Annotated in this window: 56 protein-coding genes, 5 tRNA genes and 1 other RNA gene (2 of these 62 running past the window's edge); 23 read left to right on the plus strand and 39 right to left on the minus strand. The window is 57.1% G+C overall.

The window, feature by feature from the left end:
* From emrA to leuA, 3 genes are all read left to right on the plus strand, one after another.
* On the plus strand, positions 1 to 196 hold the end of the coding sequence (gene emrA, locus QMG44_RS18275) for a multidrug efflux MFS transporter periplasmic adaptor subunit EmrA (RefSeq protein WP_020883861.1). It extends 977 nt beyond the left edge of the window; the window shows 196 of its 1173 coding nt (coding positions 978–1173); the start codon falls outside the window, past its left edge; its stop codon occupies positions 194 to 196.
* 16 nt (positions 197 to 212) lie between these two features.
* Positions 213 to 1760: a multidrug efflux MFS transporter permease subunit EmrB gene (emrB, locus tag QMG44_RS18280; RefSeq protein WP_020883860.1), complete on the plus strand. Its 1548-nt coding sequence runs from the start codon at positions 213 to 215 to the stop codon at positions 1758 to 1760.
* A 96-nt stretch (positions 1761 to 1856) separates the two neighbouring features.
* Complete coding sequence (gene leuA, locus QMG44_RS18285; RefSeq protein WP_281853222.1) at positions 1857 to 3506, plus strand: 2-isopropylmalate synthase; 1650 nt, start codon at positions 1857 to 1859, stop codon at positions 3504 to 3506.
* Here the strand turns inward: leuA and QMG44_RS18290 are convergent.
* From QMG44_RS18290 to mltB, 20 genes are all read right to left on the minus strand, one after another.
* Positions 3503 to 4267, minus strand: a complete 765-nt coding sequence (locus tag QMG44_RS18290; protein WP_086532180.1) for a helix-turn-helix domain-containing protein — start codon at positions 4265 to 4267, stop codon at positions 3503 to 3505. The genes leuA and QMG44_RS18290 overlap by 4 nt on opposite strands.
* 54 nt (positions 4268 to 4321) lie before the next feature.
* Positions 4322 to 4837, minus strand: coding sequence for an S-ribosylhomocysteine lyase (gene luxS / locus QMG44_RS18295; protein ID WP_008499539.1), 516 nt, complete (start codon positions 4835 to 4837; stop codon positions 4322 to 4324).
* A 152-nt stretch (positions 4838 to 4989) separates the two neighbouring features.
* A complete protein-coding gene (gene gshA, locus QMG44_RS18300; RefSeq protein ID WP_014171329.1) occupies positions 4990 to 6534 on the minus strand; it encodes a glutamate--cysteine ligase in 1545 nt (514 codons plus the stop codon).
* An 83-nt stretch (positions 6535 to 6617) separates the two neighbouring features.
* A complete protein-coding gene (locus QMG44_RS18305; protein ID WP_032678833.1) occupies positions 6618 to 7046 on the minus strand; it encodes a YqaA family protein in 429 nt (142 codons plus the stop codon).
* Entirely contained in the window at positions 7043 to 7609 is a 567-nt protein-coding gene (yqaB, locus tag QMG44_RS18310; RefSeq protein WP_014171331.1) for a fructose-1-phosphate/6-phosphogluconate phosphatase, read from the minus strand. The genes QMG44_RS18305 and yqaB overlap by 4 nt, the downstream gene beginning before the upstream one ends.
* Positions 7610 to 7873: 264 nt before the next feature.
* A tRNA-Arg gene (locus QMG44_RS18315) sits at positions 7874 to 7950 on the minus strand.
* A gap of 158 nt (positions 7951 to 8108) precedes the next feature.
* A tRNA-Arg gene (locus tag QMG44_RS18320) sits at positions 8109 to 8185 on the minus strand.
* A 29-nt stretch (positions 8186 to 8214) separates the two neighbouring features.
* Positions 8215 to 8345: non-coding RNA, RtT sRNA (locus QMG44_RS18325), on the minus strand.
* Position 8346: 1 nt separating this feature from the next.
* Positions 8347 to 8423, minus strand: a tRNA-Arg gene (locus QMG44_RS18330).
* Positions 8424 to 8487: 64 nt separating this feature from the next.
* Positions 8488 to 8564, minus strand: a tRNA-Arg gene (locus tag QMG44_RS18335).
* Positions 8565 to 8568: 4 nt separating this feature from the next.
* A tRNA-Ser gene (locus QMG44_RS18340) sits at positions 8569 to 8661 on the minus strand.
* A gap of 343 nt (positions 8662 to 9004) precedes the next feature.
* Positions 9005 to 9190: a carbon storage regulator CsrA gene (gene csrA / locus QMG44_RS18345; RefSeq protein ID WP_000906486.1), complete on the minus strand. Its 186-nt coding sequence runs from the start codon at positions 9188 to 9190 to the stop codon at positions 9005 to 9007.
* Between the two features lie 241 nt (positions 9191 to 9431).
* Complete coding sequence (alaS, locus tag QMG44_RS18350; protein WP_086462966.1) at positions 9432 to 12059, minus strand: alanine--tRNA ligase; 2628 nt, start codon at positions 12057 to 12059, stop codon at positions 9432 to 9434.
* 131 nt (positions 12060 to 12190) lie between these two features.
* On the minus strand, positions 12191 to 12691 hold the full coding sequence (gene recX, locus QMG44_RS18355) for a recombination regulator RecX (RefSeq protein WP_014171334.1): 501 nt from the start codon (positions 12689 to 12691) through the stop codon (positions 12191 to 12193).
* 68 nt (positions 12692 to 12759) lie between these two features.
* Positions 12760 to 13818 carry a recombinase RecA gene (gene recA, locus QMG44_RS18360; RefSeq protein ID WP_020883855.1) on the minus strand — a complete coding sequence of 353 codons (1059 nt, stop codon included), beginning with the start codon at positions 13816 to 13818 and terminating at the stop codon, positions 12760 to 12762.
* 89 nt (positions 13819 to 13907) lie between these two features.
* The gene (pncC, locus tag QMG44_RS18365; RefSeq protein WP_086532179.1) at positions 13908 to 14405 is read right to left on the minus strand and encodes a nicotinamide-nucleotide amidase; all 498 of its coding nucleotides are present in this window, start codon (positions 14403 to 14405) and stop codon (positions 13908 to 13910) included.
* A gap of 130 nt (positions 14406 to 14535) precedes the next feature.
* On the minus strand, positions 14536 to 15414 hold the full coding sequence (locus QMG44_RS18370; RefSeq protein WP_086532178.1) for a metal ABC transporter substrate-binding protein: 879 nt from the start codon (positions 15412 to 15414) through the stop codon (positions 14536 to 14538).
* Between the two features lie 14 nt (positions 15415 to 15428).
* Positions 15429 to 16289 (minus strand): metal ABC transporter permease, encoded by an 861-nt coding sequence (locus QMG44_RS18375; protein WP_025203390.1) that lies wholly within the window; start codon positions 16287 to 16289, stop codon positions 15429 to 15431.
* Positions 16286 to 16939: a metal ABC transporter ATP-binding protein gene (locus tag QMG44_RS18380; RefSeq protein WP_086532177.1), complete on the minus strand. Its 654-nt coding sequence runs from the start codon at positions 16937 to 16939 to the stop codon at positions 16286 to 16288. The genes QMG44_RS18375 and QMG44_RS18380 overlap by 4 nt, the downstream gene beginning before the upstream one ends.
* A gap of 248 nt (positions 16940 to 17187) precedes the next feature.
* On the minus strand, positions 17188 to 18288 hold the full coding sequence (mltB, locus tag QMG44_RS18385) for a lytic murein transglycosylase B (protein ID WP_025203388.1): 1101 nt from the start codon (positions 18286 to 18288) through the stop codon (positions 17188 to 17190).
* A gap of 274 nt (positions 18289 to 18562) precedes the next feature.
* Between mltB and srlA the strand changes: the two genes are divergently transcribed.
* The 7 genes from srlA to gutQ all read left to right on the plus strand — a co-directional run bounded on the left by srlA (position 18563) and on the right by gutQ (position 23468).
* Positions 18563 to 19126, plus strand: a complete 564-nt coding sequence (gene srlA, locus QMG44_RS18390) for a PTS glucitol/sorbitol transporter subunit IIC (protein WP_014171343.1) — start codon at positions 18563 to 18565, stop codon at positions 19124 to 19126.
* Complete coding sequence (locus tag QMG44_RS18395; RefSeq protein ID WP_014171344.1) at positions 19123 to 20082, plus strand: PTS glucitol/sorbitol transporter subunit IIB; 960 nt, start codon at positions 19123 to 19125, stop codon at positions 20080 to 20082. Before srlA ends, QMG44_RS18395 begins: the two co-directional genes overlap by 4 nt.
* Positions 20083 to 20094: 12 nt before the next feature.
* Entirely contained in the window at positions 20095 to 20457 is a 363-nt protein-coding gene (srlB, locus tag QMG44_RS18400) for a PTS glucitol/sorbitol transporter subunit IIA (protein WP_086532176.1), read from the plus strand.
* A gap of 15 nt (positions 20458 to 20472) precedes the next feature.
* Positions 20473 to 21252, plus strand: a complete 780-nt coding sequence (gene srlD / locus QMG44_RS18405) for a sorbitol-6-phosphate dehydrogenase (protein WP_063925523.1) — start codon at positions 20473 to 20475, stop codon at positions 21250 to 21252.
* Between the two features lie 61 nt (positions 21253 to 21313).
* On the plus strand, positions 21314 to 21673 hold the full coding sequence (gene gutM, locus QMG44_RS18410; protein ID WP_047366619.1) for a transcriptional regulator GutM: 360 nt from the start codon (positions 21314 to 21316) through the stop codon (positions 21671 to 21673).
* Between the two features lie 63 nt (positions 21674 to 21736).
* Positions 21737 to 22510 carry a DNA-binding transcriptional repressor gene (locus QMG44_RS18415; RefSeq protein ID WP_014171348.1) on the plus strand — a complete coding sequence of 258 codons (774 nt, stop codon included), beginning with the start codon at positions 21737 to 21739 and terminating at the stop codon, positions 22508 to 22510.
* On the plus strand, positions 22503 to 23468 hold the full coding sequence (gene gutQ, locus QMG44_RS18420) for an arabinose-5-phosphate isomerase GutQ (RefSeq protein WP_020883846.1): 966 nt from the start codon (positions 22503 to 22505) through the stop codon (positions 23466 to 23468). The genes QMG44_RS18415 and gutQ overlap by 8 nt, the downstream gene beginning before the upstream one ends.
* Here the strand turns inward: gutQ and norR are convergent.
* Complete coding sequence (gene norR, locus QMG44_RS18425; protein WP_047743812.1) at positions 23465 to 24979, minus strand: nitric oxide reductase transcriptional regulator NorR; 1515 nt, start codon at positions 24977 to 24979, stop codon at positions 23465 to 23467. The genes gutQ and norR overlap by 4 nt on opposite strands.
* 187 nt (positions 24980 to 25166) lie before the next feature.
* On the opposite strand from norR, the gene norV reads away from it, so the two are divergent.
* Complete coding sequence (gene norV / locus QMG44_RS18430; RefSeq protein WP_086532175.1) at positions 25167 to 26606, plus strand: anaerobic nitric oxide reductase flavorubredoxin; 1440 nt, start codon at positions 25167 to 25169, stop codon at positions 26604 to 26606.
* On the plus strand, positions 26603 to 27736 hold the full coding sequence (gene norW, locus QMG44_RS18435; protein WP_086532174.1) for an NADH:flavorubredoxin reductase NorW: 1134 nt from the start codon (positions 26603 to 26605) through the stop codon (positions 27734 to 27736). The genes norV and norW overlap by 4 nt, the downstream gene beginning before the upstream one ends.
* A 121-nt stretch (positions 27737 to 27857) precedes the next feature.
* Here the strand turns inward: norW and QMG44_RS18440 are convergent, their stop codons facing one another.
* From QMG44_RS18440 to QMG44_RS18455, 4 genes are all read right to left on the minus strand, one after another.
* Positions 27858 to 28880 (minus strand): HoxN/HupN/NixA family nickel/cobalt transporter, encoded by a 1023-nt coding sequence (locus QMG44_RS18440; RefSeq protein ID WP_040018923.1) that lies wholly within the window; start codon positions 28878 to 28880, stop codon positions 27858 to 27860.
* A gap of 1 nt (position 28881) precedes the next feature.
* Complete coding sequence (hypF, locus tag QMG44_RS18445; RefSeq protein WP_086532173.1) at positions 28882 to 31104, minus strand: carbamoyltransferase HypF; 2223 nt, start codon at positions 31102 to 31104, stop codon at positions 28882 to 28884.
* Between the two features lie 6 nt (positions 31105 to 31110).
* A complete protein-coding gene (hydN, locus tag QMG44_RS18450; protein WP_086532913.1) occupies positions 31111 to 31656 on the minus strand; it encodes an electron transport protein HydN in 546 nt (181 codons plus the stop codon).
* A gap of 134 nt (positions 31657 to 31790) precedes the next feature.
* Entirely contained in the window at positions 31791 to 32804 is a 1014-nt protein-coding gene (locus QMG44_RS18455; protein WP_086532172.1) for a LacI family DNA-binding transcriptional regulator, read from the minus strand.
* A gap of 214 nt (positions 32805 to 33018) precedes the next feature.
* On the opposite strand from QMG44_RS18455, the gene ascF reads away from it, so the two are divergent.
* Both ascF and QMG44_RS18465 read left to right on the plus strand, forming a co-directional pair.
* Positions 33019 to 34470, plus strand: a complete 1452-nt coding sequence (gene ascF / locus QMG44_RS18460) for a PTS cellobiose/arbutin/salicin transporter subunit IIBC (RefSeq protein WP_032678844.1) — start codon at positions 33019 to 33021, stop codon at positions 34468 to 34470.
* A gap of 18 nt (positions 34471 to 34488) precedes the next feature.
* Complete coding sequence (locus tag QMG44_RS18465; protein WP_020883838.1) at positions 34489 to 35913, plus strand: 6-phospho-beta-glucosidase; 1425 nt, start codon at positions 34489 to 34491, stop codon at positions 35911 to 35913.
* Between the two features lie 81 nt (positions 35914 to 35994).
* Here the strand turns inward: QMG44_RS18465 and hycI are convergent, their stop codons facing one another.
* The 9 genes from hycI to hycA all read right to left on the minus strand — a co-directional run bounded on the left by hycI (position 35995) and on the right by hycA (position 43858).
* Positions 35995 to 36450, minus strand: a complete 456-nt coding sequence (gene hycI / locus QMG44_RS18470; RefSeq protein ID WP_014171360.1) for a hydrogenase maturation peptidase HycI — start codon at positions 36448 to 36450, stop codon at positions 35995 to 35997.
* Positions 36443 to 36853: a formate hydrogenlyase maturation HycH family protein gene (locus tag QMG44_RS18475; RefSeq protein ID WP_047956020.1), complete on the minus strand. Its 411-nt coding sequence runs from the start codon at positions 36851 to 36853 to the stop codon at positions 36443 to 36445. The genes hycI and QMG44_RS18475 overlap by 8 nt, the downstream gene beginning before the upstream one ends.
* A complete protein-coding gene (locus tag QMG44_RS18480) occupies positions 36850 to 37617 on the minus strand; it encodes an NADH-quinone oxidoreductase subunit B family protein (RefSeq protein WP_086532171.1) in 768 nt (255 codons plus the stop codon). The genes QMG44_RS18475 and QMG44_RS18480 overlap by 4 nt, the downstream gene beginning before the upstream one ends.
* The gene (locus QMG44_RS18485; RefSeq protein WP_086532170.1) at positions 37617 to 38159 is read right to left on the minus strand and encodes a formate hydrogenlyase complex iron-sulfur subunit; all 543 of its coding nucleotides are present in this window, start codon (positions 38157 to 38159) and stop codon (positions 37617 to 37619) included. The genes QMG44_RS18480 and QMG44_RS18485 overlap by 1 nt, the downstream gene beginning before the upstream one ends.
* 94 nt (positions 38160 to 38253) lie before the next feature.
* Positions 38254 to 39963 (minus strand): formate hydrogenlyase subunit HycE, encoded by a 1710-nt coding sequence (hycE, locus tag QMG44_RS18490; protein ID WP_020883834.1) that lies wholly within the window; start codon positions 39961 to 39963, stop codon positions 38254 to 38256.
* Between the two features lie 15 nt (positions 39964 to 39978).
* Complete coding sequence (locus tag QMG44_RS18495; protein ID WP_025203376.1) at positions 39979 to 40902, minus strand: respiratory chain complex I subunit 1 family protein; 924 nt, start codon at positions 40900 to 40902, stop codon at positions 39979 to 39981.
* Position 40903: 1 nt separating this feature from the next.
* A complete protein-coding gene (hycC, locus tag QMG44_RS18500; protein WP_086532169.1) occupies positions 40904 to 42718 on the minus strand; it encodes a formate hydrogenlyase subunit 3 in 1815 nt (604 codons plus the stop codon).
* Positions 42715 to 43323: a 4Fe-4S dicluster domain-containing protein gene (locus QMG44_RS18505; RefSeq protein WP_014171368.1), complete on the minus strand. Its 609-nt coding sequence runs from the start codon at positions 43321 to 43323 to the stop codon at positions 42715 to 42717. The genes hycC and QMG44_RS18505 overlap by 4 nt, the downstream gene beginning before the upstream one ends.
* 70 nt (positions 43324 to 43393) lie before the next feature.
* Positions 43394 to 43858 carry a formate hydrogenlyase regulator HycA gene (gene hycA / locus QMG44_RS18510; RefSeq protein ID WP_086532168.1) on the minus strand — a complete coding sequence of 155 codons (465 nt, stop codon included), beginning with the start codon at positions 43856 to 43858 and terminating at the stop codon, positions 43394 to 43396.
* Positions 43859 to 44068: 210 nt separating this feature from the next.
* Here hycA and hypA point away from each other — a divergent pair, with 210 nt between their 5' ends.
* The 6 genes from hypA (at position 44069) to flhA (ending at position 49817) form a co-directional block, all read left to right on the plus strand.
* Complete coding sequence (gene hypA, locus QMG44_RS18515; RefSeq protein WP_086532167.1) at positions 44069 to 44419, plus strand: hydrogenase maturation nickel metallochaperone HypA; 351 nt, start codon at positions 44069 to 44071, stop codon at positions 44417 to 44419.
* A gap of 3 nt (positions 44420 to 44422) precedes the next feature.
* Complete coding sequence (hypB, locus tag QMG44_RS18520) at positions 44423 to 45286, plus strand: hydrogenase nickel incorporation protein HypB (RefSeq protein WP_032680402.1); 864 nt, start codon at positions 44423 to 44425, stop codon at positions 45284 to 45286.
* On the plus strand, positions 45277 to 45549 hold the full coding sequence (locus QMG44_RS18525; RefSeq protein ID WP_047356672.1) for a HypC/HybG/HupF family hydrogenase formation chaperone: 273 nt from the start codon (positions 45277 to 45279) through the stop codon (positions 45547 to 45549). Before hypB ends, QMG44_RS18525 begins: the two co-directional genes overlap by 10 nt.
* Positions 45550 to 45552: 3 nt before the next feature.
* On the plus strand, positions 45553 to 46674 hold the full coding sequence (hypD, locus tag QMG44_RS18530) for a hydrogenase formation protein HypD (RefSeq protein WP_086532166.1): 1122 nt from the start codon (positions 45553 to 45555) through the stop codon (positions 46672 to 46674).
* Complete coding sequence (gene hypE / locus QMG44_RS18535; protein WP_044865615.1) at positions 46671 to 47681, plus strand: hydrogenase expression/formation protein HypE; 1011 nt, start codon at positions 46671 to 46673, stop codon at positions 47679 to 47681. Before hypD ends, hypE begins: the two co-directional genes overlap by 4 nt.
* A 63-nt stretch (positions 47682 to 47744) precedes the next feature.
* Positions 47745 to 49817, plus strand: a complete 2073-nt coding sequence (flhA, locus tag QMG44_RS18540) for a formate hydrogenlyase transcriptional activator FlhA (protein WP_020883827.1) — start codon at positions 47745 to 47747, stop codon at positions 49815 to 49817.
* 66 nt (positions 49818 to 49883) lie between these two features.
* On the opposite strand, the gene QMG44_RS18545 is transcribed toward flhA, so the two are convergent.
* Complete coding sequence (locus QMG44_RS18545; protein WP_086532165.1) at positions 49884 to 50228, minus strand: nitrous oxide-stimulated promoter family protein; 345 nt, start codon at positions 50226 to 50228, stop codon at positions 49884 to 49886.
* A gap of 174 nt (positions 50229 to 50402) precedes the next feature.
* On the opposite strand from QMG44_RS18545, the gene QMG44_RS18550 reads away from it, so the two are divergent.
* Together QMG44_RS18550 and mutS are read left to right on the plus strand one after the other, a co-directional pair.
* Complete coding sequence (locus tag QMG44_RS18550) at positions 50403 to 50633, plus strand: SymE family type I addiction module toxin (RefSeq protein WP_020883826.1); 231 nt, start codon at positions 50403 to 50405, stop codon at positions 50631 to 50633.
* Between the two features lie 113 nt (positions 50634 to 50746).
* Entirely contained in the window at positions 50747 to 53308 is a 2562-nt protein-coding gene (mutS, locus tag QMG44_RS18555) for a DNA mismatch repair protein MutS (RefSeq protein ID WP_086532164.1), read from the plus strand.
* A 97-nt stretch (positions 53309 to 53405) separates the two neighbouring features.
* Here mutS and QMG44_RS18560 read toward each other — a convergent pair whose 3' ends face one another.
* The 3 genes from QMG44_RS18560 to QMG44_RS18570 are packed head-to-tail and all read right to left on the minus strand — an operon-like array spanning position 53406 to position 55672.
* The gene (locus QMG44_RS18560; RefSeq protein ID WP_047356676.1) at positions 53406 to 53642 is read right to left on the minus strand and encodes a non-oxidative hydroxyarylic acid decarboxylases subunit D; all 237 of its coding nucleotides are present in this window, start codon (positions 53640 to 53642) and stop codon (positions 53406 to 53408) included.
* Between the two features lie 10 nt (positions 53643 to 53652).
* Entirely contained in the window at positions 53653 to 55080 is a 1428-nt protein-coding gene (locus QMG44_RS18565) for a non-oxidative hydroxyarylic acid decarboxylases subunit C (RefSeq protein WP_063213991.1), read from the minus strand.
* Positions 55070 to 55672 (minus strand): non-oxidative hydroxyarylic acid decarboxylases subunit B, encoded by a 603-nt coding sequence (locus QMG44_RS18570; RefSeq protein WP_086532163.1) that lies wholly within the window; start codon positions 55670 to 55672, stop codon positions 55070 to 55072. The genes QMG44_RS18565 and QMG44_RS18570 overlap by 11 nt, the downstream gene beginning before the upstream one ends.
* A 171-nt stretch (positions 55673 to 55843) precedes the next feature.
* Here QMG44_RS18570 and QMG44_RS18575 point away from each other — a divergent pair, with 171 nt between their 5' ends.
* Positions 55844 to 56251: a MarR family winged helix-turn-helix transcriptional regulator gene (locus tag QMG44_RS18575; protein ID WP_020883824.1), complete on the plus strand. Its 408-nt coding sequence runs from the start codon at positions 55844 to 55846 to the stop codon at positions 56249 to 56251.
* Here the strand turns inward: QMG44_RS18575 and QMG44_RS18580 are convergent.
* On the minus strand, positions 56248 to 56798 hold the 3' portion of the coding sequence (locus QMG44_RS18580) for a LysR family transcriptional regulator (RefSeq protein WP_073396493.1). It continues 337 nt past the right edge of the window; the window shows 551 of its 888 coding nt (coding positions 338–888); its start codon lies off the right edge, out of view; it ends in the stop codon at positions 56248 to 56250. The genes QMG44_RS18575 and QMG44_RS18580 overlap by 4 nt on opposite strands.

The raw sequence follows: 56798 nt of genomic DNA on the forward strand, positions 1-56798 counted from the left end.
TGCAAAACAGCTGGCGGACCATCCGCTGCGTATTGGCCTCTCTACGCTGGTAACGGTTGATACCGCCAACCGCGATGGTCAGATCCTGGCAAGTCAGGTGCGCAGCACCCCGGCTTATGAAAGTAACGCCCGTGAAATTAGCCTCGATCCGGTCAATAAACTGATCGATGACATCGTGAAGGCAAACGCCGGTTAATCCGAAGGTGAGCGTTATGCAACAGCAAAAGCCGCAAAAACCGTTGGAGGGGGCGCAACTGGTTATCATGACCATTGCGCTGTCGCTGGCGACATTCATGCAGGTGCTGGACTCTACCATCGCAAACGTGGCGATCCCAACCATCGCCGGTAACCTTGGCTCGTCACTGAGCCAGGGGACCTGGGTCATTACCTCGTTTGGGGTGGCAAACGCCATCTCCATCCCTATCACCGGCTGGCTGGCGAAGCGCGTCGGTGAAGTGAAGCTGTTCCTGTGGTCAACGGTATTGTTCGTGCTCGCCTCCTGGGCGTGCGGTATGTCCAACAGCCTGACGATGCTGATCATCTTCCGCGTCATTCAGGGGATTGTGGCCGGGCCGCTGATTCCGCTGTCGCAGAGTTTGCTGCTGAACAACTATCCGCCCGCTAAGCGCTCTATCGCGCTGGCGCTGTGGTCAATGACGGTGATTGTCGCACCGATTTGCGGGCCTATCCTCGGCGGCTATATCAGCGACAACTACCACTGGGGCTGGATCTTCTTCATCAACGTGCCGATTGGGGCGCTGGTGGTGATGCTGACCCTGCAAACGCTGCGCGGTCGCGAAACCCGAACAGAGCAGCGGCGAATTGACGCCATTGGCCTGGCGCTGCTGGTGGTCGGGATCGGTAGCCTGCAGGTGATGCTCGATCAGGGTAAAGAGCTGGACTGGTTTAACTCGACAGAGATTATCATCCTGACCGTTGTCGCGGTGATATCGCTGAGCTTCCTGATCGTCTGGGAGCTGACGGACGATAACCCAATCGTCGATCTCTCGCTGTTTAAGTCGCGAAACTTCACCATCGGCTGCCTGTGTATCAGCCTGGCCTACATGCTCTACTTCGGCGCAATCGTTCTGCTGCCGCAGCTGTTGCAGGAGGTATATGGCTACACCGCAACCTGGGCAGGTTTGGCTTCTGCGCCAGTGGGGTTAATTCCGGTCCTGCTGTCGCCGATTATCGGCCGCTTCGCTCACAAGCTCGACATGCGCAGGCTGGTGACCTTCAGCTTTATCATGTACGCGGTGTGCTTCTACTGGCGCGCCTATACGTTCGAGCCGGGCATGGACTTTGGCGCATCCGCATGGCCGCAGTTCATTCAGGGCTTCGCCGTGGCGTGCTTCTTTATGCCGCTGACAACCATTACGCTTTCCGGCTTGCCGCCAGAGCGCATGGCGGCGGCATCAAGCCTGTCGAACTTTACGCGTACGCTGGCAGGCTCCATCGGGACGTCGATCACCACGACCCTTTGGACCAACCGCGAGTCGATGCACCATGCGCAATTGACCGAAGCGGTGAACCCGTTTAACCCTAACTCGCAGCAGATGTACAGTCAGCTTCAGGGAATGGGAATGACGGAGCAGCAGGCATCCGGCTGGATCGCCCAGCAGATCACCAACCAGGGCCTGATTATCTCGGCAAACGAGATATTCTGGATATCGGCGGGGATCTTTATCATCCTGCTGGGACTGGTATGGTTTGCCCGACCACCGTTTGGCGCCGGAGGCGGCGGCGGCGGTGCGCACTAACGTGCGGTGTCCAGATCGCGACAGCGATTGTCAGTAACGATAAAGCAGCGCTCCTGAAATCGATTCACGATAGTGAAAAGACAACAGGAGCGCACCATGCTGAAAACACCTTCCGACAAATACCAACCTCAACCTGCTATTTCCCTGCCCGATCGCCGCTGGCCTGAGCAACGCCTCACGCAGGCGCCGCGCTGGCTTTCCACCGATTTACGTGACGGTAATCAGGCCCTTGCCGAGCCGATGGACAGCAACCGCAAACTGCAGTTCTGGGCGTTGTTACTGCGTTGCGGATTCAAAGAAATCGAAGTCGCTTTCCCCTCTGCCTCACAGACGGACTTCAATTTTGTGCGTCAGTTGATCGACGAAAACCGCATTCCGGATGACGTCACCATTCAGGTATTAACCCAGGCGCGTGAAGACCTTATCCTGCGTACCTTTGCGTCGCTGCGCGGGGCGAAGCAGGCCACCATACACCTGTATAACGCCACCGCCCCGCTGTTCCGCCGCCTGGTGTTCGGCATGGAGAAAGCGCAAATCGTTGAGCTGGCGACCCGTTCCACGCGTCTTATCCGCACGCTGTGCGAAGAGAATCCCGCCACCCGCTGGCAATACGAATACTCTCCGGAAACTTTCTGCTTTACCGAGCCGGACTTTGCGCTGGAGATTTGCGAAGCCGTGGCAGACATCTGGCAGCCGTGCGCCGAACGCCCGATGGTGATCAACTTACCGGCCACCGTTGAGGTCAGTACACCGAATGTGTATGCCGATCAGATTGAGTATTTCTGCCGTCATTTCAGCCGCCGCAGCGATGTCTGCATCAGCGTCCATCCGCATAACGACCGCGGCACCGGTGTCGCCAGCGCGGAGCTGGCCCTGATGGCCGGTGCAGACCGTGTCGAAGGGTGTCTGTTTGGTAACGGCGAACGAACCGGTAACGTCTGCCTGGTCACGCTGGCGATGAACCTCTACAGCCAGGGGATTAGCCCGAATCTGGACTTTAGCGACATGAATCACGTGGTGGAGGTGGTAGAAACCTGCAACCAGCTGCCGGTGCATCCGCGCCATCCGTGGGCAGGACGGCTGGCGTATACCGCATTTTCAGGTTCGCATCAGGATGCCATCAAGAAAGGCTTTGATGCCCGCAAGCCTGACGAACGCTGGGAGATGCCCTATCTGCCGGTTGACCCACAGGATATTGGTTGCACCTACGAAGCGGTGATCCGGGTTAACAGCCAGTCAGGAAAAAGCGGCAGCGCGTGGCTTATTGAACAAAACCATGGTCTGAAATTACCCCGCGCCCTGCAGCAGGACTTTAGCCAGCACGTACAGCAGGAAACCGACCAGCACGGTAAAGAGATGACGCAGCATGCGCTGTGGCAACTGTTCCGCACACGTTATGGGCTGGTAGAGACGCCAGGCTTTGCCCTGCACGCTTACCGTAGCGACAGCCAGCAGGACGGGCAGTTACATCTGACGGCAAGCGTCACGACGCAGGGCGGGATGCGCCAGCTGGAGGGGCAAGGTAACGGGCTGTTATCCGCGGCGGCCAATGGTATAAGCCACTGGGTCACGACCCCGTTTGTGATTAAGGACTATCACGAACATACGCTTGGGGAGCGCAGCGACAGCCGCTCGGTGGCGTATATCCGCTGTCTGTTTCAGGATGGTAGCAGCCGCTGGGGCGTCGGCATTGACAGCGACGTGGCCCGCGCGTCTCTTCAGGCCCTGTTCAATGCTGTCAGCTAGCTGTCTTTGAAATAATCGCTGGGTGATATCCCCATCACCCGGCGAAACATCGCCGTAAAGGCACTGTGGCTGCCGTAGCCCAGATCCAGCGCCACTCGTAGCACTGGCTGACCTTGTCCCAGGCGCAGCAGCGCTTCCAGCAGGCGCGCCCTTCTTAGCCACTCACCGTAGCTTAACCCCGTCTGCTGCTTGAAATGGCGGTTCATCGTGCGTTCACTCATACCAAGCGTGTTTGCGGCCTGCATGCTGCCCCAGCTTTCCCCCGGCAACCGCCGGATCTGCTGGCAAAGGGTACGCAACGGCTCGCTTTCCGGCTCAGGCAGGTGAAACGGCAGCACCCGCAACGTACGGATTTCATCCAGAATGAGCTCATATACGCGCTCATCACGACTGCCAGGCGAGTAGGACGCCTCAAGCGTCAGCGAGGTGAGGATAAGTTCGCGTAACAGACCGGAGATCTGGACTATCTGACAGGTTGCCGGAAGATCGGCTCGCGCGAGGGGATCGATAAATAGCGTGCGCGCCGCAACGTTGCCGGTAATACGCAAAGAGTGCGGAGTGCCCGCGGGTAGCCAGACGCCGCGTCCGGGCGGCACCACCCAACAACCTGATGCGGTATCGACTCTCACCACCCCACTCAGGGTGTGCAGCAATTGCGCGCAGTCGTGCTGATGCCACGGCTCGCTGTCGCCATGAAGGTAATCATGGGCATAAGGAACAAGTGGGCGATGGGTAAAGGAGAAGGTTGAGGTTGTGGTCATGAGGTTAAACACCCCTCACCCTACCCTCTCCCTGAGGGAGAGGGAAAAGGTGCACTAGATGTGCAGTTCCTGCAGTTTTTCTTTTGGCAGCGCCAGCTCTTCGTTGCTGTTTACGCGAACGTCACGCTCGATGATATGACGCGCGATCTCCTGGGCTTCTTCCAGAGAGTGCATCTGGTAAGTTCCGCACTGATATACGTTCAGCTCAGGGATCTGGTTCTGCTCTTTCACCTTCAGCACATCTTCCATTGCCGCTTTCCAGGCATCCGCGACGCGTTTCTCTTCAGGCTGACCAATCAGGCTCATGTAGAAACCGGTACGGCAACCCATCGGAGAGATATCGATGATCTCAACGCCATTACCGTTCAGGTGGTCACGCATAAACCCGGCAAACAGGTGCTCCAGGGTGTGAATGCCTTTCTCTGGCATCACTTCTTTGTTAGGCACGCAGAAACGCAGATCGAATACGGTGATCGTGTCGCCGTGCGGGGTGTGCATGGTCTTCGCCACACGTACTGCAGGTGCTTCCATACGGGTATGGTCGACAGTAAAGCTATCTAATAACGGCATACGTCACCTCCGATAGTGATTTTTTTTAAAATAAACTGAACTCTTCTACAAAATGCACGTCTGAGTATATGAAAGACGCGCATTTGTTATCATCATCCCTGAATTCAGAGATGTATATTTTGGCCACAGCGATGTGGCCTTTTTCTTTTCTGTTAAGCCTGTTTCGCCAGAAACGCCTCAAACGACTCCGTATCCGCCGCTTCAACCTCTTTCTGACGCACGACAGAGGCGTCTCGTTCTGCCACAAAATCGGCTTCACTCAGAATCTCTAACGGCTCCTGCTTCAGCATCTCGCGGTATTCCGCAGAGAGCGAACGCCCGGTGCCGCCAATACCCTGATCAATCATAGAACGCAGAATACGCGCTGAGAACGTCAGTTCCGGGTTATCAAACGATTCAACCAGCTGGTCGCAGACGTTTTGATAGGCTTCCCCACCGTCAATGCTGTCCATGGTCCGGGCAACACGCTTCAGGTCGCGGAACAGATCCTTACCGACTTTCGTCAGCGGGAACTGCGCTGTTTCGCAGCCAATACCCAGCGTCAGACCCGGCTTGCGCCCTTCCAGAATCACGCGGTTCCAGTTGGTACGGGTACAGAGCAGTTCCTCTGAACTCATTTCCGGCGCATCCGCCAGTACGCACCAGACCATAAACAGATCCAGGAAGCGAACCTGCTGCTCGTCAACGCCGATGGGTGAGAAGGGGTTGATATCCAGCGAGCGCACTTCTATGTATTCAATCCCGCCGCGCTGCAGTGCATCCGACGGGGTTTCACCGCTGCGCGTGACGCGCTTCGGACGAATAGGCGCGTACAGTTCATTTTCAATCTGCAGCACGTTGCTGTTAATCTGCAGGCGCTTACCGTCTTTTTCGAGGCCGATTTTCTCGTACTCTTCCGACGGCGTTTTGATCGCCCGCTTCAATCCTGCCACATATTCGTGCAATTCGTTAAACGTAATACCGAGATTGCTTTGCGACTTATTGGTATAACCCAGATCGCTAAGACGCAGGGAGGTGGCGTACGGGAGATAGTACATTCCACACTCTGTCTTCTCGAACGGCAGCGTGGTCGGTTTCCCCTGCAGGAATGACGAGCATATCGCAGGCGATGCGCCAAACAGATACGGAATGACCCAGCCAAAACGATAGTAGTTGCGGATCAGGCGGAAATAACCCGCGGAGATCGCGTCTTTATCCGTTTCGCCGCACTTCGCCTGCCAGAACGCCATGGGTAAAGAGAAATTGTAATGCACGCCAGAAATGGTCTGCATCAACGCACCGTAGCGGTTTTTCAGCCCCTCACGATAGAGCGTTTTCAGCTGACCGATATTTGACGTGCCGTATTGCGCCAGTTCAATCTCCTGGCCTTGTTCGATATAGCACGGCATGCTGAGCGGCCACATACGCTCATCACCCAGATTGCGGGCAGTGTAGCGATGGATGTCGCGCAGAATCGTTAGCATATGATCAATATCACCATCCACTGGCGTGATGAATTCCAGCAGCGCTTCAGCGAAATCGGTTGTGATCCATTTATGTGTCAGCGCCGAGCCTAACGCCTTCGGGTGACCCGTTGTCGCTAAGCTACCGTCCGCGTTAACGCGCAGCGTTTCACGCTCAAGACCACGCTGAATACCCTTCAGTGCCTGAGGGTGATTTTCCAGCCAGGCCAGCGCCTGAGATACGTCCGGGATCAAATTGACCTCCCGCCTGTCAAAGTATTGTTACTCAGCATAATTGTAATGGTTGACGATTGAAGGTCGCGTATTCATTCCACCAATTAGTGCCACCACGTCATACCCTGTAGTGTTGCCCATGCCACGAGAACATAGCGCAACGCCTTGCCAAGGCACAAAAAAAAGAGCACTGGCCCCCAGGAGATGCGCATCCATCCCGCCAGCAGGCACAGTAAATCACCTATTACAGGCATCCAGCTTAATAACAGCGTGGCAGCGCCATAGCGTTTTAGCCAGCCGACTGCCTTTTCCTGCCAGCGCGATTTTTCACGCAGCGGAAAGAAACGCCCAAGAATAACGTTAGTCAGCCCTCCAAAGCTATTACCCATTGTTGCTATTAACACGAGCAACCAGGGCTGACTCACGCCAGACAACAGCATCGCTACCAGCACCACTTCCGAATTTCCCGGCAAGAGCGTGGCGCTTAAAAAACTGCTGGCGAATAATGATAAAAGTGACAGCGCGTCACTCACAGTAAGCGGACGTCCACAACATCCATCCCGGCATCGCGCGCGGCCTGAATACCAAAATCAGCATCTTCGAACACCACACATTTCACCGCAGGCACACCCATCAGTTCTGCACAACGCAGGAAAGTGTCCGGTGCGGGCTTGTGATTTTGAACATGATCGGCGGCAACCACCGCAGAGAAATAATGGCGCAGGCCAAGATGGGTGAGCAGCGCTTCCGCAATAGCGCTTTCACTGCCCGTGCCAACGGACATAGGACGACGCCCGTGCCATGCTTTTACGACGTCAATTAACGGTAACGGGCGCACGGTATCTAAAAGCATCGCTTTTACCGCATCGGTTTTTTCACGGGCCAGAAGGTGCGGGTCGAGATCGGCATGATTACGTTCAATCACGGCCTGCGCTATACGCCAGGTTGGGGCTCCGTTGAGGGCGATCATCGCCTGAAGATCGAAACGCATACCGTAACGAGCAAGGACATCAGTCCAGGCTTGACGATGCGTGGGTTCGGTATCCAGGAGAGTGCCATCCATATCGAAGATCAAACCGTCATACTGTGCGTACATCGTGCTCTCGCTAAACGATTAACAAAGCATTACTTTATCGTAAACGGTGGTTTTTGTCGCTCAAAGAGAAATGATTGCTGACGGAACGTCGAAGGAATAACCAGGGAGAAAGAGAGTGATACAGAAAAGAAGATGGTGCATCCGGGAGGATTACTCGGCTGCGCCTCGCCCTTCGGGCCGTTGCTAAGCAACGTTATCTTCCCTGGTGCTTGCGGCTAACCCGCAGACCTTGAAACAACAGCCTTGCTGTTATCTCGGAGAAGATGGTGCATCCGGGAGGATTCGAACCTCCGACCGCTCGGTTCGTAGCCGAGTACTCTATCCAGCTGAGCTACGGATGCATCGGGAAATGCTTTTGAAACAGTAAATGGTGCATCCGGGAGGATTACTCGGCTGCGCCTCGCCCTTCGGGCCGTTGCTAAGCAACGTTATCCTCCCTGGTGCTTGCGGCTAACCCGCAGACCTTGAAACAACAACCTTGCTGTTATCTCGGAGAAGATGGTGCATCCGGGAGGATTCGAACCTCCGACCGCTCGGTTCGTAGCCGAGTACTCTATCCAGCTGAGCTACGGATGCATCAGGGTACTGCTTTCAGAAATAGTAAATGGTGCATCCGGGAGGATTACTCGGCTGCGCCTCGCCCTTCGGGCCGTTGCTAAAGCAACGTTATCCTCCCTGGTGCTTGCGGCTAACCCGCAGACCGTGAAACAACAGCCTTGCTGTTATCTCGGAGAAGATGGTGCATCCGGGAGGATTCGAACCTCCGACCGCTCGGTTCGTAGCCGAGTACTCTATCCAGCTGAGCTACGGATGCATCGGGATTTACTATTGTACTACTCGATATTCATATCACTTCGAAAGCAATATGAAGTAATAGATGGTGCATCCGGGAGGATTCGAACCTCCGACCGCTCGGTTCGTAGCCGAGTACTCTATCCAGCTGAGCTACGGATGCAAAATGGCGGTGAGGCGGGGATTCGAACCCCGGATGCAGCTTTTGACCGCATACTCCCTTAGCAGGGGAGCGCCTTCAGCCTCTCGGCCACCTCACCACACAACGCCTCTTTCGAGTGCTTCGAGTAACTCGTTAAGAGCTTCTCGTCGCTGCGTGGCGCATATATTACTTTCTGGGACTTATAAGTCAAACAATTTTCCAAAAGCTTTTATCGTTTGCACAAATCACACGCAATTCGCATGCAAAAGCTGCAAAGAGGGTGTTTTATAAGCGGATTTTGCAGGCATCTTGTCAGAAAACTGATGACAGAATAGTGATGTTGAGGCGAGTTAAGGGTAAGAGAGTGGTTAAAAACAGAGCGATTGAAATTAAACGGTAACTTTAAGCAGGAAAAATGGCGGGAGAGGTTGCGTCTCGCCCGACAGCGAGACGCGACAATATCAGTAACTGGACTGCTGGGATTTTTCAGCCTGGATACGCTGGTAGATCTCTTCACGGTGGACAGATACTTCTTTAGGAGCGTTTACACCAATACGTACCTGGTTACCCTTTACCCCTAAAACTGTCACGGTGACCTCATCCCCAATCATGAGGGTCTCACCAACTCGACGAGTCAGAATCAGCATTCTTTGCTCCTTGAAAGATTAAAAGAGTCGGGTCTCTTGTATCCCGGCATTATCCATCATATAACGCCAAAAAGTAAGCGATGACAAACACGTAAAGTGTAAGCAGTCACGGCATCACATTCTGTTAAACGTAAGTTTAGCCGATATACACAAACTCAACCTGACTTTATCGTTATCGATAGCGCAGTGAACAAGACGCCATAACGTTACCGCTATGGCGTCTGCTTGTGCTTTGTAGTTATTACAGTTTCGCGCTCACCCAGCTTTCAACACTGGCCAATGCCGCAGGAAGTGCCGCCGCATCCGTACCACCGGCTTGCGCCATGTCCGGACGACCGCCACCCTTACCGCCCACCTGCTGGGCGACCATACCAATCAGTTCCCCTGCTTTTACGCGGTCGGTCACATCCTTAGAGACGCCCGCAATCAGAGAAACCTTACCTTCTGCCACTGTCGCCAGCACGATAACTGTGGAACCGAGCTGGTTCTTCAGATCGTCGACCATAGTACGCAGCATCTTAGGCTCAACGCCCGCCAGATCGCTGACCAGCAGTTTGACGCCCTTAATGTCTACAGCTTTGCTGGAGAGGTTTGCACTCTCCTGCGCCGCAGCCTGCTCTTTCAGCTGCTGCAGCTCTTTTTCCAGCTGACGCGTACGATCCAGCGCAACGCGCACTTTCTCGCCCAGGTTCTGGCTATCACCTTTCAACAACTGCGCGATGTCGTGCAGCTGATCGCTCTGTGCATGCAGGCTGGCAATCGCGCCTTCACCGGTTACCGCTTCAATACGACGCACGCCCGCCGCCGTTCCTGATTCGGAAACAATGCGGAACAGACCAATGTCGCCGGTACGGGAGGCATGCGTCCCGCCGCAGAGCTCAGTCGAGAAGTCGCCCATGCTCAGCACGCGAACGCGGTCGTCGTATTTCTCGCCGAACAGTGCCATCGCGCCTTTCTTCTTCGCCGCCTCGAGATCCATGATATGGGTTTCGATTGGCAGGTTACGACGGATCTGCGCATTCACCAGATCTTCCACCGCGCGGATTTCAGACGGCTTCATCGCTTCAAAATGAGAGAAGTCGAAGCGCAGAACTTTATCGTTAACCAGAGAACCTTTCTGTGCAACGTGCGTTCCCAGAACTTCACGCAGGGCAGCGTGCATCAGGTGCGTAGCTGAGTGGTTCAGACGAATGCGCGCACGACGAGCTTCATCAACGTTCGCCTGGACACCCTCGCCCACTTTCAGAGAACCGGCAATCAGTTTGCCCTGATGGCCAATCGCCTGACCGTATTTCTGCGTGTCGCTTACGCTGAAGCTGAAACCGTTGCCTTTCAGTTCGCCTTTATCGCCAACCTGGCCGCCGGATTCCGCGTAGAACGGCGTTTTGTCCAGAATGACAACCGCATCCTGACCCGCGTTGATGCTGTCTACGGCTTTACCGTCAACAAACAGGGCGGTCACTTTGCCAGTCAATTCCAGATTTTCGTAGCCTTTGAATTCTGATGCGCCATCAACGCGGATCATCGCGTTATAGTCAGCACCAAAACCGCTGGACTCGCGCGCACGGCGGCGCTGCTCTTCCATTGCGGCTTCAAAGCCTGCTTCGTCCACTTTAATGTTGCGCTCACGGCAAACGTCCGCCGTCAGGTCAACCGGGAAACCGTAGGTGTCATACAGGCGGAAAGCGGTTTCGCCGTCCAGCGTATCGCCCTTAAGTTTCGCCAGCTCTTCATCCAGCAGCGCCAGTCCGCGCTCCAGAGTACGAGCAAACTGCTCTTCTTCCGTTTTCAGAACCTGCTCAACCTGCGCCTGCTGACGTTTCAGCTCATCACCGGCTGCGCCCATCACGCCAATCAGTGGCCCAACGAGTTTATAGAAGAAGGTGTCCTTCGCGCCCAGCATGTTGCCGTGACGGATAGCACGACGAATGATACGACGCAGCACATAGCCACGGTTTTCATTCGACGGGATCACGCCGTCGGCAATCAGGAACGCGCAGGAACGGATATGGTCTGCAATAACGCGCAGCGATTTGTTGTTCAGATCGGTTGCACCCGTCACTTGCGCAACGGCTTTAATCAGGGTGCTGAACAGGTCAATTTCGTAGTTGGAGTTAACGTGCTGCAGAACAGCCGCGATACGCTCCAGACCCATACCGGTATCAACGGACGGTTTCGGCAGCGGCTCCATCGTACCGTCAGCCTGACGGTTGAACTGCATGAAGACGATATTCCAGATCTCAATGTAGCGATCGCCGTCTTCTTCCGGGCTGCCTGGAGGACCACCCCAGATATGGTCGCCGTGATCGTAGAAGATCTCGGTGCACGGACCGCAAGGGCCGGTATCGCCCATCTGCCAGAAGTTGTCAGACGCATAAGGTGCGCCTTTGTTATCGCCGATGCGAATAATACGCTCGCGCGGGATACCAACCTCTTTTTCCCAGATTTCGTAGGCTTCGTCATCGGTTTCATAGACGGTAACCCACAGACGATCTTTCGGCAGGTTGAACCAGTTTTCACCGGTCAGCAGTTCCCACGCATATTGAATGGCATCGTGTTTGAAGTAGTCGCCGAAGCTGAAGTTACCCAGCATTTCGAAGAACGTGTGGTGACGCGCGGTGTAACCGACGTTTTCCAGGTCGTTGTGTTTACCGCCCGCACGCACGCAACGCTGTGAGGTTGTGGCGCGGGAATAATTACGTTTGTCGAGACCAAGGAACACATCCTTGAACTGGTTCATCCCGGCGTTGGTAAACAGCAGAGTCGGATCGTTGTTCGGTACCAGGGAGCTGCTGGCAACTACCTGATGTCCCTTACTATGGAAAAAATCGAGAAACGCCTGACGGATCTCAGCGGTGCTCTTGCTCATAATTATCCTGAAATCAAGCTAACGAAATGTCGTAGCAAGCCTGTATCGGTAAATCGTTGGACAGACCAGCTACTGGAAAAAGTGGGAATAAGATAAGTTTTCTTTAGTGGGAAGTAAAATCCCGCATGCGTTCAATCCGCAAAATTACGCCAGATATCCTGAATATCTTCCATCAGAAAGCCGCGGTAGAGCAAAAAGCGCTGGATTTTAACTTTTTCTGAAAATTCACGTGGCAAGGGTTCGCCGTACTTGCGAATGGCCTGTTCTTTTGCCAGCGCGCACCAGTCTGTGTCGCATTCGCGCATGGCCTTTTCAATGGTTTCACGGGCGACCCCTTTCTGGTTCAGCTCCTGGCGGATACGCGCGGGGCCATATCCTTTGCGGCCACGGCTGGCAAGAAACCGGGAAGCGAAACGCTCGTCATCCAGATAGCGGTGCTCATAGCACCAGGCAATGACGCGGTCGTAATCTTCCGCGGTCGCATCAATCTCTTCCGGCCCGTTTTTACTCATGACGGGGGCCGACAGTTTTCGCCGCAACTCCTGTTCGCTGTGGTCACGGACGGCAAGAATGCGTACCGCACGGTCCAGTAAGCGTGCATAGGCAGGGCGGCGTGAAGTCGATTCACTCATAAAAAACCTGCTGATTCAGAAATGCAAAAAGGGCCGCATTAGCAGCCCTTCATCTTTAAACGAGAGAATTAGAAATCTTCGTTGGTTTCTTCAGCACCCGCGTTATCCACCACGAAATCAGGCGTACCGTCCTGGTTGTTCAGCAGAAGCTCACGCACTTTCTTCTCAATTTCTTTCGCCGCAGCCGGGTTCTCTTTCAGCCAGGAGATTGCATTTGCTTTACCCTGACCAATCTTGTCGCCGTTGTAGCTGTACCATGCGCCCGCTTTTTCAATCAGCTTCTCTTTCACGCCCAGGTCAACCAGTTCGCCGTAGAAGTTGATACCTTCACCGTAGAGGATCTGGAATTCAGCCTGTTTGAACGGCGCTGCGATTTTGTTCTTCACAACCTTCACGCGGGTTTCGCTACCCACCACGTTTTCACCTTCTTTCACCGCGCCGATACGGCGGATATCCAGACGGACAGACGCGTAGAATTTCAGCGCGTTACCACCGGTAGTGGTTTCCGGGTTACCGAACATCACACCAATTTTCATACGGATCTGGTTGATGAAGATCAGCAGCGTGTTGGACTGCTTCAGGTTACCGGCCAGCTTACGCATTGCCTGGCTCATCATACGTGCCGCGAGGCCCATGTGAGAGTCACCAATTTCGCCTTCGATTTCAGCTTTTGGCGTCAGAGCAGCAACGGAGTCGACCACGATAACGTCAACCGCACCGGAACGGGCCAGCGCGTCACAAATTTCCAGCGCCTGCTCACCGGTGTCCGGCTGAGAACACAGCAGGTTGTCAATATCAACGCCCAGCTTACGAGCATAAACAGGGTCCAGCGCGTGCTCGGCATCGATAAACGCACAGGTTTTACCTTCACGCTGTGCCGCAGCGATAACCTGCAGCGTCAGGGTTGTTTTACCTGAGGACTCGGGCCCGTAGATTTCTACGATACGGCCCATTGGCAGGCCGCCAGCGCCCAGCGCGATATCCAGAGAAAGCGAACCGGTGGAGATAGTTTCCACATCCATGGAACGGTCTTCACCCAGGCGCATGATGGAGCCTTTACCGAATTGCTTTTCGATCTGGCCCAGTGCTGCCGCCAACGCTTTCTGTTTGTTTTCGTCGATAGCCATTATTACTCCTGTCATGCCGGGAGAAGCGACTGTGCTTCACCGTGGATTTCTGTTCTGTTGGTGCAATTATACTGTATGGTCATACAGTATCAAGTATTTTGTAGAAATTGTTGCCAGAGCGTTTTTAATGCATAAACGGTTGCCTGACGACGCACTCTTTCGCGATCGCCGCTAAAGCACTCCCGGCGGGTGATCCCTTCACCTCTGGCGGAAGCAAAACCAAACCAGACGGTGCCGACAGGTTTCACGTCACTGCCCCCGTCCGGGCCCGCAATGCCGCTAATCGATATTGCATAATCCGCGCGCGCCTCTTTGAGCGCACCAATAGCCATCTCAATCACCACCGGCTCGCTGACCGCGCCATGCTGTTCGAGCGTAGATTCCCGCACGCCGATCATTTGCGCTTTAGCTTCATTACTGTAGGTCACAAAACCACGTTCAAACCAGGCGGAACTGCCGGCAATATCGGTAATCGCTTTCGCCACCCAGCCGCCGGTGCAGGACTCCGCGGTGGTGAGGGTCGCCCCGCGTTGCTTAAGCGCCAGCCCTACCACTTCGCTAAGCTGCATCAATTCATGGTCAGTCATTCTCGCTCCAGGCCTTAGAAAAACATGCAGCACAAGATAGCACTTTCTCGTCAGATATGGGGATGCGCTGCAGGATTTACGAGGGGGCTTCAGAAAAAAGCCGATGCGAGCGCACCGGCGGTGGCGAGGATTATTTCATGCTGTCAGCGAGGGTATCAACATTGTGGCGGAACGCCTTAACGTAGGTCTCTGCCACGCCCCCTTTTGCCGAGAGCGCTTCCGGGTAAAGCTCGCCTCCCGGCTGCGCGCCGGTGGCTGTAGCAATCTGTTTAACCAGCCGCGGATCGAGCTGGTTTTCCATAAACCAGCTTTTCACGCCGTCCGCTTTAATCTGATTAATGATCTCAGCGACCTGTGCCGCGCTGGCCTCGCTCTCTGATGACAACCCCTGGGGCGCCATAAACGTCACCCCGTAGGCGCGGCTGAAATAGCCGAACGCGTCATGGCTGGTCAGCACTTTACGTTTCACCAGCGGGATCTGGCTAAAACGCGTTTTGGCCCAGCTATCCAGCTGCTTAAGCTGCGCGATGTACGGTTTTCCGGTCGCTTCCAGCGCGGTTTTATCTTCTGGGTCGGCTTTCACCAGCCCGTTGAGAATATTTTGCGCGTACAGCGCCCCGTTCGCCGCGCTGTTCCAGGCGTGCGGGTCAGTGACGGTTTTGCCCTCTTCTTCGAGGGTATGCGTCTGCACACCACGCGACGCCACCACCAGCTGGCCTTTGAACCCGGAGGCTTTCACCAGGCGATCCAGCCACCCTTCCAGTCCCAGACCATTGACCACCACAACATCTGCCTTGCTTAGCGCCGCGCTATCTTTTGGCGAGGGCTCGAAGGTATGCGGATCGCCGTCCGGACCCACCAGCGTCGTGACGTTCACATGGTCACCGCCCACCTCCCGGGTCATATCCCCCAGTATGGAAAAGCTGGTCACCACATTGAGCGTTTTCGCCATCACCGTTTGCGACATCATCCCCAGCGCGAGCGCCACTACTAATCCCGTACGTTTCATCGTTTCCCCTTCCGTTAAAAAAGCGCACGCAGGCTGCCAGCCAGCCTGCTGCGCGTGCCAAATAAAATGGAAATAAAGAACAGCGCGCTGGCGGTAAGCACGATGGACGGCCCCGCGGGCAGACTGGCGGCCCAGGAGAGACTGAGTCCGAGCCACGCGCAGAAAATACCGCTGATACCCGCCATCAATAGCAGTCCGGGTAAGGTGCGTGCCCAGCAGCGTGCCGCTACCGCAGGGAGCATCATCAGCCCGACCGCCATCAACGTGCCAAGCACCTGAAAACCGGCAACGAGGTTAAGCACCAGCAGCGCCAGAAACAGGCCGTGTAATAAGCCGGGAACATGGCGGGCGTTTACCTGCAGCCAGGCGGTGTCAAAGGCCTCGGTCACCAGCCCACGGTAAAAAATCGCCAGCGTGATAAGGGTGAACATACAAACGCCTGCCACAAACAGCGCGGCATCGTTATCCACCGCCAGGATGGAGCCAAACAGCAGGTGCAGAAGATCGACGTTCGAACCGCGCAGTGATACCAGCGTGACGCCCAGCGCCAGCGAGCCAAGATAGAACCCGGCAAAACTGGCGTCCTCTTTAAGCGGCGTTCGACGGCTGACCAGCCCGGCCACCAGCGCCACGGTAATACCGGCAATAAAGCCTCCCACGCTCATGGCCAGCAGCGACATACCGCTGAGCAAATACCCCACGGCGACGCCGGGCAAAATGGCGTGAGAGAGGGCATCGCCCATCAGACTCATCCGGCGCAGCTGAAGGAAAACGCCCAGAGCAGTGGTACTGACGGACAACGCCAGGCAAACCACCAGCGCGCGGCGCATAAAGCCATACTCAATAAAAGGCTGAAAAAAGATATGCCAGATCATGCCACCCTCACCCGCTCGGTTTTCCACTGGGGAATGTCAGCGTCCAGCCGTAACGTCTGCGGGAAGTGGCGCGATACACGCTCGCTGTCGTGCAGCACCGCAAGCACCGTTTGCCCCTGCATATACATTTCCAGCATCAGGTCCATCAGCACATTGCAGGTAGCTTCATCAACGCCGGTAAAGGGCTCATCGAGCATGACCAGCGGTGCCTGCTGCACTAATACCCGCGCGAACAGCATGCGCTGAAACTGACCGCCGGAGAGTTCATCAATGGTCGTTAGCGCCATCGTTCCAAGCCCCACCCGCTCAAGCGCGCCAGCAATGCGCAGCCGCATTTCACGGCGAAGGCCAGAAAAAAGCGACGCTTGAGGCCAACAGCCCATGCTGACCACATCCTGCACGGTTAGCGGAAATTGCGCCTCCAGGGCATGACGCTGTGCCAGCCAGCCCATTACCGGGCGTTTTTTCTGCCAGTGAAAACGGCCGCTTACCGGCGGGATAAACCCGGCGAGGGTTTTCAGAAGCGTTGATTTACCGCAGCCGTTGGCCCCGAGGATGGCGGTCATGCTCCCGCATTCAATCACCCCGGACAGAGGACGCGTGACCGGCTCGCGGTCGTAACCCGCCGTGAGTTGATTCATCACAATCATGGCAATGCCACCGCCCAGCACACGGCCAGTCCGATAAAGACAATCAGCGCCAGCGCCATCAGAAGCCGGACCGGCGCAGACAGAGAAAAAAAGGAAGTAGACATCTCATCACCACATCAAATGTTATAACATAACAATAATGAAAGATAATGCGGATGTAAATGAGCGGAGATTAACGGGAGTGTGGCGAAATGTTTCTGGATATCAGCCCAACCCTCTCCCGGCGGAAGAGGGTCGAACATCAAGCGTTACTGACTGAACGGCGACGCGGCAGGCACGCGCGCCTGTGACACCGCCAGCCCCAGTTGCCATACGGCCATCGCATAGTGGGTGCTGTGGTTATAGCGGGTGATGGTGTAGAAGTTAGGCAGCCCGTACCAGTACTGATAACCCGTACCGACATCCAGACGCAGCAGGCTCGCCTGTTGCGTATTTCCCAGCGGCTGCGTTGGCGTTAAGCCTGCAGCGGCCAGCTGCGAAACGCTGTAGTTGGTTTTAAAGCCGTTCTCAAGCCCTGGTGCCTGGCCGTTAGCCTGCACCGCCACCTGACCGCCCGGCACCCAGCCGTGCGCTTTAAAGTAGTTCGCCACGCTGCCGATGGCATCCACCGGATCCCACAGGTTAATGTGGCCATCTCCGTTAAAGTCGACGGCATATTGCTTATAGGAGGACGGCATAAACTGGCCGTAGCCCATCGCACCGGCAAACGAGCCTTTGAGATCTAACGGGTCATCTTGTTCATTGCGCGCCATCAGCAGGAAGGTTTCCAGCTCAGACGAGAAATATTCAGCGCGACGCGGGTAGTTAAAGGAGAGCGTCGCCAGCGCATCGAGGATACGGGTTTTGCCCATCACGCGGCCCCAGCGGGTTTCCACGCCGATAATCCCGACGATGATTTCAGGCGGTACGCCATACACCTGCCACGCACGGTTCAGCGCATCTTCATATTGGTTCCAGAAGACCACGCCATTTTGCACGTTATCCGGCGTAATAAACTGTTTGCGATAACGCAGCCATGCGCCATTTGGCCCGGTCGGTACCTGAGCCGTCGGTGCCTGGCGATCCATCAAACGCAGAACATAATCCAGTCGCTTCGCCTGCGACAGAATTTCATGCAGTTGCTGGCGGTCAAAACCGTGTTTGCTCACCATTTTATCGATGAACTGCTCGGCCGCCGGATTATTCGCAAAGTCGCCGCCCATCTGCATCATATTATGCTGCGGCTCCAGCAGGAATCCTCCGGAAGGCGCGCCAGCCGTTTGCTGCACGGCTTCGGTCTTGGGTTTGCTACTACAGGCAGACAGCAGAATAAGCGCAGGTAACAACGCTGCATAACGACGCTTGAACATGTGACATCCATTTAACGGGTTCGATAAGAACCCAGTATGGTAAAGCATCCGCAACACCTCAAGGAAGTGGTACGCACCTCCCCCACCAAATCTTTACGCTCCCCATCGCAAATCTGTGCGATTTTCGTCCACCCAAGACTCCCGCCGGCAATTAACTTTCAAAATAATCCATTTTTCTTTCATTGTGAGATCTAATTAACACTTTAAAACCTTTCAAAGTGATTATTATTAGCCTCGGTTATACAAAAACAAAAAAGCCCCACAGGAGAGAAGAATGATAGAAACCATCACCCACGGCGCCGAGTGGTTCATCGGGCTGTTTCAGAAAGGCGGAGAAGTGTTCACCGGCATGGTGACCGGGATCCTGCCCCTGCTGATTAGCCTGCTGGTCATCATGAACGCGCTGATTAACTTTATCGGCCAGCAACGCATTGAACGTTTTGCCCAGCGCTGCGCCGGCAATCCGCTGTCCCGTTACCTGGTTCTGCCCTTCATCGGTACGTTTGTTTTTTGCAACCCGATGACGCTGAGCCTCGGCCGCTTTATGCCTGAAAAGTACAAACCCAGCTATTACGCCGCAGCCTCCTACAGCTGCCACTCCATGAATGGCCTGTTCCCGCATATCAACCCCGGCGAGCTGTTTGTCTATCTGGGCATTGCCAGCGGCCTGACCACGCTTGGCCTGCCGCTCGGTCCGCTGGCGGTGAGTTATCTGCTGGTCGGTCTGGTCACCAACTTTTTCCGCGGCTGGGTCACGGACCTCACCACCGCCATTTTCGAGAAGAAAATGGGTATCCAGCTTGAACAGAAAGTCCATCTTTCAGGAGCCGCAGCATGAGCCGTATTCGCATTGAAAAAGGAACGGGCGGCTGGGGCGGCCCACTGGAATTCGACGCCACTGAAGGCAAAAAAATCGTCTATATCACCGCAGGCACACGTCCGGCCATTGTCGACAAACTGCGTGAGCTGACCGGCTGGGAAGCGGTCGACGGCTTCAAAGAGGGCGAACCGCCTGAAGCGGAAATTGGCGTGGCGGTGATTGACTGCGGCGGCACGCTGCGCTGCGGCATCTACCCCAAGCGGCGTATTCCTACCGTGAATATCCATTCCACCGGTAAATCAGGTCCGCTGGCGCAGTACATCCTGGAGGACATTTATGTCTCAGGCGTGAAGGAGGAAAACATTCACCTGGCACAGGGGTCTGCTGCCCCTCAGAAAGCGGCCCCGCGTGATTACGACACGAGTAAAAAAATCACCGAACAGAGTGACGGCCTGCTGGCAAAAGTCGGAATGGGGATGGGCTCTGCCGTGGCCGTGCTGTTCCAGTCCGGGCGCGACACCATCGACACGGTGCTGAAAACCATTCTGCCGTTTATGGCATTCGTTTCGGCGCTGATCGGCATCATCATGGCCTCGGGTCTTGGCGACTGGATTGCCCATGGCCTCGCCCCGCTGGCGAGCCACCCGCTCGGGCTGGTGACGCTGGCGCTGATCTGCTCCTTCCCGCTGCTGTCGCCGTTTCTCGGCCCAGGCGCGGTCATTGCGCAGGTTATCGGCGTGCTGATTGGCGTGCAGATTGGCCTTGGCAACATTCCCCCGCATCTGGCTCTGCCCGCCCTGTTTGCCATTAACGCCCAGGCAGCGTGTGATTTCATTCCTGTCGGGCTGTCGCTGGCAGAAGCGCGCCAGGACACCGTGCGCGTTGGCGTGCCGTCTGTACTGGTCAGCCGTTTCCTGACCGGCGCACCGACGGTGCTGATTGCCTGGTTTGTCTCCGGCTTTATTTACCAATAAGAGGTTCCTGTGATGACCGTAATTTACCAGACCACCATCACCCGCATTGGCCAGAGCGCGGCCGATGCGCTCAGCGACAAGATGCTGATTACCTTCCGCGAAGGTGCGCCCGCGGATATCGAAGAGTTTTGCTTTATCCACTGTCACGGCGAGATGAACGGCGAGCTGAAGGCCGGGAGCCAGCTGGAGTTGGGCGACTCGCGCTACGCCGTGACCGCCGTCGGCGACGTGGCCGGACAAAACCTGCGGGAGCTCGGCCATATCACTTTGCGTTTTGATGGCCAGCCGCAGGCGGAATATCCCGGTACGGTTCATGTGGATGGCCCGGTTCCGCAGGCTGTCACCCCAGGCTGCACGTTGAAGTTTGTTGCGTAATTTAAGGAGAAAGATATGAGTCAGGTTGCCGTTGTCATTGGTGGGGGACAAACCTTAGGCGAGTTCCTCTGCCGTGGGCTTGCTGCAGAGGGTTACCGCGTGGCGGTAGTGGATATTCAGAGTGAAAAAGCCGCACGCGTGGCGGACACCATCAACACCGAATTGGGTGAAGGGATGGCCTACGGATTTGGTGCTGATGCCACCAGCGAGCAGAGCGTGATGGCGCTGGCCCGCGGCGTGGACGAGATTTTTGGCCGTACCGACCTGCTGGTATACAGCGCAGGGATAGCCAAAGCGGCCTTTATCAGCGATTTCGAACTGGGGGACTTCGACCGCTCCCTGCAGGTTAACCTGGTGGGCTATTTCCTCTGCGCACGCGAGTTTTCCCGTCTGATGATCCGCGATGGCATTCAGGGGCGCATCATCCAGATCAACTCGAAATCGGGCAAAGTGGGCAGCAAACACAACTCCGGTTACAGCGCGGCGAAATTTGGCGGCGTAGGGCTGACGCAATCTCTGGCCCTCGATCTGGCCGAATATGGCATTACCGTTCACTCGCTGATGCTGGGCAACCTGCTGAAATCGCCGATGTTCCAGTCCCTGCTGCCGCAATATGCCACCAAGCTCGGGCTGAAAGAGGAGGAAGTGGAGCAGTATTACATCGACAAAGTGCCGCTGAAGCGCGGCTGCGATTATCAGGACGTGCTGAACATGCTGCTGTTTTATGCCAGCCCCCAAGCCTCTTACTGCACCGGGCAGTCCATTAATGTCACCGGCGGGCAGGTGATGTTCTGATCGAACACGCTGATGCCCGTATCCCCCTCTCCTTCGGGAGAGGGAACAACAAGGAGCTCGTATGGTTACCGCACTCATTACCGTTGCCGCCATCGCCTGGATGTGCCAGCTGATCTTTGGCGGCTGGCAAATCCGCCAGTTTAACCGCGCGTTTGATGCCCTGTGTCAGAAAGGGCGCGTGGGCGTCGGGCGTTCCGGCGGGCGTTTCAAACCGCGCGTGGTGGTTGCCATTGCGCTGGACGAACACAATACGGTCTGCGATTCCCTCATCATGCGCGGGATGACCGTTTTTGCCCGCCCGGCGAAAATCCAGGCGATTAACGGGATATCGCTGCAGGAATTACAACCCGATGTGATCTTTCCCCATGATTCGCTCTGTCAGAATGCTCTATCATTAGCGCTTAATCTGAAACATGGATAATTTCGTTGTGAACGCGATAAGCTTGCGAAATTATCATTTCGCAACCTAAGGAATTGAGCGCCTATGAAACCACGTCAGCGTCAGGCGGCCATTCTGGAGCATCTGCAAAAGCAGGGAAAATGCTCGGTAGAAGAACTGGCCCACTACTTTGACACCACCGGCACGACAATACGAAAGGATCTGGTATTGCTCGAAAACTCTGGTGCAGTCATCCGAACCTACGGCGGCGTGATGCTCAACAAAGATGAAGCCGACCCGCCTATCGATCACAAAACGCTGATCAATACTCACCAGAAAGCGCTGATTGCCGAGGCCGCCGTAAAATTTATCCATGATGGCGACTCCATTATCCTTGATGCAGGCAGCACCGTGCTGCAGATGATCCCGATGCTCAGCCGCTTTAACAACATCACGGTGATGACCAACAGTCTGCACATCGTCAACGCCCTGTCGGAGTTCGACAGCGAGCAAACCATTCTGATGCCCGGCGGGACGTTCCGTAAAAAATCTGCGTCGTTTCACGGTCAACTGGCGGAAAACGCCTTTGAACACTTCAGCTTTGATAAACTCTTTATGGGCACGGACGGTATCGATTTGAACGCCGGCGTGACGACCTTTAACGAGGTGTTCAGCGTCAGCAAAGCGATGTGCAACGCCGCGCGCGAAGTGATTTTGATGGCAGACTCGTCGAAGTTTGGCCGTAAAAGTCCCAACATTGTCTGCAGCCTTGAAAGCGTCGATAAGCTCATTACCGACGCAGGTATCGACCCGGCGTTCAAAAAAGCGCTGGAAGAGAAAGGGATCGACGTGATTGTAACCGGAGAGAGAGATGAGTGATTTTCTGTTAAACGCAGGCCGCCAGACCCTGATGCTGGAGCTGCAGGAAGCCAGCCGCCTGCCGGAACGTCTGGGCGAGGATTTTGTGCGCGCGGCAAACACCATTATCCAGTGCGAAGGTAAAGTGGTGGTCTCCGGGATCGGCAAGTCCGGTCATATCGGCAAAAAGATTGCTGCTACGCTTGCCAGCACCGGCACACCGGCGTTCTTCGTGCATCCGGCCGAAGCGCTGCACGGCGATCTGGGGATGATTGAAAGCCGCGACGTGATGCTGTTTATCTCCTACTCCGGCTCGGCCAAAGAGCTGGATCTCATCATCCCGCGTCTGCAGGAAAAATCGGTCGCGCTGCTGGCGATGACCGGTAAATCCCGCTCACCGCTGGCACTGGCGGCCAAGGCCACGCTTGATATCTCCGTTGAGCGCGAAGCCTGCCCGATGCACCTCGCCCCCACCTCCAGCACCGTGAATACGCTGATGATGGGCGACGCGCTGGCAATGGCGGTAATGCAGGCACGCGGCTTTAACGAAGAAGATTTTGCCCGCTCGCACCCGGCGGGTGCGCTCGGAGCGCGACTGCTCAATAAAGTTCATCATCTGATGCGGACCGACGAGGCCATTCCGCAGGTCAAACTCAACACCAGCGTAATGGATGCGATGCTGGAACTGAGCCGCACCGGGCTGGGTCTGGTAGCGGTGTGCGATGAAACCGGTAGCGTTAAAGGCGTGTTTACCGACGGCGACCTGCGCCGCTGGCTGGTGGGCGGCGGCAAGCTGGAATCCCAGGTTTCGGAAGCGATGACCCGGGGCGGGTTGACCCTGAACGCCGAGAGCCGCGCCATCGAAGCCAAAGAGGTGCTGATGAAACGCAAAATCACCGCCGCGCCGGTGGTGGATGAGCACGGCAAGCTGTGCGGCGCCATCAACCTGCAGGATTTCTACCAGGCCGGGATTATTTAACCTTTGAGTCCCAGACGTTTCGCCAGCCGGTGCAGGTTGGCGACGTCCATTTCCAGCGCCCGCGCACACGCCGCCCAGCTGCGGTTATTCTGCTCCAGCGCGCGGGCGATAGCCTGACGCTGAAATGCTTCTGTTGCTTCCCGCAGGTTCTCATGGGCCATTTCCGGCGCGGCAGGCGTAACGAACGAAGCGGTGTCATCGTGCAATGCGAAATGCCGCGCGTGGATCACCACCTCATCTCCCGAACGTGTCGCCCGCGCCAGCACCACGGCGCGGTGAATCGCATGTTCCAGTTCGCGTACGTTACCCGGCCAGCCGTAGCGCATCAGATGGGCTCGCGCGCCGGGGCTTAATACCACGCGGGAAAGGCCCATTCGTAACCGACATTGCTCGCAGAAAAACCCCGCAAGCAGCACCACATCGTCACCGCGCTCGCGTAGCGGCGGCACGGTAAGCGGAAACACGCTCAGACGATGGTACAGGTCAGCGCGGAAATTCCCGGCCAACACCTCTTCGCGCAGGTCACGGTTGGTTGCCGCCAGCACACGCACGTTGACTCTCAGGCTGCGATCGTCGCCGACGCGCTGAATATCACCGTACTGCAGGACGCGCAGCAGTTTGGCCTGAAGCGACAGCGACAGTTCGCCAATTTCATCGAGGAACAACGTGCCGTTATCCGCCATTTCGAATTTGCCGCTGCGGTTGCTGATCGCCCCGGTAAACGCCCCTTTGACGTGACCAAACAGCTCACTTTCAGCCACGCTTTCCGGCAGCGCGGCGCAGTTGAGGTACACCAGCGGGTTGACCGCGCGCGGCGAGGCTTCGTGGATGCCCTTCGCCACCAGCTCTTTACCGGTGCCGGTTTCCCCGAAAATCAGCACGTTTAAATCCGAGGCCGCCACGATATCGATCTCTTTTTTTAGCTGCACCATCCCCGGTGACAGCCCAATCATCTCCGTGTGTGCCACCGGTTCAAACGCCGACGGGCTGCCGGGAAGGATGTTCTGGCTCTCCAGCTGTTCGATCAGCAGCGCGTTATTCAGCGCACCGGCGGCCAGCGCGGCAATCAGCCGCAGCTCTTCATCGCTAAAGGTGTCGAACTGATCCGGCGACAGGCCGTCGAGGGTTAATGCCCCAATCAGGTTTTGTCCGGCAAACAGCGGCAGACCGATACAGGCATGGACTTTCAGGCTCTCCTGCCCCGGGATCAGCCCGTCGTAAGGGTCGGGCAAATCACTGTCCGCCGGAAAGCGCACCACGTCACCGGCCCGGGCGATGGTTTCAAGACGCGGATGGCCTTCCAGGGAGAAGCGTCTCCCAAGAACGTCCTGCGCCAGCCCGTCGATAGCCAGCGGAATAAACTGCCGGGCGTCGTAGCGCAGCAGCGCCGACGCATCGCACGCCAGCACCTGGCGCAGCGTCGAAATCAGCCGCTGAAAACGGTCCTGATGACCGATACCGGTTTGCAGTTCAATGGCAATTTTTGCCAGTACGTCCACGGAAAAGCTCATCTGCGCCTCACTGTCATTTTGACCATTCATATTGTCACAATGACCATAAATCAGATAGTCATATTGACTACCCATTACGGATGATAAAATTAAAAAACCATAAAAAACAGCAACATGAAAAACTGGCACGCAACTTGATAAAGGCTAGACATCTTATTTGAAAAACGCCGTATTAATTGAGGTTGCTATGTCTATTCTGGTTAAAAATAACATTCATTGGGTTGGTCAACGTGACTGGGAAGTGCGTGACTTCCACGGAACGGAGTACAAAACGCTGCGCGGCAGCAGCTACAACAGCTATCTCATCCGTGAAGGCAAAAACGTGCTCATCGATACCGTCGATCACAAATTCAGCCGGGAGTTCGTGCAAAATCTGCGCAGTGAAATCGATCTTGCTGATATCGACTACATCATCATTAACCATGCGGAAGAGGATCATGCCGGGGCGCTGACCGAGTTAATGTCCTGCATTCCCGACACCCCGATTTACTGCACCACCAACGCCATCGACTCGATTAACGGCCATCACCACCACCCGGAGTGGAATTTCCACACCGTCAAAACCGGCGACACGCTGGATATCGGCAACGGCAAACAGCTGATCTTCGTTGAAACCCCGATGCTGCACTGGCCCGACAGTATGATGACCTACATGACCGGCGATGCGGTGCTGTTCAGCAACGATGCCTTCGGCCAGCACTATTGTGACGAGCGCCTGTTTAACGACGAAGTGGATCAAACTGAGCTATTCGAACAGTGTCAGCGCTACTACGCCAATATCCTGACGCCGTTCAGCCGTCTGGTGACGCCAAAAATCACCGAAATCCTCGGCTTTAACCTGCCCGTGGATATGATAGCCACCTCTCACGGCGTGGTGTGGCGCGAAAACCCCACCCAGATCGTGGAGCTGTACCTCAAATGGGCCGCGGATTATCAGGAAGACCGTATCACGCTTTTCTACGACACCATGTCTAATAACACCCGCATGATGGCGGACGCCATTGCGCAGGGTATTAACGAAGTCGATCCGAACGTGGCGGTGAAAATCTTCAACGTGGCGCGTAGCGATAAAAACGAGATCCTGACCAACGTCTTCCGCTCCAAGGGCGTGCTGGTGGGCACCTCCACGATGAACAACGTGATGATGCCGAAAATTGCGGGCCTTGTGGAAGAGATGACCGGCCTGCGCTTTCGTAATAAACGGGCCAGTGCATTTGGCTCCCACGGCTGGAGCGGCGGCGCAGTAGACCGGCTCTCCACGCGTTTGCAGGATGCCGGTTTTGAGATGTCCATGAGCCTGAAGGCGAAATGGCGCCCGGACATCGACGCGCTTGAATTGTGCCGCCAGCATGGCCGTGACATTGCGCGTCAGTGGGCGCTCGCGCCGCTCCCCGACATGAACGCCAAAAACCCCGCGCCGCAACAAGCCTGCGCCGCAGCGGTCGCTGACGTTGGCCCTCGCATGCAGTGCAGTGTCTGCCAGTGGGTTTACGACCCGGCACAGGGCGAGCCGCTGCAGGATGTTGCCCCCGGTACACCCTGGTGCGACGTGCCGGACAATTTCCTCTGCCCGGAATGTTCCCTGGGAAAAGAGGTCTTTGACGAACTGGCGACGGAGGCACAATGAACCACGGCATCGTTATCATCGGCTCGGGCTTTGCCGCCCGCCAGCTGGTGAAAAACATTCGCAAACAAGATGCCAGCGTGCCGTTGACGCTCATTGCCGCCGACAGCATGGACGAGTACAACAAGCCTGATTTAAGCCACGTTATCAGCCAGAATCAGCGAGCCGAAGACCTCACCCGCCAGACCGCGGGGGCGTTCGCGGAACAGTTTAGTCTGCGGTTATTTCCGCACACCTGGATAACCGATATCGATGCCGCCGCCCATGTGGTGAAAGCAAAAGACAAAACCTGGCAATACGACAAACTGGTGCTGGCGACAGGGGCGTCTGCTTTTGTCCCGCCGGTGGAAGGCCGGGAACTGATGATCACCCTCAACAGCCAGCAGGCATATCAGGCCAGTGAAACCCTGCTGCGTGACGCGAAGCGGGTGATGATTGTCGGCGCAGGGTTGATTGGCACAGAGCTGGCGATGGATTTTAGCCGGGCGGGTAAATCCGTCACCCTGGTCGACCATGCGGCAAGCATTTTGTCGGCGCTGATGCCCGCAGAAGTAAGTAGTCGCTTACAGCATCGTCTGACCGATATGGGCGTACATCTGCTGCTGAAATCCCAGTTGCAAAGCCTGAAGAAAACCGGGAGTGGGATTCATGCAACGCTCGACCGCAGCCGCAGCGTTGAGGTGGATGCGGTGGTTGCCGCCACGGGCCTGCGTCCGGAAACGGCGCTGGCGCATCGTGCCGGCGCGGAAACAGGTCGTGGCGTGAAGGTAGACAGCTACCTGCAAACCACGCAGCCCGATATTTACGCCCTGGGTGACTGCGCTGAAATTAACGGACAGGTCCTGCCCTTCCTGCAGCCCATTCAACTGAGCGCCATGTACCTCGCGAAAAACCTGTCTGGCGGCAGTGCGCCACTGAAATTACCCGCCATGCTGGTAAAAGTAAAAACGCCAGCGCTCCCGCTACACCTGGCAGGCGAAACCGAGCGTCCGGACCTGCACTGGCAACTCACCATTGAACCTCAGGGAATGGTGGCTCGTGGGTGCGACAGCGAAGGACAGATGCGCGCCTTTGTGGTGAGCGAAGACCGGATGAAAGAGGCTTTCGCTCTGCTGAAATCATTACCCGCTTAACGCTGATTCGCCTGCCACGCTAACGTAACCTTTGGATTTTATGGTCCACAGCCCCGATGTCCCGGGGCTTTTTTTTCAACGTCGTTTAGCCAGATAACGACAATGATGTTCAGACGCCGCGTCAGGAACGCACGACAAGCGCATCGTAGCCGCGCCAGCGATAGTTGATCATGGAAATCAGCCAGCAGGCAACGAACAGCCCGACCACCACGAACCCGGCGTTACCGAGGTTGTCATTAACTGCGCCAATGCGATCCCAGAGGCCTCCGCTGAGGGCAAATTTATCCATCAACAGACCCAGAGCTTCCAGCCCGCCGATAAACAGCGCCACCACCACGGAGGTGCCTGTGATGGTCATGTTGTAGTAAAGCTTGCGCTGCGGCTTGTTAAACGCCCAGCCGTAAGCGCCGACCATCAGCAGATTGTCGAGGGTATCGACCAGCGCCATACCGCTGGCAAACAGCGCCGGGAAGATCATGATGGACCAGACTGACATCCCGTTTGACGCGCTGGCGGCTGAAATCCCAAGCACACCGATTTCCGTCGCGGTATCAAACCCCAGACCAAACAGGAAACCGACCAGGTACATTTGCCAGCTCTTGTTCACCAGGCGGAACGTTGCGCCAAACAGCCAGTTCATGACTCCGCCTGATGCCGGAAGCGTGATGTCGTCACGCGTGACCTGACCGTTCTTCAGCGCCTGAAAATTACGCCACACGCCGCGCAAAATCACCAGATTGACCAGCGCCATCGCCAGCAGAAACGTTGCAGAAACGGCGGTGCCAATCAGGCTGCCGGTTTCATGAAACCATGCCATATTCTTCTGAAACGCCGTGGCGGTGGCCGCAATGGCAATGGAGGCCAGCACCACAATGGTGGAGTGTCCCAGAGAGAACCATGCCCCCACGCCGGAAGGGCGTTTACCCTGCTGCATCATCTTACGCGTGACGGTATCAATGGCCGCGATGTGGTCGGCATCCACCGCATGACGGAGTCCATAACACCAGGCCAGCAGGCTGGCGGCCATCAGCGCCGTACTGCCGCTGAAGGTTTGCCATGCCCAGCCCCATGCCAGAAGATTTGCCATTACCAGAGCCAGCAGCAGAAACGCCGCGCGGGGTTCATTGCGTAAGAGTCGTAACATTTTACATCCTTTGTGAACATGACCGGGCGGCAGCAACTACCGCCTGCCCGAAGGAGATAGCGCCGTCACCTGACGGCAGATGATGAGGAAAAAGCAGCGTGAAGTCTGAGAGGTAATGGCGCAGTCGCGCGCGCAGCAGACGGTTATGTAACACGCCGCCGCTGAAGCATACGGTGGAAAGCCCCAGTCGCCGGGCATGGGAGGTGACAAGCTCCGCCAGCCCTTTCGCCAGCGCATCGTGAAACGCCCATGCCCGCTCGCAGGGTTCCGCCTGCCAGTTCAGCCACTGTTGCCAGAAGCGCGTAAGGTTTTCGGCCTGAAGCGTAACCGGGTGTTGAACGTTGTGGCACTGCGCGGCCAGCGCTTCAAGCCGGCAGGCGGCCTCACCTTCGTAGCTCTGGGTTTCTGACGTGATGCCGAGCGCGCAGGCCACCGCGTCGAACAGACGGCCGCAGGATGAGGCCAGCGGCGCGTTTAAACCGCGCTGAATGGCCGTAGCCAGCAGCGGCCAGTTTTGCCGCTGAACGTCACGCGTTTCCGGGTACTGCTGCCAGTCCGGCACAAACGCCAGGCAGTGGGCAAGTAAATTGCGCCACGGCTGCATGGCAGCCCTGTCCCCGCCCGGCAGCGCAACCGCAGGCAGACCGCCCAGACGTTCGCAGTCGAGATAGTTTACCCGCAGGCACTCTCCGCCCCACAGCGCGCCGTTTTCGCCCATGCCGATCCCATCCAGCGTCAGGGCAATGACATCTCCGCCCTCAAGCGGCCAGCCGTTTTCTGCCATGCATGCCGCCGCGTGAGCGTGGTGGTGAAGCACGGTGTCGATCGGCAAAGCCTGGGCTTGCGCCCACTGTCGGGCGTGATAGCCCGGATGGGCGTCGCATACCACGCGCTGCGGCTGAAACGCATAGATCTGCTGCATCATCGACAGCGCCGAACGCCACTGGGCCTCGACACCGTCGTCACTCAGATCGCCAAAGTGCTGACTCAGTACCGCCTGGTTACCGCGCACCAGACAGAAGGTATTTTTCATATCAGCACCGGTGCACACCATCGCCGGGACAGCGCTGAAACCGGCGGGCAGCGTGATGGCATCCGGCACAAAACCGCGCGCGCGGCGCAGCATCATACCGTCCTGATCCACCACGGAATCATCCATACGCTGCAGGATGTCGCGGTTGTGCAGCAGGAATCCGTCAGCGATGTCGCCCAGTTCATCCAGTGCCTGCTGGCAGGTGATGGCCGGCGGACGCCCGCTGAGGTTGCCGGAGGTCATCACCAGTGCGCGCTGACAGTCCATCATCAGCACATGCTGTAGCGGGTTAGCGGGCAGCATCAGTCCAACGGTGTCCAGCCCTGGCGCGATCGCGTCAGGAAGCGGAGGACACCATGCTTTTGGCGTGAGCACGATGGGCGCTGCAGGCGAGCGCAGCAGCGTTTGCACTGATTCCGGCAGTCCCTCCGCCTGCGGGATCATGACCGCCAGTGGCTTCATCGGGCGCTGTTTGCGCGCCCGCAGGGTTGCCACCGCCTGCGCGTTGGATGCGTCACAGGCAAGGTGAAAACCGCCCAGCCCTTTGATGGCGACAATCCCGCCATTTTTGAGCATGTGGACCGCCGCACTCAGCGCAGACTCGCGGGTGGCAACGGTCTCGCCCGCGCGCCATTCCAGCTCGGGTCCGCAATCCGGACAGGCTACCGGCTGCGCGTGAAAACGGCGGTCAGCGGGATTGCGGTACTCGGTTTCACACGGCTCACAGAGGGGAAAAGCCGCCATTGACGTGGCCGGGCGGTCATAGGGCATGGCGCGGATGATGGTAAAACGGGGACCGCAATGGGTACAGTTGATAAACGGATAGCGATAACGCCGCGCTCGGGGATCGCGCATTTCAGCCAGGCACGCCGGGCAGGTAGCGGCATCCGGCACAATCTGGGTGTCCATCGCTCCGCCCGCGCTATGGCGAATGGTGAACGCCTGCGGCACCGTTGCCCAGGTGAACGGCTGGCTGTCGACAGCATCGATACGTGCCAGCGGTGGGCAGTCCTGATGCAGCCTCGCGGTAAAGGCCCCCCCATTACCCGCGAGACGCACCAGCACGCCCTCTCCGTCATTACAAACGTCACCCGTCAGCTGTAGCTGATGCGCCAGCTGCCAGACGAAGGGACGAAACCCTACCCCCTGCACCTTGCCGCGCACCCGCAACTGTACGCCGTTATCGCCCATCGCGACTTAAAACAGCAGTGACGATGACGTGTCGAACGCGGCACGACGGCGTTTTTCCGCGCTCATCTGCTCAAGCTTGTCGCGATCCACGCAGACCAGGGCGTGCGTCGGGCAGGCTTCCATACAGGCCGGGCCGGCGTCACGGTGGTAGCAGAGGTCGCATTTATTGGCTTCCGCTTTTTCCGCGCGCACGCTCAGCCCCAAGCCGCTGTTGCGCACAACCGGACGCACCACGACTTCCATCGCACCGTACGGGCAGGCAACCACACAGGTTTTGCAGCCGATGCAGCGCTCCTGCATCACATGCACGAATCCTTTCTCACGTTTGATGGCCACGTTTGGGCAGACGTTAGCGCACGGCGCATCCTCACACTGGCGACAAATAGCGGCCGTGGAGATATTCACGCCTTTAATGACGTGGATCCGCGGTAAAAAGGTATCAGGGGTGAGCGACGCGCAATCCTGCTCCGCCTGATGGGAAACCACACACGCCACTTCACAGGTACGGCAGCCAATGCATTTACTGGCATCGGCCATAATAAAACGGTTCATCTGCTTCTCCAGCATTACAGTCCTGCGCGGAGATATACATAAACCGTGCCAATTATTAACCTGTTGATTTTATGCAGTTTATAAAATGACAGCAGGGCTGTCATCGTCACTTCTGACGATGACAGCTGTCGACATCAGCGGTGAGGCCCCTCAATAACCGAGTCACGCAGGATAAGCTCGCCGGAGAAGGTTTGCAGGTACTTAAACTCACCGCCATCCAGCAGGAAGATCAGGCGGCTAATGGTCTCTTTGATCATCTCCGTCACCGGAATGCGCACGCTGGAGAGCGAGGGGACGATGTAGGGGGCGATGGCCACATCGTCAAAGCCAATCACCGACACGGCATCCGGGGTGGCGATCCCGCACTCGTGCAACTGTTTCATGGCACCAATCGCCATATCGTCATTACTCGCCACCAGCGCCGAAAAGGTTTCACCGCGCGAAAGCAGCTCAGACACCGCCGCCGCACCGCTGGCCGGGTTCCATTTCCCCTGCGCAATCAGCGACGGGCGCAGCGGGATCTGGTGCTGTGCCAGGGCGTCTTTGTAGCCCGAGAGACGCTCAACGCCCGTGGGGGAATCCAGCGAACCGGTGATAAACGCAATCTCCCGGTGCCCTTTCTGAATCAGCTGCGACACGGCGTCCTGGCAGGAGGCTTTATGATCTGACCAGACGCTGTGACTGCTGTTTTTTCGTAAGCGGCGATTGAGGACCATAATCGGCTGTTCGCATTTCTCAACGATGTCGTCCATCTCATCCACGCTCAGGAAACGCGGGTAAATGATCACCGCGTCACAGCGCATATCGAGCAAATACTGAATGGCCTCGCGCTCTTCATCCGCACTGTGCTTACCGTCCGCCAGGATCAGCTGCCGCCCTTTCTCTTCCGTCATACGGGCGGCGTGAAAGAGCAGTTCGCTAAAATAGACGCCGTGATAAAGGGTGTTGGTGACCACCAGACCCAGCGTCTGGGTACGTTTGGTCGCCAGATTTCGTGCCAGCAAATTCGGGCGATAGCCGCTCTCTTCAATCGCCTGAAACACCCGGTCTTTGGTCTCCTGGCTGACGTAGCCATTGCCCGACAATACCCTGGAAACCGTCGCTTTCGAAACGCCTGCCCGCTTCGCGACTTCAAGCATCGTGGTCATCGTAATCTTCCGTTTGAAACTACCAGGGCGCAGTGTACTGCACTGCAGAAAAATTGTCGCAGCGGCGATATCACGCTTTTTACCCCTCCAGGTGATCATCATCACGAAATGAAAAAATGTACAAAATGTGATCTTGTTTCATTCAAAGAAACTATTGATGATTGTGTGGAACCGGTTTCCTACATTTCTCACAACGATAACAGGATTACATCCGATGGCCAAAAATTACGCTGCGCTGGCGAATAACGTTGTCAGCGCGCTCGGCGGCAGAGACAACATCGTCGCCGTCACCCACTGCATGACGCGACTGCGTTTCGTCCTCAAAGACGAAAGCCTCACCGATGCCCCGCGCCTGAAAAGCATTAACGGCGTGCTCGGCGTGGTCCGCAACGACAACCAGTGCCAGGTGATCATTGGCAACACCGTGTCTCAGGCCTACCGCGAAGTGGTAAGCCTGCTGCCCACCGACCTGCAGCCTGCCGTACCGGAAGGCCCGCAGAAAATGACCCTGCGCCGCATCGGTGCCGGGATCCTCGATGCGCTGATCGGCACCATGTCACCGCTGATCCCGGCGATCATCGGCGGTTCAATGGTCAAACTGCTGGCAATGATCCTGGAGATGACCGGCGCGCTGGAAAAAGGGGCACCGACGCTCACCCTTCTGACGCTGATTGGCGATGGCGCGTTCTTCTTCCTGCCGCTGATGGTCGCCGCCTCTGCCGCAGTGAAATTCAAAACCAACATGTCGCTGGCGATTGCCATCGCGGGCGTGCTGGTACACCCGGGCTTTATCGAACTGATGGCGAAAGCCGCACAGGGCGAGCACGTTGAATTCGCCTTTATTCCGGTGACGGCAGTGAAATACACCTACACGGTCATCCCGGCGCTGGTGATGACCTGGTGCCTGTCGTACATCGAACGCTGGGTTGATCGTATTACGCCGGCGGTCACGAAAAACTTCCTTAAACCGATGCTGATCGTTCTGATTGCCGCCCCGCTCGCCATTGTGCTGATAGGGCCGCTCGGGATCTGGATCGGGAGCGCGATTTCAGCGCTGGTCTACACTATTCACGGCTATCTGGGCTGGCTCTCCGTGGCCATTATGGGCGCCCTCTGGCCGCTGCTGGTGATGACCGGGATGCACCGCGTATTTACGCCGACGATCATTCAGACCATTGCCGAGACGGGCAAAGAGGGAATGGTTATGCCGTCGGAAATCGGAGCCAACCTGTCGCTCGGCGGTTCATCGCTGGCGGTGGCATGGAAAACGAAAAACCCGGAACTGCGCCAGACGGCGCTGGCGGCAGCGGCTTCTGCCATCATGGCAGGCATTTCAGAACCTGCCCTCTATGGTGTGGCGGTACGCCTGAAACGCCCGCTGATTGCGAGCCTTATCAGCGGCTTCATCTGCGGGGCAGTGGCTGGCATAGCCGGTCTTGCCAGCCACTCAATGGCGGCGCCGGGGCTGTTTACCAGCGTACAGTTCTTCGATCCGGCCAACCCAATGACCATCGTCTGGGTATTCGGGGTCATGGCGCTGGCGGTTGTGCTCTCGTTTGTTCTGACCCTGATTTTAGGTTTTGAAGATATCCCGGTCGAAGACGACGCTGAGAAAGCACGCGCCCTGCAGAGCGCTCCGGTTCAGGCCAAAGCAGCACAAGTCTAAATTTATAGCGAGGTAAAGATGTCTGTTTTTCCACAAGGATTTTTATGGGGCGGCGCGCTTGCCGCCAACCAGAGTGAAGGGGCTTACCGTGAAGGCGGCAAAGGACTGACGACGGTCGATATGATCCCCCACGGCGCGAATCGTCTGGCGGTGAAGGTCGGTAAGGAAAAACGTTTTACGTTGCGTGACGACGAGTTTTACCCGAGCCACGAGGCGATTGATTTTTACCATCGCTACAAAGAAGACATCGCCCTGATGGCGGAGATGGGCTTTACGGTATTTCGTACCTCAATTGCCTGGAGCCGCCTCTACCCGAACGGCGATGAGCCACTGCCCAATAAAGAGGGGATTGCCTTCTACCGCGCAGTGTTCGAAGAGTGCAAAAAATACAACATCGAACCGTTGGTCACCCTGTGCCATTTCGACGTACCGATGCATCTGGTCACGGAGTATGGATCCTGGCGCAACCGCAAGATGGTCGATTTCTTCGCCCGCTATGCCCGTACCTGTTTCGAAGAATTTAACGGTCTGGTGAAGTACTGGCTCACCTTCAACGAAATCAACATCATGCTGCACAGCCCGTTCTCCGGCGCGGGGCTGGTGTTTGAAGAGGGTGAGAACGAAGATCAGGTGAAATATCAGGCCGCGCATCACGAACTGGTGGCAAGCGCCCTGGCGACCAAAATCGCCCATGAGGTGAACCCGGAAAACCAGGTCGGCTGTATGCTGGCCGGCGGCAACTTCTACCCCTACTCCTGCAAACCGGAAGACGTGTGGATGGCGCTGGAGAAAGACCGCGAAAACCTGTTCTTTATCGACGTGCAGGCGCGCGGCAGCTACCCGGCCTATTCTGCCCGCGTGTTCCGCGAAAAAGGGGTGGTGATTGTCAAAGACCCTGGCGACGATGAACTGCTGAAAAACACCGTCGATTTTGTATCGTTCAGCTATTACGCCTCGCGCTGCGCGTCGGCGGACATGAACGCCAGTAATACCAATGCGGCGAATATCGTGAAATCCCTGCGCAACCCGCACATCCAGGTCAGCGAATGGGGCTGGGGTATCGACCCACTGGGGCTGCGCATCACCATGAACATGATGTACGACCGCTATCAGAAGCCGCTGTTCCTGGTGGAAAACGGCCTCGGCGCGAAAGACGTCATGGATGAACACGGTGAGATCAATGACGACTACCGTATCAGCTACCTGCGCGAACATATTCGTGCGATGGGCGATGCCATAGAAGACGGTGTGCCGCTGATGGGCTACACCACCTGGGGCTGCATTGACCTGGTGGCCGCATCCACGGGCGAGATGAGCAAACGCTACGGGTTTGTCTATGTTGACCGCGATGACGCGGGCAACGGTACGCTGGATAGAACGCGTAAGAAATCGTTCTGGTGGTATAAGAAGGTCATTGCAAGTAACGGCGCGGATCTGGCGTAGCCTGTTGCTCTCTCCCCCGCCCTCTCCCACAGGGCGAGGGAGTGTCCAGGCCGGGTGGAAGCTACCACCACCCGGCACTGCTCACAGTCGGGAAAAACCGCCGTCCCCACGCCATCCGGCAAGCCGGGAGTAAACCTCTTCGACGGCCTCTTTCACCGGCGGCGTCATCGGATAATAAAACCCAACGATGTCCGGCTGAATGCCCAGAAACAATACCTCACCCACGTCGTCTTTAATCTGATCGACCAGATAGTTCAGCGGCATATTGTGGGTGGTCATCATAAACATCTCGGCGATGTCATCCGGATCAATCAGGCGGGTTTCCCCCGGATTAAGTCCCATATCGGTTGCATCCACAATCAGCAGCCTGTCCGGGTGCAGCTCACGGATCGCCACCACATCGTTTTCCGGTGCGCTGCCGCCGTCAATAACCACCCATTCCCCCTGCGGATGCGCGGCACACATTTGTGCAAGCAGCGGGCCCGCGCCGTCGTCGCCCATCATGCTGTTGCCGACACACAGTAAAACATCAGTCACGTAATCTCCTCACCATCAGGTAGATGGCACTCTCCTGATGAATATCATGCAGCATGCTGAGCAAAATTTTGCTCCAGGCCTGCTGCTGCGGGGTTTGCACGCTCAGCGCGGCGTCGAAAGCACTGGCGAGCATCGCAATGTGGTTGGCGTCGATAACGATCTCACCGTACTTCGGCACACCCTCCATTTTGCGGCGCGCCGTACTGCCCTCCGCCAGCGTGGCGATCCACGCCAGATAGTCAGGCCACGGGCAGCTTAATGCCGTTTCGAGACAATCTATCACCCCGAGGTGATGCCCAATGGCCAGGCTGTAATAGACCACCTGCTGCGCCGCATCCGGCGTGGCATCGTTCTCATCAATAAACTTACGGCTCAGCTGACTGAACACCACCGTTTCACTCATCGGATACGCGCCTCTTCCACCACCTGATTCAGGTTCGCGACGATCTCATTAAGACGAGGATCGTTTTCCGCCTCCAGCCAGCGCGTGACCTGATGCTCGCCCTGGCTCAGCAGACGCAGATAATCGTCGGCAATCTGGCGACCATAGCGATACCCCGCGAGCCGGCGCGCTGTGCGATCGACCTTCACGCGCAGCGGCTGCACCATATCCGGGTGCAGAATTGCGGCAGCCTGGTTGTCGCGCTCACCCGGTTCACGGGCATGTATTTTCTGTTCCAGCAGCCCGAGCGCCATGGCAAAACCGTACAGCGTGGCCGCAGGCGTTGGCGGACAACCGGGAATGTAGACATCCACCGGAACAATTTTATCGGTGCCACCCCAGACGCAGTACAGGTCATGGAAGATGCCGCCACTGTTGCCGCAGGCACCGTAAGAGATACAAATTTTTGGATCTGGTGCGGACTGCCAGGCACGCAATGCTGGCGATCTCATGGCACGGGTAACGGCACCGGTAAACAGCAAAATGTCCGCATGACGCGGTGAAGGCACCACTTTAATACCGAAGCGTTCGGCGTCGAACAGGGGCGACAGCGTGGCAAAGATCTCAATCTCACAGCCGTTGCAGCCGCCGCAGTCCACGCGGTACACATAGGCCGAACGTTTAATGTTCTTCAGCAGCGAGGCCTTCATGCTGGCGATGGATTCCTCCACCGTCATCGGCACCGGAATGCCGTTAGCGTCGCGTGGGCCGATCAGGTTTTCCATCAGCTGGCCTCTCTCATATGACGGGTAATATCGATGCGGTCCGACGGCAGCAGGCATTTCTGCCGTTTGCAGTCCGGGCAGGTTTCAAAGCTTTCGCGATGATGCTCCGCGCGGGCATCACCGTTGTGCTGCAACAGCGCGATGGCGTAGTCGATCTCTTTTTGTACGGCAAACGCGCGTTTGCAGACACGGCAGTTGCAGAGCGCGAAACGCGACTGCTGCAGAAAATCCTCTTTCTTCCAGACCGCCAGCTCGTACTCCTGCGAAAGACGGATCGCCACCGTCGGGCAAACCTCCTCGCAGCGGCCACAGAAAATGCAGCGCCCGAGGTTGAACTGCCAGGCCAGCTCGCCCGTTTTCAGATCGGTTTCCACCGTCAGGGCATTTGACGGGCAGGCGTTAACGCAGGCAGCACAGCCGATGCACTGTTGCGGGTTGTGCTCCGGCTTGCCGCGAAAGTTTTTATCGACCGGCATCGGCTCCAGCGGATAGCGGCTGGTCACCGTGCCGGTTTTGATCACTTTTTTAATGAAGGTAAACATGTTGACTCCTGCTTATGTGCTGCCTGTGCTCCGCCCCCCGGTTCTCTCATCAGAAAGAGGGTCAGGATGAGGGCATCAGCCTGCACAAAATCCCCTATTTCAGCGGCGAGTTCTTACGCTCGATGCTGTAGCGCTCCAGCTCTTTGTACGGCACCACCTGGCTTTTCTTCTTGCGCACATCCACCACCGTCATGCGGTCGGTGCAGGAGTAGCACGGATCGAGGCTGCCAATGATCAGCGGCGCATCGGATACCGTATTGCCGCGCAGCATGTAGCGCAGGGTTGGCCAGTTGGCGTAGGTTGCCGCACGGCAGCGCCAGCGGTAGAGCTTCTGGTTGTCACCGGTCATGCTCCAGTGGATATCGTCTCCACGCGGGGCTTCGGCAAACCCCAGCGCAAAGCGGTTTGGAATGTAGGTGAAGCCCTCAACCATCAGCGGACCGCCCGGCAGATTATCCAGACCGAAGTCGATCATGTTCAGCGCGGTGAAGACCTCGTTGATACGCACCTTCAGACGCGAAATAACGTCGCAACCCTGCTCGCTGTGCACGGTCATAGGCAGCAGGCCATAGCCGACGAATGGATGATCGGCGCGGGTATCGCGGGCGTGGCCGCTGGCGCGAACCATGGGGCCAACGTTACTGAAATCGCGGGCGATTTGCGGATCCAGCCGGCCAATACCGACGGTACGCTGCTCAATGTTCGGCGTGCTGAGCAGCATATCCACCAGCTCCTGAACGTCGCGACGCATCTGCTGCGCCAGCTGGCGGGTCTGGATCATGTCATCTTTCAGCAGATCGCGACGAATCCCGCCGATCAGGTTCAGACCGTATGTTTTACGCGCCCCGGTCAGGATCTCCGCCATCTTCATGGAGGCTTCACGTACGCGGAAAAACTGCATAAAGCCGGAGTCAAAACCGACAAAGTGACAGGCCAGACCGAGGTTCAGCAGGTGCGAGTGCAGACGCTCCACTTCCAGCAGGATGGCGCGGATCATCTGCGCGCGTTCCGGCACCACAATCCCCATGCCGTTCTCCACCGAGGTGGTGTAGGCGGTACTGTGGGCAAACCCGCAGATGCCGCACACGCGGTCAGAGAGGAACGTCACTTCGTTATATCCCATCCGGGTTTCCGCCAGCTTTTCCATCCCGCGATGGACGTAGAACAGGCGGTAGTCGGCATCAATAATATTCTCGCCGTCGACAAACAGGCGGAAGTGGCCCGGCTCGTCAGACGTGACGTGCAGCGGGCCTATCGGCACCACGTTGTTCTTTTTGCTGCCGAGCTCATTGATGAACGCATAAGTCTCGCTGTCGGTGGTCGGGGCCGGACGCTGACGGTAATCCATGCTGTCTTTACGCAGGGGATAGAGTTCGTCTGGCCAGTCGTCCGGCAGCACCAGACGGCGCTCATCCGGAAGCCCAACCGGGACCAGACCATACATATCGCGCACTTCACGCTCGCCCCAGACGGCGGCGGGCACGCGCGGGGTGACAGACGGGTATTCCGGTTTGTTGGGATCCACTTCGACACGCACGGTGAGCCAGCACTTCTCGCCCTGCTCCATCGACATCACGTAGTAAACCGCATAGTTTCCGCACAGCTGACGCTCGTCGTTGCCGAACAACACTGACAGCCAGCCACCCTGCTGGTAGTAGAGAAACTCCACCACTTCCGGCAGGTAGTTCACTTTCACGGTCACCGTTATCTGGTCTTTGGTTTGCCAGGACTCCTCCAGCACCACGCCCGGGAAGGCCTGGTGCAACGCGGCGAGATACTGCTGACCTTTCTTTTCTTCAGACATAAAAACTCTCTTTAATCACGCCACCAGCAAGGAGACGAACGCTAAAAATGCAAAACCAAAACCGGCCCAGGTGATGCGCGACGTCGCCACAAAACGCAGACGCGCCATGCTGTTCTCAAACAGGGCAATCACCAGCACGCCGACAAGTAGCTTGAGCACGGCAACGACCACCGCCAGCACCAGACCGGCCGCGGAAAAGTGCGTCATCTGCCCCCACGGGAAGAAGACACCGACAAACATCTGCAGCACCACCAGCTGTTTGAGGCTGATGCCCCACTTCAGCACCGCAAAGCCGTAACCGCTGTACTCAGTCAACGGACCTTCCTGCAGCTCCTGCTCCGCTTCCGCGAGGTCGAATGGCAGTTTGCCCATCTCGATAAACGTCGCGAATGCGCAGGCGCAGAGCGCCAAAAGCAACGGAAGGGAACGGTCCACGGGCCAGTGATACACGGTATGAGTGATAAAGCTGATATGGGTTGACCCCGCGACCTGCGCGGCGACCCACAGGCCGAGCAGCAGGATCGGCTCAACCAGCACGCCGAGCATGGCCTCGCGGCTGGCACCAATCCCGGTAAACGGGCTGCCGGTATCGAGGCCGGCAATCGCGAAGAAGAAGCGCGCGATGGCGAAGAGGTAGATAAGCGTAATGAGATCGCCCAGCACCGGCAGCGGCGATCCGACGGTGACGACCGGTAACGCCGTGGCGATGGTGAGCATGACGCCAGCCAGCACAAACGGTGTCAGGCGAAAGACCCATCCTGCCGCGTCCGGGGAAACGCTCTGACGTCCCATCAGCTTGAACAAATCACGGTACTCCTGGAGTACACCAGGCCCGCGACGGTTATGCATCCGGGCACGCGCCACGCGGCTCACCCCGGAGAGCAACGGCGCCATGGCAAATAGCACCAGCGCCTGAAGTATTGCCAGTAACAGACTCATGTCAGGCTCCTCGTGAAATCACAATCACAACCAGTACCGCCAGCTCGATCAACGCCAGTCGGCGGAACAGCACGGGCACGGCAGCGCTCTGCCAGCCCGGCACCCACCCCACCGGGTTAAACCAGTCCCGCAGTTTCAGCACCGCGGCAAAGTTCTCTTTGACCGGCATGGCAAAGCCGTGCGCTGTGATCACCATGGATTGCTCGTGTGCGTAACCGCAAGCCCAGGCGGTACCGCGTGCGCGGGAGGAGAGACGGTCGCGTCTGAAGAACAGCATCAGCATGAACGGCAGCAGCGGCGCGGCAATCAGCAGCAGCGCAATCATCGGCTGGGACACCGTGGTATGCGCCGTGGTGAGCGGCAGAGGAATGGCGTTACCCAGCAGCGGCAGAAGCCACGGGGCGGCCACCCCGCCCGCGATGCAGCACAGCGCCAGCGCGACAACGCTCGCCCCCATCAATGCCGGTGCACAGCAGGCGTTTTCGGCCTCACGCGTGCGCGGTGCACCCAGGAAGGTCACGCCGTAAACTTTAGCCATACACATCACCGCCAGCGCACCGGTTATCGCCAGCCCAACCGCCAGCAGCGGGCCGAGCAACCGGGCGATAAACACCTCGCTCTGACCGAGTGCGAAGAAGGACTGATAGATAACCCACTCGCCGGCAAAGCCGTTCAGCGGCGGCAGCGCAGCCATTGCCATCAGCCCCACCAGCATGCACAGAGAGATAACGGGCATTTTTTTGCCGATGCCGCCGAGTTTTTCGATATCGCGATGACCGGTGCGGAACCAGACGCTACCTGCCCCGAGGAACAGGGTGCTTTTAAACAGGCTGTGGTTGATCAGGTGATACAGGCCGCCGATAAAGCCGGCCGCAATCAGCGCCGGTTGATTGAGCGCCAGCCCGGTAACGCCTGCGCCAATACCCAGCAGGATAATGCCGATGTTCTCAAGGGTGTGGTACGCCAGCAGACGCTGGATATTGTGCTCCATCAGGGCGTACAGGCCGCCGACGAAGGCGGTGATCATCCCGGCGACCAGCAGTACAACGCCCCACCACAGCGGTGGCTGCCCACCGGTGAGCGTTATCGTCAGAATGCCGAACAGACCAACCTTCATGACAACCGTCGAGAAGAGCGCTGCGGCAGGCGCGGAGGCATGTGCATGTGCCTGTGGCACCCAGCCGTGCAGCGGGATAATCCCGGCCAGCAGGCCAAAGCCGATCACGCCAAGGAGCCAGACATCATTCCCCAGCCACTGACCGTTAAGGACGGAGAAGTCCAGCGTGCCGAAGCGCTGCCACACCAGCCAGCAGGCCAGTGCCAGCAGCAACGTGCCAAGACGCCCCAGCGCAAACCACAGTTTGCCGGAGGTGCTACAGCCCGTAAGGAATACGCCGCACAGCGCCATGATCTCGGCCATCACCACCAGCGCGCCGAGGTTGCTGGCAGTCACGGTACAGACCGCCGCGGCCATCAGCAGATTGACCAGCAGACCGTTGGGCTGAGTGTGCTGATGGCGGTGCCAGTCAATATTAAACAGGCTGATAAACACGCCGCACAGACCAAAGGTCACCAGCCAGATGGCATTCAGCGGCGTAATTTCAACGGTGTGCCGTATCAGCGGCATCACCGCTTCGACAGATTGTCCGCCTGTTAACACGAGGCCACCGGCCACCAGCGTCATCACGCTGCCAACCGCCCCGCCGATACCGGCTATCCAGCCGCTCAGGGTTTTATGGAAAGAGAAGATCAAGGCCAACACAGCGGCGGCGGCAAAATAGGCCACCGCGCTGGTAATCATCATCACTGCGTTCATTTCGCCCCCTCGTTCAGCGCCTGAAGCAGAGAAAGATCGCCGAAATCACTGTTAATGGTCAGCTCACGCTTACGTTTACTGGTGCGAACGATGTCGCGAATATTGACCAGAATCAGCGCCTTCGTCGGGCAGGTGCGCACACAGGCTGGCCCTTGTTCATCAAAGCTGCACAGGTCGCATTTGACCGCAACGGCACGCACGCCGGGAACCCAGTCAAGCAGCGTGCTCACCTTCGCCGGCGCAGGTGGCGCTGGCGGCGCTTTCGGGGAGTTGGCATTCGCCGGGATATGCAGCGGACGGCTGCCGGAAAATTCAATCGCGCCGAACGGGCAGGCAATGCCGCACAGTTTGCAGCTCACGCACAGACTTTCATTCAGCTGCACCGCCCCCTCGACACGGGTGATGGCATTAACAGGACAGACTCCCGCGCAGGGGGCATCTTCACAGTGGTGGCAGAGCTGCGGCGCAGACTCTTTCTCATTACGCATGACGCGCAGGCGCGGCATGGACTGTAGCCCGTGCTGACGGTGCGTTTCCGAACAGGCCGCCTCACAGGTTCGACAGCCAATACAGACCGTCGAGTCAGCAATTACAAAACGGTTCACCGGGTCATCCTCTGGTGATAGTCATTTTTGACGAAAAACTGTCTTGTCGACACTTCTCGACACGCAATGGTCAGGCCACGTTCGCTGAGGTATTTCCATCCATCAGCTGTTTCAGGTTGACCGCGAGATCGTGTTCAACAGCGGCGTACAGGCCGTTATAAACCGGCGCGATTTTTTCCAGATAGTGCTCCAGCACCTGCTGGCGATCGCGGTTACTGACGTGACCATCGACCATCCCGTCGGCCATCAGCTGCGCCTTCGCAAGACACTGTTTTTCACCTTCTTTTGTTTCGACGTAGTACTCGATGGTGTGGCTGTTGAAGGTGTCTGCCAGGGTGACGTTTATCGTGAAATGGCCGAAGAGCACAAAGCGCATATCCCCCTGCGCTGCACAGCTCATGGCGTGGTGAAGACGGGCTTTTGACAGGGTGATGCCCTGAACCAGAGAGTTGCAGTAAAGGTGCCACTGCTCCTGTAACTGCTGATGGCGCTGCGCAATGTAATCCGCTTTTTCGCTAATTTCCCAAATAGTCATAAAAGGTATCCGGTTAATGGAGATAGCGGCTGTAAAGCAGATTCCATGCCAGTTTTTAATATATTGATTTTTAACTATTTTAATCAAAAGAAGCGTGTCAATCGCGCCGTGTCGACGTGTCATTTCGACAGCATTGACATCGTCACGCCTTAACAAAAATCAAGCTGGCACCGTTATTGCATTATCGGGGCAATTCATTGAGGAGGCGTCATGCACGAAATCACCCTCTGCCAGCGGGCCGTCGAGTTAATTGAACAGCAGGCGCGGGCAAACAATGCAAAACGCATCACCGGCGTCTGGCTACAGGTCGGGGCCTTTTCCTGCGTTGAAACCAGCGCCCTGACCTTCTGCTTTGAGCTGGTGTGCCGCGGCACGCTGGCGGAAGGCTGTGAACTTCATATTGAAGAACAGCAGGCGGAGTGCTGGTGCGCGCAGTGTCAGCAATACGTCACTCTGCTTTCATCGAAGGTTCAGCGCTGTCCGCAGTGCCAGAGCAGCGAGCTTCGCATCGTGGCGGATGACGGCATGCAGATCCAACGTCTCGAAATCGAGAAGGAGTAAAATATGTGTAGTACCTGCGGTTGCGCTGAAGGCAACCTGTATATAGAAGGGGATGAACACCGTCCTCACGCCGCGTTTCGCTCCGCACCCTTTTCACCTGCCCCTCGTCCTGCAGCGGCATTAACCGGTATCACCTTCGCCCCCCGACACTCCGCTGCGGGCGACCTGCATTACGGGCATGGCGTCGCCGGTACCCACGCGCCGGGGCTCAGCCAGCGTCAGATGCTGGAGGTGGAAATCAACGTTCTGGATAAAAACAACCAGATTGCAGCACGCAACCGCGCCCGCTTTGCCACGCGTAAACAGCTGGTCCTGAACCTGGTCTCCAGCCCCGGCTCCGGCAAAACCACGCTGCTGACACAAACGCTCCACCGCCTGAACGGGCGCATCTCCTGCGCGGTGATCGAAGGCGATCAGCAGACGGTGAACGACGCCGCGCGTATACGCGAAACCGGCACGCCCGCCATTCAGGTTAATACGGGTAAAGGCTGCCATCTGGATGCACAAATGATTGCCGACGCCACGCCGCGCTTGCCGCTGGCGGACAACGGCATCCTGTTTATTGAGAACGTGGGCAACCTGGTCTGTCCGGCCAGCTTCGATCTCGGTGAGCGACATAAGGTCGCGGTGCTCTCGGTGACCGAAGGTGAAGACAAGCCGCTTAAATATCCGCATATGTTTGCCGCCGCTTCGCTGATGTTGCTGAACAAAGTTGACCTGCTGCCGTACCTGAATTTCGACGTGGATAAATGCATGGCCTATGCCCGTGAAGTGAACCCGGAGATTGACATCATGCTGGTGTCCGCCACCCGCGGCGACGGGATGGACGCCTGGCTGAACTGGCTGGAGAGCGAACGATGTGCATAGGCGTCCCCGGACAAATTCACGCCATTGACGGGAATCAGGCCCGCGTTGAAGTGTGCGGTATATTGCGCGACGTCGACCTGACGCTCGTCGGCAGCACCGACGAAACCGGCGCCTCACGCCTCGGTCAGTGGGTGCTGGTGCACGTGGGGTTTGCCATGAGCATCATCAACGAAGCGGAGGCCCGCGACACGCTTGCTGCCCTTCAGAATATGTTCGACGTGGAGCCGGACGTCGGGGCATTGCTGTACGGCGAGGAGCGGTAAACCATGCGCTACGTTGATGAATATCGCGCGCCTGAGCAGGTGATGCAGCTGATTGAACATCTGAAAACACGGGCGGCACGGCTGAGCTATACCGCCGAAAAGCCGCTGCGTATTATGGAAGTCTGCGGCGGGCATACGCATGCCATCTTTAAATTTGGCCTCGACCAGCTTCTGCCGGAAAACATCGAGTTTATCCATGGCCCCGGCTGCCCGGTGTGCGTCCTGCCGATGGGACGCATCGACGCCTGCCTTGAGATAGCCCACCAGCCTGACGTGATTTTCTGTACCTTTGGCGATGCGATGCGCGTGCCGGGCAAAAACGGCTCGCTGCTGCAGGCAAAAGCCCGGGGCGCGGATATCAGGATCGTGTACTCGCCGATGGACGCCCTGACGTTGGCCACCCATAACCCCGGTCGCAAGGTCGTCTTTTTCGGGCTTGGTTTTGAAACCACCATGCCCGCCACGGCCATCACGCTGCAGCAGGCCAAAGCCCGCAACATTGATAACTTTTTCTTTTTTTGCCAGCACATTACGCTCATCCCGACGTTACGCAGTCTGCTTGAAGAGCCGGACAACGGAATTGACGCTTTTCTGGCGCCGGGCCATGTCAGCATGGTTATCGGGACGTCGGCCTACGGCTTTATCGCTGAACAGTTCGAACGGCCTTTAGTGGTGGCTGGTTTCGAACCTCTTGATCTACTGCAAGGCGTGACCATGCTGGTTGAGCAGAAAATAGCAGCCCAGAGTGCAGTAGAAAATCAGTACCGCCGTGTCGTCCCCGACAGTGGAAATGTGGTGGCCCAGCAGGCGATAGCCGAGGTATTTAGCGTCGAGGGCGACAGCGAATGGCGTGGTCTGGGGCTGATTGCAGAGTCTGGCGTGCGCCTGACGCCAGCCTACCGGTCGTTCGACGCCGAAGCCCACTTCCGCCCGCAGCCGCAACAGGTGTGTGACGACCCGCGGGCCCGCTGTGGCGAAGTGCTCACCGGCAAATGCAAACCCCATCACTGCCCGTTATTTGGCAACACCTGTAACCCGCAAACGGCTTTTGGCGCGCTGATGGTCTCTTCCGAAGGGGCGTGTGCCGCGTGGTATCAGTATCGCAATCAGGAGTCTGAAGCATGAATACGGTTGAAATGGCACACGGCAGCGGCGGCCTGGCGATGCAGCAGCTGATTAACCGTCTGTTTATGGACGCGTTTGATAACCCCTGGCTGGCGGAACAGGAGGATCAGGCCCGCATTGACCTCTCCACCCTGACCGCGCAGGGCGACAGGCTGGCCTTTTCCACCGACAGCTACGTGATTGACCCGCTGTTCTTCCCGGGCGGCGATATCGGCAAGCTCGCGGTCTGCGGCACGGCAAATGACGTGGCCGTCAGCGGCGCTGTTCCGCGCTTTCTCTCCTGCGGCTTTATCCTTGAAGAGGGGCTGCCGATGGAGACGCTCTCTGCGGTCGTCAGCAGCATGGCGCACACGGCACGCGAGGCGGGTATCGCCATCGTCACCGGCGACACCAAAGTGGTCCAGCGTGGCGCAGCCGACAAACTGTTCATCAATACCGCCGGCATGGGGGCGATCCCTGCCGACATTCACTGGGGCGCGCAGCAGCTTGCCGTCGGCGACGTGCTGATCGTCAGCGGATCGCTGGGCTGCCACGGGGCGACGATCCTGAACCTGCGTGAAGGCCTGGGGCTGGACGGAGAATTACGCAGTGATTGCGCGGTACTGACCCCGCTTATCCAGACCCTGCGTTCCCTTCCAGGCGTGAAAGCCCTGCGCGATGCGACACGCGGCGGGGTTAACGCCGTGGTACATGAGTTCGCGGCACGCTGCGGTCTGGGTATTGAACTCACTGAACGCGCGCTGCCCGTTAAGCCTGCCGTTCGCGGCTTGTGCGAACTCCTCGGGCTCGACCCGCTAAACTTTGCGAATGAAGGCAAGCTGGTCATTGGCGTGGAGCGCGCGGCGGCCGAATCCGTACTCGAACAGCTGCGGGCACATCCTTTCGGGAAAGAGGCCGCGCTGATTGGTGAAGTGGTTGAGCGCAAAGGGGTGCGCCTGACCGGGCTGTATGGCGTCAAGCGGACGCTGGATCTGCCGCACGCGGAACCTTTACCCCGCATTTGCTAGAACCGCGCCAAAAGCGGTCAGCACTGACTTTCTCTTTTTTGCCAGTTTCTATTGGAAAGCAATATGCCGTATACACCGATGAGCGATCTTGGACAGCAGGGCCTGTTTGACATTACGCGCACACTTTTACAGCAGCCCGATCTTGGCGCGCTGAGCGATGCCCTGACGCGGCTGGTCAGGCAATCAGCGCTGGCAGACAGCGCCGCAATTGTGCTCTGGCATAGCGCAAGCCATCGCGCGAGCTACTATTCAACGCGCGACAATGGCAAAGCGTTTGAGTACGAGGATGAAACCTACCTCGCTCATGGTCCTGTCCGGCGTATTCTTTCCCGCCCGGAGGCGCTGCACTGCAATTTTGAGGAATTTCGCGAGGCGTGGCCGATGCTGGCGCAGAGTCAGTTATACCCGCCTTTCGGCCATTACAGCCTGCTGCCACTGGCGGTGGAAGGGCATATCTTCGGCGGCTGCGAGTTTATTCGTCACACCGACCAGCCGTGGAGCGAGGCGGAATACGAGCGTCTGCACACCTTTACCCAGATTGTGGCCGTGGTCGCGGAGCAAATTCAAAGCCGCGTCACCAATAATGTGGATTACGACCTGCTGAGCCGCGAACGTGACAATTTCCGGATCCTGGTGGCCATCACCAACGCGGTGCTTTCGCGCCTCGATATGGATGAGCTGGTCAGCGAAGTCTCAAAAGAGATCCACCACTATTTCAAAATCGACGCCATCAGTATTGCGCTCCGGGGGCACCGGAAAGGCAAGCTGAACATCTACTCCACCCACTATCTTGATGAGGCAAACCCCGCCCACGAACAGAGTGAAGTGGATGAGGCGGGCACGCTCTCTGAGCGGGTATTTAAAAGCAAAGAGATCCTGCTGCTCAATCTCAACGAGCAGGATGCGCTCGCGCCTTATGAGCGGATGCTGTTTAACACCTGGGGGAATAAAATCCAGACGCTGTGCCTGCTACCGCTGATGTCCGGCAATACTATGCTTGGTGTCCTGAAGCTGGCGCAGTGTGAAGAGGGCGTCTTTACCACCGCCAACCTGAAACTGCTGCGCCAGATTGCCGAGCGTATCTCCATCGCACTGGATAACGCGCTGGCCTATCAGGAGATCCACCGTCTGAAAGAACGGCTGGTGGATGAAAACCTGGCGCTGACGGAACAGCTCAATAACGTGGACAGCGAGTTTGGCGAAATCATCGGCCGCAGCGATGCCATGTACAGCGTGCTGAAACAGGTGGAGATGGTGGCGCAAAGTGACAGTACGGTGCTGATCCTCGGTGAAACCGGCACCGGTAAAGAGCTGATTGCCCGTGCGATCCACAACCTCAGCAACCGTAACAGCCGCCGCATGGTGAAGATGAACTGCGCTGCTATGCCCGCAGGCCTGCTGGAAAGCGATCTCTTTGGCCACGAACGCGGCGCGTTTACCGGTGCCAGCAGCCAGCGCCTGGGCCGTTTCGAGCTGGCGGACAAAAGCTCGTTGTTCCTTGATGAAGTGGGTGACATGCCTCTGGAGTTGCAGCCCAAACTGCTTCGCGTCCTGCAGGAGCAGGAGTTTGAACGTCTTGGCAGTAACAAACTTATCCAGACTGACGTGCGGCTCATTGCCGCCACCAACCGCGACCTGAAAAAAATGGTCGCCGACCGCGAGTTTCGAAGCGACCTCTATTATCGCCTGAACGTCTTCCCAATCTGCCTGCCGCCCCTGCGTGAACGGCCGGAAGATATCCCTCTGCTGGTCAAAGCGTTTACCGCCAAAATAGCCCGCCGGATGGGCCGCAACATCGACAGTATCCCCGCCGAGACGCTACGTACCCTCTCCTCGATGGAGTGGCCGGGTAACGTCCGTGAACTGGAAAACGTCATTGAACGTGCGGTATTGCTGACGCGCGGTAACGTACTGCAACTCTCCCTGCCCGAAGTTTCCCTGCCCGAAACCCCGGTTACAGCCACCGACGTGGCGCAGGAAGGTGAAGACGAATATCAGTTGATCATGCGCGTGCTGAAAGAAACTAACGGTGTCGTGGCCGGACCGAAAGGTGCCGCCCAGCGACTGGGGCTAAAACGCACCACGCTGCTCTCGCGCATGAAACGTCTCGGGATTGATAAAGAGAGCCTGGTGTAGCGTCATTCTGGCTGAGATCCCGCATGCAGGCGTTGGGATACGGTTGTCAGCGAAGCGCCTGAACGGTTACTTTTTCGGGCGATACTTTTCCGGTAATTCCGGCACCGGGCGACGGTCATCCATCAGGTGGCGTACCGTCAGGATGGGATGACGCCATAACATGCGTGGGCCAGCCCAGCGCATCACCTGCTTCATCTCTTCGCGCCTGGCAGGCTGATAGCAGTGAACAGGGCACTGTTTACAGGCGGGTTTTTCCTCACCAAAAACGCATTTATCCAGGCGCTTATTGGCATACGCTTTCAGCGCCTGATAATACCCCTCTTCCTGCGAAGCCTGGGGACACTGTGTTTCATACAGCGCGATCATTTTCGCGATCGTCGCTTTCTCACGTGCAATGCGTTTTCCGGACATAACGGCTCACCAGACAATAAAGTGCATTTATAATACGCCTTTCAGCTACTGATTTCAGGTGTTGCATTCTGTTTTCTGAAGGCTGATTCCAGTATTAAGCCCACGCCTGCAGTAAATCACTGGTATTTTATACAGCACCAGGAATGACCCTTGTCCATGTTGTCCGGAGGCCGTATGCACGAGATCGCTATCACCAAATCCTATCGTCATTTGAAAGTGGGGTATTTCAGAAAGCGTCATGAAGACCGTAACACCAAGATACCCAAACGCTACAGCGTGCATGCGGCGCTGAGCTTAAAGGGCGACTGGCTTGAAAAAGCGGGGTTTACCACCCATTCGCAGGTCAGAGTGGGGGTTGAGCATGGAAAAATTGTCATTGAGTTAGTGCAGGAAGGCACCTCGTAAAGCCGCGACATTTTTCTGCGCCGTACCTTTTTTTCATGCGACAATAGAAGGAACTAACGGCCACTGAGCCGCCCAAAGCGTATTATTTTCAAAGAAATGGACATCATAACTCCATGAGCACAATCGACAATTTCGACGCACATACGCCTATGATGCAGCAGTACCTGAAGCTGAAAGCACAGCATCCGGAAATCTTGTTGTTCTACCGTATGGGCGATTTTTACGAGCTATTTTATGACGATGCCAGACGTGCGTCGCAGCTGCTCGACATCTCGCTGACCCGGCGTGGCGCATCTGCAGGCGAGCCCATTCCCATGGCCGGTATTCCGCATCACGCGGTAGAAAACTACCTTGCGAAACTGGTGAATCAGGGTGAGTCAGTCGCCATCTGCGAACAGATCGGCGATCCGGCAACCTCAAAAGGGCCGGTTGAGCGCAAAGTCGTGCGCATCGTCACGCCTGGTACGATCAGCGACGAAGCCCTGCTGCAGGAGCGCCAGGATAACCTGCTGGCGGCACTGTGGCAGGACGGCAAAGGTTTCGGTTATGCGACGCTGGATATCAGCTCCGGACGTTTTCGTCTGAGTGAACCGGCAGATCGTGAAACGATGGCGGCTGAATTACAGCGCACGAACCCGGCAGAACTGCTCTATGCCGAAGATTTTGCCGAGATGGCGCTGATTGAAGGCCGCCGCGGTCTGCGCCGTCGTCCGCTGTGGGAGTTCGAAATTGATACCGCGCGCCAGCAGTTGAATCTGCAGTTTGGCACCCGCGATCTGATTGGCTTTGGTGTGGAAAATGCCCCGCGCGGACTGTGTGCCGCGGGTTGCCTGCTGCAGTACGTCAAAGATACCCAGCGCACCACCCTGCCGCATATCCGCTCGATCACGATGGAGCGGCAGCAGGACAGCATCATTATGGATGCCGCGACGCGTCGTAATCTGGAGATCACCCAGAATCTGGCCGGAGGCATGGAAAACACCCTCGCTTCCGTCCTCGACAGCACGGTGACGCCGATGGGCAGCCGTATGTTAAAACGCTGGCTGCATATGCCCATTCGCGATACCGGCACGCTTACCTGTCGTCAGCAGACGATTGCCGCGTTGCAGGATCGCTACAGTGAACTGCAGCCCGTGCTGCGTCAGGTCGGCGATCTGGAGCGTATTCTTGCGCGTCTGGCGCTGCGTACGGCACGTCCGCGCGACCTCGCCCGCATGCGTCATGCCTTCCAGCAGTTGCCAGAATTGCGCAGCCTGCTCGCCGATGTGGATAGCGCGCCGGTGCAGAAACTGCGTGAAACCATGGGTGAATTTAGCGAGCTGCGCGAGCTGCTCGAACGCGCCATTATTGACGCCCCTCCGGTTCTGGTGCGTGACGGCGGCGTAATTGCCCCGGGCTACAACGAAGAGCTGGATGAATGGCGTGCGCTGGCCGACGGTGCCACGGACTACCTGGATAAGCTGGAAATTCGCGAGCGCGAACGCCTTGGGCTCGATACCCTCAAAGTGGGCTATAACGCGGTTCACGGTTACTACATTCAGATCAGCCGTGGACAAAGCCATCTGGCCCCCATCCACTACGTGCGCCGCCAGACGCTGAAAAACGCTGAGCGTTACATTATCCCTGAACTGAAAGAGTATGAGGACAAAGTTCTCACCTCGAAAGGCAAGGCGCTGGCGCTGGAGAAACAGCTGTATGAAGAGCTGTTCGACATGCTGATGCCGCACCTTGCAGACCTGCAGTCAAGCGCCAGCGCGCTGGCAGAGTTGGACGTGCTGGTCAACCTGGCAGAACGCGCTGAAACGCTGAACTACACCTGCCCGACCTTTACCGATAAACCCGGTATTCGTATTACCGAAGGCCGTCATCCGGTTGTGGAACGGGTGCTGAACGAGCCGTTCATCGCCAACCCGCTAAGCCTGTCGCCACAGAGAAGAATGCTGATCATTACCGGTCCAAACATGGGCGGTAAAAGTACCTATATGCGCCAGACGGCGCTTATCGCTCTGCTCGCCTATATCGGCAGCTACGTTCCTGCGCAAAAAGTGGAGATTGGCCCTATCGACCGTATCTTTACCCGTGTCGGGGCAGCGGACGATCTGGCCAGCGGCCGCTCAACCTTTATGGTGGAGATGACCGAAACCGCCAATATTCTGCATAACGCGACCGAATACAGCCTGGTGTTGATGGACGAAGTCGGGCGCGGAACATCAACCTATGATGGTCTGTCACTGGCATGGGCCTGCGCTGAAAACCTTGCCAATAAGATCAAGGCAATGACGCTGTTCGCAACCCACTATTTCGAGCTGACACAGTTGCCAGAAAAGATGGAAGGCGTGGCAAACGTCCACCTCGATGCGCTGGAACACGGCGATACCATCGCCTTTATGCACACCGTACAGGATGGTGCCGCGAGCAAGAGCTATGGCCTGGCCGTGGCCGCGCTGGCGGGGGTTCCAAAAGAGGTGATCAAACGTGCGCGCCAGAAATTGCGTGAGCTGGAGAGCCTGTCACCGAATGCCGCGGCCACGCAGATTGATGGTACGCAAATGTCGTTGCTAGCCCCGGCAGAAGAGACGTCACCGGCCGTTGAGGCGCTGGAAAATCTCGATCCGGACTCGCTCACGCCGCGTCAGGCGCTGGAGTGGATTTATCGCCTGAAAAGCCTGGTGTAGTCTGCACCCGGTGGCGCAATGCTTACCGGGTCTGCCGGGAAGTAGCGGTATCTGAAACACACAGGCCGGGTAAGGCGAAACCGCCACCCGGCTTTTTTTAGCGCTTATCGTCGGCCAGTAACGGCGGGATCGTCGGCACCTGTGGTGCGTCATCGATATCCTTCTGCGTCATGCGAAACGCTTGCGGATAATGATCGCGGTGGGTCCGGCGTAGCGGCTCCGTGTCACGCCAGGTATACAGACAATGCTGGCACTGATAGACAGTCCAGACCCCTTTCAACGGTGATGTTGCCATCACCTCAATATGCTCATCAGCACAACGTGGACATATCATCTTTTCCTCCTTATTGGCGTGCAGCCAGCATCGCAGTCAGTTTTTCGGCCCAGGCCTTGGTTTCAGGTAAATCCTGCACCGGCTGGCTGAAGTGGCCCCGGTTGTCGGGTGCAACAGGCGTGGTGGCATCAATAATCAGTTTGTCGGTAATGCCTGCCGGGCTGGAGCCCGGGTCCAGTTCAAGTACCGACATATTCGACAACTGCACCAGATCGCCCGCCGGGTTCACCTTCGAGGACAGCGCCCACATCACCTGCGGCAGGTTGAACGGGTCAACGTCTTCATCCACCATAATCACCATCTTCACGTAGCCCAGGCCGTGCGGCGTGGTCATAGCACGTAAGCCGACTGCGCGGGCAAAGCCACCGTAGCGTTTTTTGGTGGAGATAATCGCCAGCAAACCGTGGGTATACATGGCATTGACCGCCTGCACTTCCGGAAATTCTGCTTTCAGCTGCTGGTAGAGCGGTACACAGGTAGCCGGGCCCATCAGGTAGTCAATTTCGGTCCACGGCATGCCGAGGTAGAGGGATTCAAAAATGGGTTTTGTGCGGTAAGACACTTTATCAATACGCACCACCGTCATGTTACGGCCACCAGAGTAGTGCCCGGTAAACTCACCAAAGGGTCCTTCGATTTCGCGCTTGCGGCCTTCAATCACCCCTTCCAGAATGACTTCAGATCCCCACGGTACATCAAAGCCGGTCAGCGGTGCCGTCGCAATGGGATAGGGGCTTTCGCGCAGCGCACCGGCCATCTCATACTCAGATTGATCGTATTTCAGCGGCGTCGCGCCCATAAGTGTAATAATCGGATCATTGCCAAGCGTAATCGCGACCGGCAGATCTTCACCGCGCTCTTCCGCTTTATGCAGATGCAGGGCGATATCGTGCATCGGAACCGGTTGCAGACCCAGCTTGCGTTTTCCCTTCACTTCCATGCGATAGATACCGACGTTCTGCTTGCCGAAGTTATCCGCATCAAGCGGATCGCGCGAAACGACGCACGCTTTGTCGAGGTAAAAACCGCCGTCACCGTCGTTCAGACGGAACAGCGGCAGGATGTCGAAAAGGTTAATGCCTTCACCCTCCACCGTATTTTGAGCCCAGGCGGGATCTGCACGGCGCTCTGGTGTGACGGGGAATTTATCCCAGCGGCGAATAAACTCATCAATCTGTTTTTTAACGGGGGTGTTCGCGGGCAGTCCCATTGAAATGGCGTGATTCTGCCAGGAACCAATGGTGTTCATTACCACCCGGGCATCGGTAAACCCGCGAATATTATCGAACCACAGCGCCGGTGCGCCGTCACCAATACGGCCTGTGGCATTGGCTGCCGCGGCCAGGTCCGGTTCTGCATTCACCTCTTCTTCAATTTTCAGCAGTTGCCCTTGCTCTTCGAGCGCCTGCAGGAAGCTTCTCAAATCATCAAATGCCATCTTTATTCTCCTGTGAAAAATGTTTTGCTTCCCGCAACCCGTTCCAGCGGCGCGCTTTTTTGTGCTCCAGACCAAACTGGTCGAGCACGCGGGTCACAATGTGATGGGTGATATCGTCGGCGGTCTGCGGGTGGTTGTAATACGCGGGCATCGGCGGCACCATTGCCACGCCCATACGGGACAGTGCGAGCATATTCTCGAGATGAATGGTGCTGAGCGGGGTTTCACGAGGAACCAGCACCAGTTTGCGCCCCTCTTTCAGCACCACATCTGCCGCACGGCCCACCAGTCCTTCGGCGTAGCCTGCGCGAATGCCTGCCAGGGTTTTCATACTGCAGGGAATGACGATCATGCCGTCGGTGCGAAACGAGCCGGATGAGATAGTGGCAGCCTGATCGGCCGGGCTATGGACAACATCGGCCAGCGCAGCCACATCCTGTGCGGTGTAGAGTGTCTCCAGCTCAATGGTGGTTTTCGCCCATTTCGACATGACCAGATGGGTCTCCACCTCCGGCATGTCACGTAATGCCTGCAGCAACGCTACGCCCAGCGGCGCGCCCGTTGCGCCCGTCATTCCAACTATCAATCTCATTCAGCACCTCAATGAATTCGTTCGTGTACGAACATGTTAAGTACGTTACTCCCGGATCCTGTTTCTGACAATATTGTTCGTACACGATCACATTAATTGCTAAAAATTGCCGCGTTAAAATCCTGGGCAAGAGCGGCTATCATAGGGAGAGAATTTTTCGTCGGAGTGTTCATGGAACTGAGACAAGAGGCGTTTCACCTGTTACGCCAGCTTTTTCAACAGCATACTGCCCGTTGGCAACATGCATTGCCGGAACTGACCAAACCGCAGTACGCGGTATTGCGGTCTATTGCCGAAAATCCGGGGATTGAGCAAGTTGCTCTGACAGAAGTGGCGGTCAGCACAAAGGCGACGCTCGCGGAGATGCTGAGCCGCATGGAGGCGCGTGGACTGGTAAAACGCGAGCACGATCCGGCGGACAAGCGCCGTCGTTTCGTCTTCCTGACGCCGGAAGGTGAAGCGCTGCTTGCCAGCTGTAAACCGCTCGGCAATGACGTGGATGAGGCGTTTTTAGGGCGGCTGAGCAACGACGAGCGGGCGCAATTCTCCGCACTCGTCAAAAAAATGATGCGCGACTAGTTAACCCGGGTGCGCATAAAATCGATAAAGGTGCGCACTTTCGCGGGCACATGCGGGGCATCGGGATAAACCGCATAGATGCCCTGCCGCGCAAAGGTATATTCCGGTAAAACCGACACCAGCGTGCCGTCATCAAGCGCATGGCGCACCAGCCACGCCGGCAACAGCGCCACACCGCATCCCGCGACCGCAAAGGCCATCAGCGCCTGAGCACTGTCCGCAAACAAACGCGGTGCTTTTTTAATTTCCAGCGTGGCAGGCTCACCGCTGGCATCGTTCACCTGCCAGCGCAGCGGCGAGGCTAAGCGCTCATGAATAATCCAGTCAGCTTTCGCCAGCTGTTCAAGCGATTCTACAGGATGGTTACGCAGCCAGCCGGGCGTCGCTACGGGGAAAATAGTGAACTGCGTTATCAGTGCCGCGTGATAGCGTGAATCGGCAAGGGTTCCCAGCCGGATGGCGACATCAAAGCGCTCTGAAATCAAATCGGCATGCAGTGAAGACGAAACGTGACGCACGCGAAGGTCCGGGTGTTGCTGGCTAAACT

It is taken from the genome of Enterobacter sp. 200527-13, from assembly GCF_027924865.1.
Lineage (GTDB): Bacteria > Pseudomonadota > Gammaproteobacteria > Enterobacterales > Enterobacteriaceae > Enterobacter > Enterobacter ludwigii.

Coding starts and splice junctions, on each gene's coding strand:
- norV (WP_086532175.1), top strand. CDS start 25,167: ATGTCTATTCTGGTTAAAAATAACATTCATTGGGTTGGTCAACGTGAC.
- hypE (WP_044865615.1), top strand. CDS start 46,671: ATGAATACGGTTGAAATGGCACACGGCAGCGGCGGCCTGGCGATGCAG.
- gutQ (WP_020883846.1), top strand. CDS start 22,503: ATGAGTGATTTTCTGTTAAACGCAGGCCGCCAGACCCTGATGCTGGAG.
- QMG44_RS18395 (WP_014171344.1), top strand. CDS start 19,123: ATGAGCCGTATTCGCATTGAAAAAGGAACGGGCGGCTGGGGCGGCCCA.
- gutM (WP_047366619.1), top strand. CDS start 21,314: ATGGTTACCGCACTCATTACCGTTGCCGCCATCGCCTGGATGTGCCAG.
- emrB (WP_020883860.1), top strand. CDS start 213: ATGCAACAGCAAAAGCCGCAAAAACCGTTGGAGGGGGCGCAACTGGTT.
- QMG44_RS18380 (WP_086532177.1), bottom strand. CDS start 16,939: ATGATTGTGATGAATCAACTCACGGCGGGTTACGACCGCGAGCCGGTC.
- QMG44_RS18475 (WP_047956020.1), bottom strand. CDS start 36,853: ATGAGTGAAACGGTGGTGTTCAGTCAGCTGAGCCGTAAGTTTATTGAT.
- QMG44_RS18465 (WP_020883838.1), top strand. CDS start 34,489: ATGTCTGTTTTTCCACAAGGATTTTTATGGGGCGGCGCGCTTGCCGCC.
- QMG44_RS18565 (WP_063213991.1), bottom strand. CDS start 55,080: ATGGCATTTGATGATTTGAGAAGCTTCCTGCAGGCGCTCGAAGAGCAA.
- luxS (WP_008499539.1), bottom strand. CDS start 4,837: ATGCCGTTATTAGATAGCTTTACTGTCGACCATACCCGTATGGAAGCA.
- QMG44_RS18550 (WP_020883826.1), top strand. CDS start 50,403: ATGCACGAGATCGCTATCACCAAATCCTATCGTCATTTGAAAGTGGGG.
- yqaB (WP_014171331.1), bottom strand. CDS start 7,609: ATGTACGCACAGTATGACGGTTTGATCTTCGATATGGATGGCACTCTC.
- hypB (WP_032680402.1), top strand. CDS start 44,423: ATGTGTAGTACCTGCGGTTGCGCTGAAGGCAACCTGTATATAGAAGGG.
- QMG44_RS18560 (WP_047356676.1), bottom strand. CDS start 53,642: ATGATATGTCCACGTTGTGCTGATGAGCATATTGAGGTGATGGCAACA.
- flhA (WP_020883827.1), top strand. CDS start 47,745: ATGCCGTATACACCGATGAGCGATCTTGGACAGCAGGGCCTGTTTGAC.
- QMG44_RS18525 (WP_047356672.1), top strand. CDS start 45,277: ATGTGCATAGGCGTCCCCGGACAAATTCACGCCATTGACGGGAATCAG.
- QMG44_RS18370 (WP_086532178.1), bottom strand. CDS start 15,414: ATGAAACGTACGGGATTAGTAGTGGCGCTCGCGCTGGGGATGATGTCG.
- QMG44_RS18485 (WP_086532170.1), bottom strand. CDS start 38,159: ATGTTTACCTTCATTAAAAAAGTGATCAAAACCGGCACGGTGACCAGC.
- hycC (WP_086532169.1), bottom strand. CDS start 42,718: ATGAACGCAGTGATGATGATTACCAGCGCGGTGGCCTATTTTGCCGCC.
- srlA (WP_014171343.1), top strand. CDS start 18,563: ATGATAGAAACCATCACCCACGGCGCCGAGTGGTTCATCGGGCTGTTT.
- hycE (WP_020883834.1), bottom strand. CDS start 39,963: ATGTCTGAAGAAAAGAAAGGTCAGCAGTATCTCGCCGCGTTGCACCAG.
- QMG44_RS18455 (WP_086532172.1), bottom strand. CDS start 32,804: ATGACCACGATGCTTGAAGTCGCGAAGCGGGCAGGCGTTTCGAAAGCG.
- QMG44_RS18575 (WP_020883824.1), top strand. CDS start 55,844: ATGGAACTGAGACAAGAGGCGTTTCACCTGTTACGCCAGCTTTTTCAA.
- QMG44_RS18440 (WP_040018923.1), bottom strand. CDS start 28,880: ATGTTACGACTCTTACGCAATGAACCCCGCGCGGCGTTTCTGCTGCTG.
- srlD (WP_063925523.1), top strand. CDS start 20,473: ATGAGTCAGGTTGCCGTTGTCATTGGTGGGGGACAAACCTTAGGCGAG.
- hycA (WP_086532168.1), bottom strand. CDS start 43,858: ATGACTATTTGGGAAATTAGCGAAAAAGCGGATTACATTGCGCAGCGC.
- QMG44_RS18415 (WP_014171348.1), top strand. CDS start 21,737: ATGAAACCACGTCAGCGTCAGGCGGCCATTCTGGAGCATCTGCAAAAG.
- leuA (WP_281853222.1), top strand. CDS start 1,857: ATGCTGAAAACACCTTCCGACAAATACCAACCTCAACCTGCTATTTCC.
- alaS (WP_086462966.1), bottom strand. CDS start 12,059: ATGAGCAAGAGCACCGCTGAGATCCGTCAGGCGTTTCTCGATTTTTTC.
- QMG44_RS18545 (WP_086532165.1), bottom strand. CDS start 50,228: ATGTCCGGAAAACGCATTGCACGTGAGAAAGCGACGATCGCGAAAATG.
- hydN (WP_086532913.1), bottom strand. CDS start 31,656: ATGAACCGTTTTATTATGGCCGATGCCAGTAAATGCATTGGCTGCCGT.
- recX (WP_014171334.1), bottom strand. CDS start 12,691: ATGAGTGAATCGACTTCACGCCGCCCTGCCTATGCACGCTTACTGGAC.
- ascF (WP_032678844.1), top strand. CDS start 33,019: ATGGCCAAAAATTACGCTGCGCTGGCGAATAACGTTGTCAGCGCGCTC.
- mltB (WP_025203388.1), bottom strand. CDS start 18,288: ATGTTCAAGCGTCGTTATGCAGCGTTGTTACCTGCGCTTATTCTGCTG.
- QMG44_RS18375 (WP_025203390.1), bottom strand. CDS start 16,289: ATGATCTGGCATATCTTTTTTCAGCCTTTTATTGAGTATGGCTTTATG.
- mutS (WP_086532164.1), top strand. CDS start 50,747: ATGAGCACAATCGACAATTTCGACGCACATACGCCTATGATGCAGCAG.
- norR (WP_047743812.1), bottom strand. CDS start 24,979: ATGAGCTTTTCCGTGGACGTACTGGCAAAAATTGCCATTGAACTGCAA.
- csrA (WP_000906486.1), bottom strand. CDS start 9,190: ATGCTGATTCTGACTCGTCGAGTTGGTGAGACCCTCATGATTGGGGAT.
- QMG44_RS18495 (WP_025203376.1), bottom strand. CDS start 40,902: ATGAGTCTGTTACTGGCAATACTTCAGGCGCTGGTGCTATTTGCCATG.
- norW (WP_086532174.1), top strand. CDS start 26,603: ATGAACCACGGCATCGTTATCATCGGCTCGGGCTTTGCCGCCCGCCAG.
- QMG44_RS18290 (WP_086532180.1), bottom strand. CDS start 4,267: ATGACCACAACCTCAACCTTCTCCTTTACCCATCGCCCACTTGTTCCT.
- hypF (WP_086532173.1), bottom strand. CDS start 31,104: ATGGGCGATAACGGCGTACAGTTGCGGGTGCGCGGCAAGGTGCAGGGG.
- hypD (WP_086532166.1), top strand. CDS start 45,553: ATGCGCTACGTTGATGAATATCGCGCGCCTGAGCAGGTGATGCAGCTG.
- QMG44_RS18570 (WP_086532163.1), bottom strand. CDS start 55,672: ATGAGATTGATAGTTGGAATGACGGGCGCAACGGGCGCGCCGCTGGGC.
- hypA (WP_086532167.1), top strand. CDS start 44,069: ATGCACGAAATCACCCTCTGCCAGCGGGCCGTCGAGTTAATTGAACAG.
- srlB (WP_086532176.1), top strand. CDS start 20,095: ATGACCGTAATTTACCAGACCACCATCACCCGCATTGGCCAGAGCGCG.
- recA (WP_020883855.1), bottom strand. CDS start 13,818: ATGGCTATCGACGAAAACAAACAGAAAGCGTTGGCGGCAGCACTGGGC.
- QMG44_RS18480 (WP_086532171.1), bottom strand. CDS start 37,617: ATGGAAAACCTGATCGGCCCACGCGACGCTAACGGCATTCCGGTGCCG.
- pncC (WP_086532179.1), bottom strand. CDS start 14,405: ATGACTGACCATGAATTGATGCAGCTTAGCGAAGTGGTAGGGCTGGCG.